Genomic DNA, 55,376 nt, shown 5'->3' on the forward strand with positions numbered 1-55,376 from the left:
GGCGGGCGGCCAGACCGCCCGCGCCTTCGCCGCCGTGCGCCCGCCTGGCCATCATGCGGAGCCGGACCGCGCGATGGGCTTCTGCCTGTTCTCGTCCGTCGCCGTCGCCGCGCGCGTGGCCCAGTCGCTGGGCATGCCCAGGGTCGCCGTCGTCGATTTCGACGTCCACCACGGCAACGGCACCCAGGCGGCGTTCGAGGCAGACTCGAGCCTGTTCTTCGCCTCCATCCACCAGATGCCTCTCTATCCAGGCACGGGGGCGCCGCACGAGACCGGCGTCGGCAATGTCGTTAACGCGCCGGTCGAGCCCCATGCCGCGCGCGAATCATGGCGAGCGACCTTCGCAGGCGGACTGATGCCCGCGCTCGATGCTTTCGAGCCGGATCTGATCCTGATTTCCGCGGGCTTCGACGCCCATCGCCGCGATCCGCTCGCCCACCAGAGCCTCGAGGCCGAGGATTTCGCCTGGGCGACGCGGGCGGTGCTGGAGGTCGCGCGGCGGCGATGCAGGGGCAAGGTTGTGTCGTCGCTGGAGGGGGGCTACGACCTCGAGGGGCTCGGCCGCTCGGCCGCTGCTCATGTGCGGGCTTTGGGGGAGGACTGAGGACCAGACGCGTCGCCGACGCCGCCCCTCGCGCCATGAGCCCCGACACCCTTCAGATGAATCGTATCGACCTCGCCGTTCCCGAGCCGGTCGCGCCGCGCGCGCCGGAAACGCCCGGCCGGATCGGCTCGATCACCCTGGCGCGCCACGGCGAGCCCGCCCTGTCGCGGAAATGCTATCTGACGTCGGACCAGTACCGCGACTGGTGGGCCAAGTATGAGCAGGGCGGTTTGCTCGCGGGCCAGACCCCGCCAGCCGAACTGTTGGCCACCGCTCAGGGGGCAGGCGTCATCTTCGCCTCCACCCGCCAGCGCGCCCAGGAAACCGCCGTCGCCGTCTCCGCAGGTCGCGCCGTGGTCTCCGACGTCCTGTTCATCGAGGCGCCCCTGCCGCCGCCGCATTTCCCCAGCTGGTTCAAGCTGCCGCCCAAATACTGGGGGGCGGTGGCTCGCTTCTGGTGGCACGCTTTCGACCACCACGACGGCCAGGAGACCCGCCGGGAAGCCGAGGCCCGCGCCGAACGCGCCGCCCAGCTGCTGATCGCCCGCGCCGAGGCCGGAGAGGACGTGCTGGTCCTCGCCCACGGCTATTTCAACCACATGGTCGGGCGGCGGCTGAAGGCCGACGGTTGGAAGCTCGTTCACAATCAAGGCTTCAAGTATTGGAGCCAGCGCCGCTACGAGCGGGCGTGACGCTTCCCCGTTGAAGCGAAAGCGAGGCCCCTCTAGGGTCGGCACCGATGTCAGATGCTTCCGCCGTCCCCGCCGACCTTTCCTTCGAAGACGCCCTGTCGCGGCTCGAGACGATCGTCTCGCGCCTGGAGTCAGGCCAGGCCCCGTTGGAAGAGTCGATCACCCTCTATGAGGAGGGCGCGCGGCTGAAGGCGCACTGCGAGGCGCGACTCAAGGCGGCCCAGCTGCGGGTCGACAAGATCGTGGTCGGGGCCGACGGCACCGCCAAGGGTCTCGAACCGGCCGAGTTCAACTGATGGCCGCCGTTGCCGAACGCATCACCTTCGACGACTTCATGAAGGTCGACGTGCGCGTGGGCGAGGTCGTGCGCGCCGAGCCGTTCCCGGAGGCGAGGAAGCCTGCCTATAAGCTGACCATCGACTTAGGCCCGGACGTCGGCGTCAAGCAGTCGTCGGCCCAGATCACCCGCCACTATACGACCGACCAGCTGACTGGCCGCAAGGTCGCGGCCGTGGTCAACTTCCCGCCGCGCCAGATCGGGCCCTTCATGTCCGAGGTGCTGACGCTCGGCTTTCCGGACAAGGACGGCGAAGTGGTTCTGGTGGGCGTGGATCGAGACGTGCCGAACGGGGGGAGACTGTTCTGATGAGGCTGGCCGCCAACGCCCCTGTCCAGAGCGTCGCCGAGCGGGTGGCCGAGGTCGCCGACATGGTGACGGTCGCGCTCGATGAACTGCTGCCCCGCGCCGACGGCCCGGAATCGCGGCTGACCGAGGCCATGCGCTATGCGGCGCTGGGACCGGGAAAGCGGCTGCGGCCTTACTTCGCCATGGAGGCGTCGCGGCTGTTCGACATCGAGGAACGGCCGGTGCTGCGCGCGGCTTGCGCGCTGGAATGCGTCCACGCCTACAGCCTGGTTCACGACGACCTGCCCTGCATGGACGACGACGACATGCGCCGGGGCCGCCCGACGCTGCATCGGGCCTATGACGAGGCGACCGCCGTGCTGGCCGGGGACGCGCTTCAGACCGCCGCTTTCGACATAATCCTGCACCGCGACACCCATGAGGACGCCGAGGTCCGCTGCGCGCTCGCGGCCCGCCTGTCGCTGGCCTCCGGCGCGCGCGGGATGGCCGGGGGACAGATGATCGACCTGCTCGGTGTGCGCGACGACCTCGGTGGTGTCGCCCGGATGCAGAGACTGAAGACCGGCGCCCTGTTCACCTACGCCTTCGAAATTCCGCTGATCGTGGCCAAGGCCGAGGAGCGGCATCAGCAGGCCCTGATGAACTTCGCCCACGACATCGGCCTGGCCTATCAGATCGTCGACGACCTGCTGGATTTCGACGGAGACGAGGCCGAACTCGGCAAGGCGGCCCAGAAGGACGCAGCCCAGGGCAAGACCAACTTCGTGACGCTGCTCGGGGTCGATCAGGCGCGGCATCGCGTCGCTCACCTGGCCGATCAGGCCCGCGCCCATCTGGACGTGTTCGGCGTTGACGCCGAAAACCTCAAGGCGAGCGTGGACTTCGTGCTAAACCGTCGGTCCTGACAGGGAGGACGTCGGTCGATCGAAGCCGACGCCATCGACAAGAAACCAAAGGCTCTTCCGTCCCGATGACCGACACGCCGCTTCTCGACAAGGTTCAGTATCCCGCCGACACGCGCGGGTTCGACATCGCCCAGCTGAAGCAGCTGGCCGATGAACTCAGGGCCGAGACCATCGACGCCGTCTCCGTCACCGGCGGGCACCTGGGGGCCGGTCTGGGCGTGGTCGAGCTGACCGTGGCCCTGCACCACGTCTACAACACCCCCGACGACATCCTGATCTGGGACGTCGGGCATCAGTGCTATCCGCACAAGATCCTGACCGGACGCCGCGACCGCATCCGCACCCTGCGCCAGGGTGGCGGCCTGTCGGGCTTCACCAAGCGGTCCGAGAGCGAATACGACCCGTTCGGCGCGGCCCATGCCTCGACCTCCATCTCGGCCGCGCTGGGGTTCGCCGCCGCGCGTGACCAGCAGGGCAAGAAGAACAAGGTCGTGGCCGTGATCGGCGACGGCTCCATGTCCGCCGGCATGGCCTATGAGGCGATGAACAACGCGGCCGAGACGACCGGCCAGCTGACCGTCATCCTCAACGACAACGACATGTCGATCGCCCCGCCGGTGGGCGGCATGAGCGCCTATCTGGCCAAGCAGGTCTCGGGCGGCGCCTATCAGAACTTCCGCCAGTTCGGGAAGAAGGTCGCCGAGCACATGCCGCGTCCCTTCCGCGAGGCGGCGCGAAAGGCCGAGGAATATGCCCGGGGCATGATCACGGGCGGCACCTTCTTCGAGGAGCTGGGCTTCTACTACATCGGGCCGGTCGACGGGCATGACCTCGACAACCTGGTGCCCATCCTCAGGAACGCGGCCAACATCACCGACCGCCCGGTAGTGGTCCATGTCGTGACCCAGAAGGGCAAGGGCTACGCGCCGGCCGAGAGCAGCGCCGACAAGCTGCACGCCGTGGTCAAGTTCGACGTGGTGTCGGGCAAGCAGAACAAGTCCGTCTCCAACGCGCCGAGCTACACCAAGGTCTTCGGGACCGAGTTGATCAAGCGGGCCGAGCGCGATCCGAAGATCGTCGCCATCACCGCCGCCATGCCGTCGGGCACGGGTCTGGACCTTTTCGGTCAGGCCTTCCCCAGCCGCACCTACGACGTCGGCATCGCCGAGCAGCACGCCGTGACCTTCGCGGCCGGTCTGGCGGCGGACGGGATGAAGCCGTTCTGCGCCATCTATTCGACCTTCCTCCAGCGCGGCTACGACCAGGTCGTCCACGACGTGGCGATCCAGTCCCTGCCGGTGCGCTTCGCCATGGACCGGGCAGGTCTGGTGGGCGCCGACGGCTGCACCCATGCGGGCTCGTTCGACATCGGCTACATGGGCGCGCTGCCCGGCATGGTGCTGATGGCCGCCGCCGACGAGGCCGATCTGGCCGCCATGATCGCCACCGCCTGCGAGATCGACGACCGCCCGTCCGCCTTCCGCTACCCGCGCGGCGACGGGGTCGGCGTGGAGATCCCCGAGCTGGCCGCCCCGCTGGAGATCGGCAAGGGCCGCATCGTTCGGGAAGGCACGGCCGTCGCCCTGCTCAGCTTCGGCACCCGTCTGCAGGAGACGCTGAAGGCCGCCGATCTGCTGGCCGCCCACGGCATCTCGGCGACCGTCGCCGACGCCCGTTTCGCCAAGCCTCTGGACCACGACCTGATCACGCGTCTGGCGCGCGAGCACGAGGCCCTCATCACGATCGAGGAAGGCGCCATGGGCGGTTTCGGCGCCTTCGTGCTCCAGTTCCTGGCGTCCGAGGGCGCGCTGGACGCGGGCCTGAAGGTCCGCACCATGCACCTGCCCGACGTCTTCCAGGATCAGGACGCCCCCGCCGCCCAGTATGCCGAGGCCGGCCTGAACGCCGAGCACATCGCCGCCACCGCCCTGAAGGCGCTGGGCGTCGAGCAGGCGAGGGGCGCCGCGCGCGCCTGAGCTCTCGCATGACGCTCCACGCCCCCTACGATCCGTCGAACGTCTTCGCCAAGATCCTGCGCGGCGAGATGCCGGCAGTGAAGGTGTTCGAGGACGACGCCGTCCTGGCCTTCATGGACGTGTTTCCCCAGTCCGAGGGGCACGTCCTGATCATCTCGAAGACCTCGACCGCCCGCACCCTGCTGGAGGTCGAGCCCGAGGTGCTGAGCCGTCTCGCCGCCGCGACGCAGAGGGTGGCCAAGGCCGTCGTTCAGGCGCTCGGCTGTGACGGCGTGTCGATCATGCAGTTCAACGGCGAAGCGGGCGGCCAGACCGTCTTCCACCTGCATTTCCACGTCATCCCCCGCTGGGCCGACCGGCCGCTCAAGGGCCACGGTCAGGGCGGCATGGCGGACATCGATCAGCTGAAGGCGACGGCGGCGAAGATCAGCGCCGCTCTGGCCTGAGGTCAGTTCATCCGCGCCAGAGCCTGCCCGACCGGCAGGATGTCGAGACCCGCCGCCTTCGCCAGCCGGATCACCCGGTCCAGATCGTCGGGGGTGCAGCCGTACGGCGTCGGCCCATCCATCACGTCGTGGCCATAGGCGATCAGCCAGCCTCGCCTGTTCGCCGTCTCGGCCATTAACGCCTCCAGATCGTAGCCCGGCAGCCGACGACTCTCGAGCCCGATGGCTTGCGCCGCCGCTGCGTCCGCCCGGCCTGCGTTGACCCCGTCCCGCACGCCGCGCGCCAGCTGGAACCGCTCCGCCGCGACCGCCTTGGCGGTCAGGGACACGTCGCCATAGGGCCAGGCGAAGGTCGTCATCACATGGCCGTCCAGCCGTTCGGCGACCCAGTAGGCGTTGCGGTCCAGATCGGCGGCGTAGGCGCCCGGCGTGGCGCGCAGCGCGCTCAGATGGCTGAAGGTGTGGCACCCGACTTCGTGGCCGGCCTCGAACAGGGCCTGGAGGTGCGCCGTCGTGAACTGGGGCAGGCCCAGGTTCTCGCCGCTCTCCAGCCCGCCGCAGACGTAGTAGGTCGCCTTGACGCCGTGCTCGGCCAGGATCGGCCCGGCTTCGGTCCAGGCGGTCTCGGGGATGTCGTCGAACGACAGGCTGAAGACGCCGCGCTCCGGCGCGACGCGCATGGGCCTCTGATCCAGCCACCGGCCGACCCGGCGGCGCATCTTGTCGACAAAGGCGGACATGGGCTCACCCTAGCCGCCGAGCCTTAAGGCCGCTTCAACGCCCGCCCGGCCACCACTGCGCCGGCGCCGAACTTCGCTCGCAGCGCGTCGATGGTCGTCTCGGCCTTCAGCGCCCTGGTTTCTGCGGAGGCGAACAGGCCCTCCGGCGCGTCCTCGGCGTCGTGGATGTCGGCCATGCCGATGCCGATCAGGCGATAGGGGCGGCCCAGCTCCGGCTTCAGCAGTTCACGTCCGACGGCGAACAGGGCGCGCGCCGTCTGCACCGGTTCGGGCAGGGTCTTGCGGCGCGTCACGATCTTGAAGTCCGTGCGGCGCAGCTTCAGCACGATCACCCGGCTGGCCACGCCGTCGCGCCGGGCCTTGGACGCCACCTTCTCGCACAGGGGCCAGAGCTCGGCCTCCAGGTCTTCGGCCGTCGTCAGGTCGGTGTTGAAGGTGTTCTCCGCGCTCATGCCGCGCCGGTCGTGCTCGGGGTTCACCGACCGGGCGTCGCGGGCGTGGCTGAGGTCGTGCAGACGCAAACCGGTCTCGCCGTAGCGTTTCACCAGATCGCGCACGTCCGCCGCCGCCAGGTCGCCGACCGTGGCGTAGCCGTCCGACACCAGGGTCTTGCCGAACACCGGCCCGACGCCGGGCAGCACCCGCACGGACTTGGGGGCCAGCAGCGCCTGGGCGTTCGCCACCCCGATGACGGAGAAGCCGCGCGGCTTGTCCAGCTCCGACGCGATCTTGGCGAGGAAGCGGTTCGGCGCCAGGCCGATCGAGACCGTCAGCCCTGTCTCCACCTCGATCCGCTTCTGCAATCGGACCAGCTGCAACGCCGGCGACCCGCCGTTCAGCCGCTCGGTGCCCGACAGATCGATCCAGGCCTCGTCCAGCGACAGAGTCTGCACCAGCGGCGTCAGTTCCCGCACCATGGCGAAGATGCGCCGCGACTCCTCCGTGTACTTGGCGAAGTTCGGCTTGATGACCACCGCGTCGGGGCAGGCCTTCAGCGCCTTGAACATCGGCATGGCCGAGCCCACGCCATACAGGCGCGCGATGTAGCAGGCGGTCGTCACCACGCCCCGCACGCCGCCGCCTACGATCACCGGCTTGTCGCGCAGCTCCGGCCGGTCGCGCTTCTCGACCGAGGCATAGAAGGCGTCGCAATCCAGATGGGCGATCGACAGCTGGTCCAGCTCCGGGTCCGACGCCACGCGGGGCGAGCCGCAGGCTGGGCACCTCGCCACGGCCTCGTCACCGGTCCACAGACACTCGCGGCAGATGCTCTTCATCGCTTCCCAAGACAGGGGTCGCGGACCTCGGGTGTTGCCCCGGCGCGGGTCCGCGCCCCGCTTCACGCCAACTTAAGACTGGATCGGTAGGTTCGGAACCGAAGTCGGCCCATCGTGCCGCGCGCCGAACACCGGGTGGTGATGTCCAAGAAAGTCCTCATCGTCGAGGATAACGAGCTGAACATGAAGCTCTTTCATGATCTGCTCGATTCCCAGGGGTATCAGACCCTGCAGACCCGCGAAGGTCTGCAGGCGATGGCCCTGGCGCGCCAGCACATGCCCGACCTGATCCTGATGGACATCCAGCTGCCCGAGATCAGCGGCCTCGAGGTCACCAAATGGCTCAAGGATGATGAGGAGCTGGCCCACATCCCGGTCATCGCCGTCACCGCCTTCGCCATGAAGGGCGACGAGGAGCGCATTCGTCAGGGCGGCTGCGAGGCCTACATCTCCAAGCCGATCTCGGTGATGCATTTCCTGGACACGGTGAAGAAGCACCTGAACCAGCCCGAGACGGTGGGCTGAGCCGATGGTCGCGCGCGTTCTGGTCGTCGATGACGTGGACGCCAACGTCCGCCTGCTCGAGGCCAAGCTGACGATCGAGTACTACGACGTCCTGACGGCGTCGGACGGCCCGACGGCGATCCGCATCGCGGCGGAGGAGCGGCCCGACATCATCCTGCTGGACGTCATGATGCCCGGGATGGACGGGTTCGAGACCTGCCGCCGCATCAAGGCCGATCCAGTCACGTCTCACATTCCTGTCGTGCTCGTGACCGCGCTCGATGGCCGTGAGGACCGCATCAAGGGGCTGGAGGCGGGGGCCGATGACTTTGTCACCAAGCCGATCGATGACGTCGTCCTGTTCGCCCGGGTCAAGTCGCTGACGCGGCTGAAGCTCATCATGGACGAGCTGCGCGAGCGCGAGGAGTCCAGCCGCCGTCTCGGCGTCAGCGCCGACAAGGCGGGGCGTCTGAAGGGCTCTGGCGGCCGCATCCTGATCGTCGATGACAACGCGCGCCAGGCCGAGAAGATGGTGGAGGTGCTGTCAAAAGAGCACCGGCCGACGGTCGAGACCGACCCGGTCGCGGGCCTCGCCGCCGCCAAGGGGCCGAATGACTTGCTCATCGTCAACGTCGCGGCATCCGAGTTCGACGGCCTCCGCCTGGTCGCCCAGGTGCGGTCCACCGAGAGCACGCGCCACTTGCCCATCCTCGCCGTCGTCGATCCAACCGACCGGCCGCGTCTGGTCAAGGCCTTGGATCTGGGCGTCACCGACCTGCTGACCAAGCCGGTCGATGCCGAGGAACTCGCCGCTCGCGCCCGTACCCAGGTCCGACGCAAGCGCTATACCGACTTCCTGCGCGAGAAGCTGGACTACAGCCTGGAGATGGCGGTCACTGACGCGCTCACGGGTCTGCATAACCGCCGCTACATGGCCGGCCAGCTGCAGGGCTTCGTCAGTCGGTCGGCGCTCGGCGGGGAGCCCGTGTCGGTGCTGGTGCTCGACATCGACCACTTCAAGGCGGTCAACGACGGCTTCGGCCATGACGCGGGCGACGAGGTTCTGCGTGAGTTCGCCGTGCGCCTGGCCACCAACGTCCGCGCCGTCGACCTGCCGTGTCGCCTGGGGGGCGAGGAGTTCGTCGTCGTCATGCCGGGAACCGACATGGAGGACGCGCGCCGCATCGCCGAGCGCATCCGCCGAGACGTGGGCTCCACGCCGTTTCGCGTGATGAGCGGCCGCGAGCTTCTGACCGTGACCATCTCGATCGGCGTCGCGGCCTGCACCGGCCCCGGCGATACGCCCGAAGCCCTGCTCAAGCGCGCCGACGAAGGCGTCTATGAAGCCAAGGCCGCCGGCCGTGATCGGGTTGTGGTGCGGGCCGCCTGACCGAGCAGCGGCCAACTAGCCGATCTTCACCCGCACCGCCGCCTCAGGCAGGTCCTCTCCGAACGCTCGCTGGTAGAACTCCGCGATCGTCGGCCGCTCCAGCTCGTCGCACTTGTTCAGGAACGTCAGGCGGAAGCTCAGGCCCAGGTCGCCGCCGAAGATCTGGGCGTTCTGGGCCCATGTGATGACCGTGCGCGGGCTCATGACCGTCGAGATGTCGCCGTTCATGAAGGCGTTGCGCGTCATGTCGGCGACGCGGACCATGGCGGCGATCTTCCTCCGGCCCTCGGCGTCAGCCCACTCTGGCACCTTGGCGGCGACGATCTCGGCCTCCACGTCGTGGTCGAGGTAGTTCAGGGTCGTCACGATCGACCAGCGGTCCATCTGGCCCTGATTGATCTGCTGTGTGCCGTGATACAGGCCCGAGGTGTCGCCCAGGCCGATGGTGTTGGTCGTGGCGAACAGGCGGAACCACTTGTTGGGCCGGATCACCCGGTTCTGATCCAGCAGGGTCAGGCGGCCCTGCGCCTCCAGCACGCGCTGGATCACGAACATCACGTCCGGTCGGCCGGCGTCGTACTCGTCGAACACCAGCGCGATGGGCCGCTGGATGGCCCACGGCAGCATGCCCTCGCGGAACTCGGTGACCTGCTTGCCGTCCTTCAGGACGATGGCGTCCTTGCCGACCAGGTCGATGCGGCTGACGTGGCTGTCCAGGTTCACCCGAACCAGGGGCCAGTTCAGGCGCGCCGCGACCTGTTCGATGTGCGTCGACTTGCCGGTGCCATGATAGCCCTGGACCATGACCCGGCGGTCGTGGGCGAAGCCGGCGCAGATGGCCAGCGTGGTCTGCGGATCGAAGCGATAGGCGGGATCGACCTCGGGCACATGGCTGTCGCCCGGATCGAAGCAGGGCACGGTCATGTCGGAATCGACGCCGAAGGCCTCGCGCACCGAGATCTTGCGGTGCGGTTCGAACGTCAGGAGCGGATCGGGCGAAGCGTCGAGCGGAGAGGGAGCCATGTCGCTCCTCTAGAGGTGCCGCGCGCGCGGCTCAACACGCGCGCGGCCACTTCGGGTGCGGTTATTCCGCCGACAGGTCGACGTCGACGTTGCCGCGCGTGGCGTTGGAGTAGGGGCAGACCTGATGCGCCTTGGCGATCAGGGCGTCGATCGTGGCTTTGTCCAGCCCGTGGTCGGTGACCTTCAGGTCGACCGAGATGTTGTAGCCCTCGCCCCGGTCGTTCTTGCCGAAGCCGATGCCGGAGTGGACCTGGGTGTTCGGCCCGACCGGCGTTCCGGCCTGCTGGCTAACCAGACGCAACGCTCCCAGGTAGCAGGCGGCGTATCCCACGGCGAACAGCTGTTCCGGATTGGTGCCCGGGCCGTCGTCGCCGCCCATGGCCGCCGGAACGGACAGGGCCACGTCGATCTTGCCGTCGTCGGTGTACGACCGGCCGCCGGCGCGGCCTCCGCCCGAAGCGGTGGCGTGGGCCTTGTAGAGAACGTCCATGAGAGGGCTCCTGTGGGGGTGGGAGCCGTATCTAGTGCGTCGCGGCTCCGGCGCGAGGGGCCTAGTTCGCCATCCCCGCCTTCTTCAGCGTCTTGTACGCCTTGATGACGCGCTGGAGCTTGGCTTCGGCGCCACGGTCGCCCTGGTTCAGGTCCGGGTGGAAGCGTTTCAGCAGCTCATGATAGCGCGCCTTGACTGCCGCCTTGTCAGTGCGGGCGTCCAGATCGAGGTCCGCGAGCGCCTGGCGCTCCAGCTTGCCCAGCCGCAGACCCTCTTCCTCGGCGGCCGCCTGTTCGCGCACGCGCCGACCGAACAGGCCGAAGCTGTCGTGCCAACCGCCACTCCCACCGGTGTTGGCCGTGCCCATCTTGGCGGCGAAGGCGGCGGCTTCGCGTGAGAACTTGCCCGCCTTCATCTCCCAGGTCGGGCGCCCGCCCGTCATGGCCTCGCGCTCTTGGGCGGCGCGGATCTGGCCTTCGGTCATGCCGGCGTAGAAGTTCCAGCCCTTGTTGTATTCGCCCGCATGCGGCTGACAGAAGTCGTAGAACTCGTTCAGCCGTTCACGCGACTTAGGCGCCTTGGCCGTGGCGGCGCGGGTGCAGTCCGGCCATTGGCAGGGCTTCTCGCCGGGCTTCAGACGCAGGACGTCGGCCTCCGCTTCCTCCTCCTCGGGGCGCGGCGGCTTGATCCGCATGTCCTTGAAGCGGGGTTTGTACTGGAACGAAGCAGGCATCGACCCCAGTGTAAGGTCGATTTGGTCACCATCAAGGAACAGCGCATGGCCGAAGGCCCGATCGCGACGATTATCCGCAACAAGCTGACGGCGGCGCTTGCTCCGACGCGGCTGGAGATTGAGGACGACAGCGCCCGCCACGCTGGTCACCACCACGAGGGCGGCATGGACGCCAGGCCCGGCGGCGAAAGCCACTTCAATCTGACGGTGGTGTCGGCGGCGTTCGAGGGACAGAGCCGCGTCGGTCGCCAGCGCGCCGTCAATACTCTGCTGGCCGAGGAACTGGCGGGTCCTGTCCACGCTCTGTCGATCCGGGCAATGACCCCGTCCGAGGTCGTGGACTGACGACAACCGTTGTTCACCCCGTCTTAGAAGGTTCGCCCTAGCGTCGCATTCGGGACTGTTTGCACGACGGGGTAGGGATGGTTGGGTCCGAGGAGATCGGAAAGAGCCTCGGTGCCGGGCAAGGCGCTGCGGGCGAGGCCGCCCAAGCCCTCACGGCCATCCTGCAGACGCAGTATCTGCGCTACCTGATCATCGCGAGCTGGGCGCTGGCGCTGCTGGCGACCGTCGGCGGACTGGAGGCCGGGGTCTGGTTCTGCGGCACCGTCGCGGCGGGCGCGGTGCGTGGCGCGTTTGAACGTCGAATGGCTGACAAGGTGACGGCCGGCTGGGGCCTGGTGTTCCCCGCCATAGCCACGGTCACCACCGCGGCCTGGGCTTCGGCACCGTTGCTCGCATGGTTTTCTGATCACGTCTTCGGCCACTCCCTGGCGGTCGCCCTGTTGATCGGCGGCTATGTGCTGGTCTTCTCCCAGCTGCGCAGCTCGCCCAAGCAAGCCATTGTGATTTCGTCGCCCTATTCGCTCGCGGCCATCATCATTGTGGCCAGCACCTGGGGCACGCCCGAGTTCTGGCCCTTTCTGGCCATCATGCCGTTCACGGCGGCTGGCCTGTTTGTGCTCGTCACCATGACCATGCTGCGTGAGGAGCGCATCAAGGCCTTCCAGGAGCATCAGGCCCATCTGATCGAGGAGCTGCAGGCCGCCCGCGACAAGGCCGACGCTGCCAACCAGGCCAAGTCCAGCTTCCTCGGCGTCATCTCCCACGAACTGCGCACGCCCATGAACGGGGTGCTCGGGGCCGCCCAGCTGCTGAGCGCCACGCGGCTCGAGGCGACCCAGCGCGAATATCTGTCGATCATCCGGAACTCGGGCGACAATCTGCTCAGCCTGCTGAACGATATCCTCGACATGACCAAGATCGAGGCGGGCAAAATGACCTTCGAGGTCATCGACATCAATCTGGAAGACCTGCATCGCCGGGTGACGGGACCTTTCGTCGCTCAGGCCGAGGCCAAGGGCCTGGAGTTCCGTTCGACGTTCGAGGGCGATCCGCCCGCCGTGGTCCGCGGCGATCCCCTTCGCGTCTGCCAGGTCATCCAGAATCTGCTATCGAATGCCGTGAAGTTCACGGAGACTGGCGCGGTTGAATACGTGGTGCGCACGCGCCGCATCAGCGATCGCCGTTGCGCCTTCGAATTCGCCGTGACCGACAGCGGTGCCGGGATCGCGCCGGATGACCTGGAGCGGCTGTTCCAGCCTTTCACCCAGGCCGACGTGTCCTCGACGCGCAAGTTCGGCGGCACGGGTCTTGGTCTGACCATCGCGCGGCGCATGGCCAACATCATGGGCGGCGACATCACCGTGACCTCCACGGTCGGCGTCGGCTCGACCTTTACCCTCTCGGTCGAGGCCGAGGTGGTGGAATGGAAGCCGATCCACGCTATCGAGGCGGCCGAGGCCGATGGCGGCGAGGGCGAGAGCCTGTCGGTGCTGGTCGTCGAGGACCACCCGGTCAACCGCATGATCCTCGAGGCCTGGCTGACCTCGGCGGGGCACACCACGACGGCGGCCGAGAACGGGCAGATCGCGGTCGATCTGGCCGCGGATCAGGGATTTGACCTGATCATCATGGATGTGAACATGCCCGTCATGGACGGCCTGACCGCGACCCGCCTGATCCGTGAGGCCGGTGCCAACCAGGACACGCCCGTCGCCGTGCTCTCTGCGTCCGCGCGACACGAGGATCACGAAGCGGGTCTGCAAGCCGGGGCCGATGCCTATTTGAACAAGCCCATCGATTTCGCCGCCCTCGCCCGACTTATCCAGACGGTGGGATCGGGCCGCGACGCCGTCCGCAAAATGGCGGAATGCGACGAAAAGCAGGCCGCGGCCTGAACCTCGCCTGATCGGCGTCGTTCAGATCGGGCTCAAGACCCGGCTCCTAGGGTGATGACAGGTCGGTAGTTCCCGACACACCCCGGAGTACCCGACGTGAAGAAGCTCATTACCGCCAGTCTGGCCGCCCTCATCGCAGCGGGTTCGATGGCCACCGCCTCGGCTGCTGACGCCCAGTCGCGCTATGATCGCAATGACCGCCAGGAACAACGACAGGACCGCCGCGACGACCGTCGTGATGATCGTCGCGATGATCGCCAGGAGCTGCGCGAGGATCGTCGTGAGTGGCGCGGGGACCGTCGCGAGTGGCGGGAGGACCGCCGCGAGGACCGTCAGGACTATCGCCAGCAGGCCCGCGCCTATGAGCGGTGGCAGCGCGCCGAGCGTCGCTACAATGTGGGTCGCTACTACGCCCCGCGCGGCTATCAGTCCCGCCAGTGGGGTTACGGCCAGCGGATTCCGAGCGCCTACGTGAACGGCTATGTCATTCGCGATTACAATCGCTACGGTCTGCGCCAGCCGCCCCACGGCTACCACTACGTCCGCAATGGCAATGACGTCGTGCTCGCCGCCATCGCCGGTGGCCTGATCACCGCGGTCATCGCCGGCCTGTTCAACTAAGGTCTGCGCCTCGAAGACGCGCCCCGGAGGAAGACCTCCGGGGCGTTTTCGCGTTTGGACCGGTCCGTGCCTAGATGAGGTCCGATGCGCGCATTCGCCGAACTCCTGGACCGCCTGGCCCTGACGGGATCGAGGAACGTCAAGCTCGTCCTCCTGCGTGATTATCTGCGCGCGACGCCTGATCCGGACCGTGGATGGGCGCTCGCGGCCCTGACCGGCGACCTGACCTTCGACGCTGCCAAGCCGGCCATGATCCGCAAGGCGGTCGAGGCGCGGGTGGATCCGGTGCTGTTCGGCTGGTCCTATGACTACGTCGGTGATCTGGCCGAGACCGTCGCCTTGATCTGGCCGACCGACCCAAATCATCGCCCGAACCGGGAGCCGCAGCTGGGCGAGGTCGTCGAGGCCTTGCGGACGGCGAAGCGTGGCGAGGTGCAGAGCCTCATCGAAGGCTGGCTGGACGCGCTTCAACCCAAGGGCCGTTGGGCCTTGCTGAAGCTGGTCACCGGGGCGCTGCGGGTGGGCCTGTCCGCCCGCCTTGCGAAGACGGCGACGGCGATGATCCGCCCGGAGGCGATCTCTGACGCGCCTGATCCTGATGGCGGCGAGGCCGTGACGCCCTTGGCCCTCGTCGACGTATCGGAGATCGAGGAGGTCTGGCATGCGGTCGATCCGCCCTACGCTGATCTGTTCGCCTGGCTGGAGGGCCGCGCCGATCGGCCGAGCCCGGACGCGCCGGGCCGCTTCCGTCCCGTCATGCTGGCCGTTGCGATCGACGAGGCGGTGGATTTCCAGAAGCTCGACCCCATCGACTACGCCGCCGAGTGGAAATGGGACGGAATCCGCGTGCAGGCGGTCAACGAGGGTGGCGTCACACGGCTCTACTCCCGCACGGGCGACGAGATCGCCGCCGCCTTCCCCGACGTCGTCGTCGCCCTGACCTTCGAAGGGGCGATCGACGGAGAGCTGGTCGTCGTGCGCGACGGGCAGATCGCGCCCTTTGGAGACCTGCAGCAGAGGCTGAACCGCAAGACGGTCGACGCCAAGGCCCTGGCCGCCCATCCCGCCGCCATCGTCGCCTATGACGCCCTGGCCCTGGATGGAGACGACCTGAGACCCCTGCCGCTGAGGGACCGCCGCGCGCGGCTGGAGGCCATGATCGCGGCGCACGGCGGCGAACGTCTGAGCCTGTCACCTCTGGTGGACTATGCCGACTGGTCGGCGCTTGGGCGGCTTCGTGCCGACCCGCCGGTGGGCGCGGCCGCCGAGGGGCTTATGCTCAAGCGCTGGGACAGTCCCTATCTCGCGGGCCGACCGAAAGGGCCGTGGTTCAAGTGGAAACGCGATCCGCACACGATCGACGCCGTGCTGATGTACGCCCAGCGTGGCCACGGCCGACGATCCAGCTTCTATTCCGACTACACCTTTGGCGTCTGGACGCCGGAAGGAACGCTGACGCCTGTGGGCAAGGCCTACTTTGGCTTCACCGACGAGGAGCTGAAACAGCTCGACAAGTTCGTGCGGGAACATACGGTCGACCGGTTCGGGCCGGTCCGGTCGGTTCGGGCAGAGCGCGACTTTGGCCTGGTTCTGGAAGTCGCCTTCGAGGGTCTGAATCGCTCGCCGCGACACAAGTCGGGCGTCGCCATGCGCTTTCCGCGCGTCAGCCGCATCCGCTGGGACAAGCCTGCCCGAGAGGCCGCCACCATCGATGAAGTGATGGACCTGCTGGATGTGATCGAGACCGGTGGGGGTCGGATCGCGACGGCGACCTGACCCACGAAAAAGGCTCGCTGAGGGTTCCATTCCGGGCATCCGGCGCTAGACCGCCTGAATGACTTCACCGGATTCCGCATTGGCCGCGCTCGTATCGACAAGCGAGCAGGCCGTCGCACTCGACACGGCCATGATCGCCAAGCTGACCCAAATCGCGGGGGATTTCGCGATCAACATCTCGATCGCGGCGATCATCCTCGTCGTGACCGTTTTCGCGGCGCGCTGGGCGTCGTCGGCCACCCGAAAGGGCCTCAGCCGGGTCCGAGGCTTCCGCCATGACCCGACGGTCCTCAGCTTCGCCGTTCAGGTGGTTCGGGTCCTTGTCTATCTGATCGGCTTCATCGCCGTGCTCCAGCGTCTGGGCGTGCAGACCACGTCGATCATCGCGGTTCTGGGCGCGGCGTCGCTGGCGGTCGGCCTGGCGCTCCAGGGGACGCTGTCGAACGTCGCGGCGGGCGTCATGCTGCTGATCCTGCGGCCCTATCGGGTGGGCGATCTGGTGAACATCGGCGGCAACGTCGGGCGGGTGCAGCGGCTGGACCTGTTCTTCACCCAGCTGTCCGACGTGAACAACGTCAAGATCATGTGCCCCAACGGCAAGGTGTTCGGCGACTTCATCTTGAACCTGTCCGGTCAGGGCACGCGCAGGATCGAGCTCAAGATCGGCGTGGGCTACGGCTCGGACCTGACCAAGGCGCGCGAGGTCCTGACCAGGGCGGCGGCGGCCCAGGAGGCCGTGATGCCCGATCCCGCGCCTTGGGCCGGGGTGACCAACATGCTGGACAGCGCCATCGAGATCACCCTGACCGCCTGGGTCACCTCGGACGCCTATTGGCAGGCCAGGGCCGATGTCTTCCAGGCCGCAAAAGAGGCGCTCAATGCCGCCGATATCGAGATTCCATTCCCCCACCAGGTCGCTGTCCCCTATGGCGACGACGACCTGGTGATGCCCATATCTGGAGAGGGCGTGGGCCTGCGCAGAGGCCGGGCCGATCCCCGCAGTGCCGGCTTCGGGCCGGGCCGCGATCCTGACGATAGCGAGAGCTGAGATGCGCTACGACTTCGGTTCCGACAACACCGCAGGCATGGCGCCCGCCGCGCTCCAGGCTCTGATCGACGCCAACGCCGGCTATGCGCGCGCCTACGGTGCCGATGAGATCACCGCCCGCGCCGCCGACCAGATCCGCCAGAGACTGGATGCCGACGCCGAAATTCGTTTCGTCTTTTCCGGCACGGCGGCCAACGCCATCGCGCTCTCAATGCTGGCCTGGCCGCACGAGGCGGTGCTGGCCCACCACGCCGCCCATGTCTGCACCGACGAGACGGGTGCGCCGGGCTTCTTCGGCCAGGGCATCGGCCTGATCGGCCTGCCGGGCTTTTCCGGCAAGATCGACCCGAAGGCCCTGCTCGCCGCGCTGGAAGAGCCTGAGGTCGGCCACCGCCAGCCGCCCGCCGCGCTCAGCCTGACCCAGTCCACCGAATACGGTACGGTCTACACCGAGGAGGAGCTGCGCCATCTCATCGAGCCGGTAAAGACTAGGGGATATGGCGTCCATCTGGACGGGGCGCGGCTGGCCAACGCGGCGGCGGGGGGTTTCGACCTGACGCAGATTCCCCGACTGGGCGTCGATGTCCTGGTGTTCGGCGGTGCCAAGGCCGGGGGGCTGTGCACCGAGGCCTTGGTCATGTTCGACAAATCTCTGGCCCGGCGCATCGACAACCGGCTGAAGCAGGCCGGGCAGCAGGCGTCAAAGGCCCGCTACCTCGCCGCGCCCCTGCTCGGCATGCTGGAGAGCGGCGACTGGGAGGGCGGGGCTGCCCACGCCAATCTGATGGCCCAACGGCTGGCCCAAGGCATCGCCACCCGGACACCATTCGTCCTGGCCCACCCGGTCGAGGCCAATGCGGTGTTCGTGCGCATGCCGGCCAAGGCGCATCAGGCGCTGAACGCCGCCGGCTGGGCCTGCTATCGCTTCGATGACGGCTCGGTGCGCTTTGTCTGCTCCTGGGCGACGGAGGAGGCGGCCGTGGACGAACTCCTGGACGCGGTCGCCGGTCTGAACTGACGCCTTTCGCATCGGGGGGACGCGGGCCATATGCGGGACATGGCGAGAGGCGAACGGGCGGGCAGACGAGGCGGATCGATGGAGGCGAAGGCGCAGGCGGCGGGAACCGTCGCCGAACCGCCGGTCGATCCCAAGACCATTCCTGCGCTCATGGACCTGGGCCGACTGGTTGGACGGTCGCAGGCACCGCAGCTCAAGCTCCGCCTGACCTTTGCTGTGCTTCTGACCATCGCGGGCAAGGCGCTCGGCGTGCTGGCGCCGCTGGTGTTGGGGGCTGCGGTCAATCATCTGGCGGCCGATCAGCCAACCGGCGTCGCGGTCGGATTGGGCTTTGCCGGGTTCGCAGTCGGCTGGGCGGTCGTGCGGTTCCTGTCGACAGCCGCGCCACAGCTGTCGGACGTGGTCTTTGCCCCGGTGCGTCAGGCGGCGCAACGACGAGCGGCCGCCGAGACCTTCGCCCACGCGCTGAATCTCTCTCTGGATTTCCACCAGACCAAGCGGTCTGGGGCCCTGTCGCGGACGGTGGATCGAGGCGCGCGCGCGGTCGACTTCCTGTTGCGCATTCTCGCCTTCAACCTGGTGCCTACGGGCCTGGAGTTGATCCTCGCGGCGGGCGTTCTGGGCGCGGCTTATGACTGGCGTTTCGCGGCCGTCGCGGTGGTGGTGGTGGTGGTCTACGCCGTCTTCACCTTCGCCATCTCCAACTGGCGGATCGAACATCGGCGCACGATGAACACCGCCGATACCGAAGCCGCCGGCCAGGCGGTCGATGCCCTGCTGAACTATGAGACGGTCAAATCTTTCGGGGCTGAGAGCCGCGCGGCCGAAAGCTACGACCGGGCACTGGGCGTCTACGGGGTGGCGGCGCTCAAGGCCAACAGCTCGCTCGCCCTGCTGAACGCGGTCCAGGCGCTGATCATGAACGTCGGCCTTGGCGTTATGGCGGTGATGGCCGGTTATGAGGCCGCAGCGGGTCGCATGGGTCCCGGCGATGTGACGGCGGCCGTCCTGATCCTGATTTCGCTTTACGCGCCGCTCAACATCCTCGGCTTCGCCTATCGGGAAATCCGCCAGTCCTTCATCGACATGGAGGAGATGCTGAAAGTCACGCGGCAACAGCCTCTGGTCGCCGATGCGCCGAACGCGCCGCCTCTGCCCCGGTCGCCGGATCGCGGCGGTGCCTCCCTGGCGTTCCAGGAGGTGTCTTACCGTCACGACGCGCGCTCCAGCGGGCTGGAAGACGTATCGTTCATCGTGCCGCCGGGCACGACCACAGCCCTCGTCGGCCCCTCCGGCTCGGGCAAGTCGACCATCGTGAAGCTGGCGCTGCGTTTGCTAGACCCACAGAATGGTCGGGTGTTGATCGAGGGGGTCGACGCGCGCGACGTGACCCAGGCCTCGCTGCGTCAGGCCGTCGCGCTGGTCCCGCAGGACGTGGCCCTGTTCAACGACTCGATCCGGGTCAACATCGCCTTCGCCCGGCCGGACGCCGACGAGGCGGCGGTATGGGCGGCGGCGGAGGCGGCAGAACTGGCCGACTTCATCCGGAGCCTGCCGGACGGCATGAGCACCAAGGTCGGAGAGCGCGGTCTGAAGCTGTCGGGCGGCGAGCGTCAGAGGGTCGGCATTGCCCGTGCTCTGCTGGCCGATCCCTCGATTCTGATCCTGGACGAAGCTACCAGCGCGCTGGACAGCCGCACCGAGGCCGCCATCCAGAAGACGCTGCGGAAGGCGCGGGCGGGCCGCACCACCCTGGTCGTCGCCCACCGCCTGTCGACCATCGCGGACGCCGACCAGATCCTGGTCTTGAAGGCCGGGCGGATCATCGAGCGTGGCGCGCACCACGAACTCGTCGCCCGCGTTAGCGGGGAGTACGCCGCCCTCTGGCGCAAACAGACCCGCGGCGCCCGCGCGAACGCGGACGCCGTGATCATCTGATCTCTAGAAAAAGCGCCGGCCCCGAGACGGGTGCGGGGGGAGTGGGCTCGCCCCGGGGCCGGTCTGACCCGACGTCAGCTGGCGCGGCGAACGCGCCGGGGCTGGGCGATGGTCGGGCAGTTGATGACGACGCCCAGCGGTCGGATGCCGGCGACGAAGGGGTTTCCGGGGCCTTCCGGCGCGACCGGCGCGGTGGCGACGTCGCCAGCCGCGACCAAACGGCCGAGGTCCTCGATGGAGGTGATGCGGCGCACGCGGTTGGCGGCGATGGCCTGATCCGTCCAGACCACGACGTGGGCGTCCCACATGGGGCTGTAGTTGTTGTCCAGAGACGGATTGTCGTTGTCCGGGTCTAGCGGGAAGACGTTGATCGGATCGATGCCGCCGTTGGCGATCGAGGTGGCGAAGCCCTGGTTCTGACCCGTCGCCGGATCGAGAATCCCGTTCACGACCGGCGCGAAGCCCAACAACGCCGAAGGTTGGTCAGGCGTCGATTGTCCAAAGCTCGGGACGCCTCCGATCCGCGGGGCGAAGACGCCCTGTTCGATGACCGCTGGAACATCGGCCGACACGTCGGTGACCAGGTGGTAGTAGTACTGCTCGCCGCCCTGGAACCCGTCCAGCAGCTGAAGCACGACCGTGCCACGACGCTCGTCGAGGGCGTTGGCGCGGTCGTGGCGGCCCGTGGCGTTGCCGACGATCTGCATGTTCAGGACGACGCCCGACGGCATGACGACCATGGAGGACCACTCGGCGTCAGCGACGGCCCCCGGCACTGCGCGCGCCGGCGGGAAGGGATAGGGCGTGCCTGGCACCAGCTCGTAGGTCGGCGAGAAGTCGACCGAGCCCCGGAAGCGCACGACGCCGTCCTGAATCGTCACCCGCTGCTCGCCCGGCGTGCCGGCCGCGTGGCGCAGCTTGGGCGAATAGTTCACCCCCAGCCGGTTGGCGGTCTCGAAGTCGGACGCTTCGGTGATGATGTAGTGGACGGCCTCGCCGCGCGGCCCGACGCCCTTGAACAGCGGCAGGGTCACGGTGGCGGCGCCGTAGGTGAAGTCGACGGCCAGGGCGTTTCGCATGAAGACGTTGTCGTCCTCCGAAAAGCGCACGGCGGTTGCCGGGGAATAGGACGGCCGGCCATAGTCGCGTGCCGAGCGGGCCAGAAGCGCATCAGCTTCAGCGAGCGCGGCGCGGTTACCCTGGACCAGCGGCGCGTTGGCTGCGTTGGCGGGAGCCTCGGATGCGGCGGCGGGAGAGTTGGCCCCTGCGGCCAGAACGGCCAGAGCCATGACGATGGCAGTTTGTTTCACGGTGTAGCCCCTTCGGTGCGCCCCGGTGGGGCGTGGATGCTGCTGGTCGGGAGTGCCGCCAGCCACGGCAGCGTCGCCCGGCGGGGCAGGTCCGTCTTTTTCCAGGGTGCGGGAGCTTTGTCTGGGATTGCTGTCAGGCGGTACGCGCGGCGCGCCAGGCACCTGGCGTGGAGCCCGTCACTCTGCGGAAGGCGGTGGTGAAATGGGCCTGATCCGCGAAGCCGCAGGCGTGGGCCACGGCGGCGATGCGCGAGCCGGGCTGGAGCAGCAGCCGCATGGACCGCTCGATGCGACGCCGCTGAACGAAGCGGACCGGACTGACGCCGTGGCGAGCTCGAAAGGCGCGGGTGAAGTGGAACGGTGAGAGGCAGGCCACTGCTGCGAGATCGGTCAGCGTGATCTCCTGATGCAGATGGGCCTCGATGAAGTCGATGACCCGGGTGAAGCGCAGATCCGTCGGAGGGGCCGGCGTCATGCCTTCGGAACGGTGTGCGTCCGCCGCCGAAAGCAGGGCCGACAGCAGGGCCAGGGCCACGCTGTCGACGAACAGTCCGTCGGCGCGTTCGGCCTCCGTCCAGGCGCGGCCCGCCAGAAGCGGGAACATCGGGTCCTGAAACGGGCGCTCGTAAACGGGGGCCAGCCGCTCGACCAGCGCCGGGCTCTCGATCGCCGAGGCCAGCCGCTGGGCGGGTGCTGCAAGGATGATGAGCTCGCTCGGCCCGTCGATCTGGTAGTCGACGTCTGTCAGAGGCGGTGCCGCCACGGTGTGGGGGCGGTCGGTCGGAATGTTGATCCAGCCGTCGCCGAGATTGTAGCGGGCCGGTGCCCTTGCGACCCGGCGGCGGATGCCGATCAGCAGGTCAGGCGTGGCGCGGTCGGTCAGGCCGTGGCCATCCTGAAGAACATGCAGCAACTGAACGCCAAGCGAGCCGGCGGACCGCGCCTCGTGCTCGAAACCCGAATAGCCGGAGCGGCGGTAGAAGTCCGTATAGGACGGATGCGCGGCGCGGGCGCGCCCCCACTGCTTCGGCAGCCCAGTCGTGTCGCCATCATCCAGCACGCATCTATCCCCCGTTCGGGAGACGTTTTGCGATCCGCAGAGGTTACAGTTGGTTCCGAACCCTGACGATCAGAGCGATCGGCCAATGGCGTAGAAGCGCTCGGACCGCTGGCTGCGTAGCTCGGCGGGCGACAGGGGTAGCAGCGCCTGCAGCTCGTCCCATACCGCCTCCCCGACGGCTGCGATGGCCGCATCGCGGTCGGCGTGGGCACCGCCGATGGGTTCTGGGATGACCCTGTCGACGATCTTCATGGTCATCAGGTCCGGCCCGGTGATTTTCATGGCCATGGCGGCGTCCTTGGCGCGCGCGCCATCGCGCCAAAGGATGCCTGCCGCGCCCTCGGGCGAGATCACCGAATAGATCGAGTGCTCCAGCATCAGCACGCGGTTGGCGGCGGCCAGGGCGATGGCCCCGCCCGATCCCCCTTCGCCCGTGACGGTCGCGATCATCGGCGTGCCCAACACAAGGCCGCGCTCGGTCGAGCGGGCGATGGCCTCGGCCTGGCCGCGCTCCTCGGCACCCAGCCCGGGATAGGCGCCGGCGGTGTCTACGAAGGTCAGCACCGGCAGGCCGAAGCGGTCGGCCAGGTCCATCAGGCGTACGGCCTTGCGATAGCCTTCGGGTCGGGCCATGCCGAAGTTGTGGGTCAGGCGGGTGGCGGTGTCGTGGCCCTTTTCGTGGCCCATGACGACGACGGCCTGGCCCCGGAAGCGGGCGAGGCCACCGAGGATCGCCTGATCATCGCCGAACTGGCGGTCGCCGCGCAACTCGGTGAAGTCGGTGAACAGGCCCTCCAGATAGTCCACGAAGTGCGGACGCTGTGGGTGGCGGGCGACCTGGGTCTTTTTCCAGGGGTCGAGCTCAGCGTAGGTCTTCTTGCGGAGCTGGTCGGCTTTCTTCTTCAGGCCATCGATCTCGGCCTCGAATGAGCCGGAAGTGGCCGACAGCAGGCCCAGTTCCTCGATCTTGGCTTCGAGATCGGCGATCGGCTTTTCGAAATCGAGGTAATGGGTGGCCATGAGGCGTCCGAAAGGGGCGGGCAAGGCGGCCCGGTCACAAGGCGGCGGAACCTAGTCGCGGGGACGGCGGGGAGCAAGCGGGCTCACTCGTCCCGCGCCAACGGATGGTGGGCGGCAATGACCTGCTTGAGACGGTCCGTGGCAACGTGGGTATAGATCTGGGTCGTGGCGATGTCGGCGTGGCCGAGCAGGGTCTGCACGACCCGCAGGTCAGCGCCGCCCTCCAGCAGGTGGGTAGCAAAGGCATGGCGCAGGACGTGGGGGCTCGTCCGCGCCGGGTCGATCCCGGCGTCGATGGCCGCCTGATCCAGCAACTGGGCGAAGCGGCGCGGGGTGAGATGACCGGAGGCTCCTGTCGAGGGGAATAGCCAGGGGCTGTCGGCCTGCTTCTCGGGCCGCTTCGCGTCGCGGGCCATCAGCCAGGCCTTCACAGCCTCCCGTGCCGAGGCGTTCAGAGGCGCGAGGCGTTCCTTGCCGCCCTTGCCCCTTACGATCAGATAGGCGGGATCGCGCCGTACGGCCTCGACGCGGAGCGCCAGCAGTTCGGAGACGCGCAGGCCTGAGGCATAGGCCAGCTCGACCAATGCGATCAGGCGAAGGCCCGCCGCCCCGTCGCGCGCCGCAGAGGCCTTCAGCAGACGTTCGACCTCGTCGCGAGACAAGGTCCTGGGCAAGCGGCGGCCCTGTTTGGGTGCATCCAGACGGCGGGATGGATCGTCGCTTCGCCAGCCCTCACTGAGGCAGAAGCGATAGAATTGGCGCACGGCCGAGCGGCGGCGGGCGGCCGTGGCGGCCGACAGGCCTCGTGTCGACAGACCCGCGAACCACGTCTCCACGGCCTCCGCGTCCGCGCCCAGAAGACCTTTCTCGAGGCTAGCCTCTGCATCGGCCAGGTCGCGCGCATAGGCCGATAGGGTGTGAGGCGAAGCGTCGCGCTCCACCGCCATCATCTCGAGGAAGGCTTCGACCTGAGGTGTGGTCATGCCGGATACTGGCCAGAGGTGGCGCTTGGTGTAGAGATTGAACCCGACATGTCGCCTTTTTGCCTTCCTACAGGAGGCCGCCGATGAGCGGCCTTGCCGCTCGATCAGCCGAGCCAACGATTCCTCGGCCGAGTCGCACCATAGCCCTGGTCGGCCTTATGGGCGTGGGCAAATCGACGGTGGGACGGCGGCTTGCCCAGCGTATGGACCTGCCTTTCGTCGACGGTGACGAGTCGATCGAGGCTGCGGCGCGCATGACGGTTTCGGACATCTTCAGCCAACTGGGCGAGGCAGAGTTTCGGGCGGGCGAGGCCCGGGTCATGCGCCGGCTGCTGGATGGACCGCCGATCGTGCTGGCAACGGGCGGGGGAGCGGTGCTGAACTCCGGCACCCGTGACCTGATGAAGGAGCGAGCGACGACCGTATGGCTTAGGGCCGAGTTACCCATCGTGGCCGCCAGGGTGCAACGACGCGACACCCGGCCCCTGCTGCGTGGCAAGGATCCTCTGACGGCTCTGAGCGCCATGGCCGAGGTGCGCTATCCCATCTACGCAGAGGTCGCCGACGTGACGGTCGATGTCGGGTCTGGCGCCCATGCCCAGGCCGTCGAGGCGATCCTTGAGGCGCTCATGGCGCACTGGGCGGGCGGGGGCGCGGCATGACGGTCATTCCAGTCCAAGGCGGCATGTTCGCGCCCTACGACGTGGTCGTCGGTCGTGGTCTACTGTCGGAGGCCGGCAGACGGATCGCGCCTTTCGCGCGGCATCGCACAGCTGTTGTCACGGACGAGATCGTGGCGGGACTGCATGGCGCGGCTGTGCAAGCCTCGCTGGAGGCGGCCGGGGTCCGCTGCGAGATCATCGCCGTGCCGCCGGGGGAAGCGTCCAAGTCCTTCGCGGAGCTGGAGCGCTTGATGGACCGGCTTCTGGCGCTGGGTCTCGACCGCAAGGACGTCATCGTGGCTCTGGGCGGCGGCGTGGTCGGCGACCTGGCCGGACTGGCCGCGGCGCTCTACATGCGAGGCATCGACTTCGTGCAGGTTCCCACCACGCTGTTGGCTCAGGTGGATTCCTCGGTCGGTGGCAAGACGGCGATCGATACGCCGCGCGGCAAGAACCTGGTCGGAGCCTTCCATCAGCCGCGGTTGGTGCTGGCCGACATCGATGTGCTGGGCACCTTGCCAGAGCGGCAGGTAAAGTCCGGCTGGGCTGAGGTGCTGAAGCACGGCCTGATCTGTGACCCCGCCTTCTTCGATTGGCTGGCCGGCGATGGGGCGGAGGGCGCGCGTGGCGACCCGGCCGCTCTGGAAAGGGCCGTGGTACGCTCGGTCGAGATCAAGTCCGCTATCGTTGGCGAGGACGAGAAGGAGGCCGGACGTCGCGCGCTGCTGAATCTGGGCCACACCTTCGGCCACGCGATCGAGGCGGAGCTTGGCTTCGAGGAAGCGGCTCTGGCGCACGGCGAGGCGGTCGCTCTCGGCTGCTGCATGGCCTTCCGGTACTCTGCCCGGCAGGGACTGTGCTCGATCCAGGATGCCGAGCGGGTACAAACGGTGGTCGCAGCCGCTAACCTGCCGACGCGGCTGGAACAGGTGGGGTCCTTTTCGGCGCAGGCCCTACTGTCGCGCATGGTCGGCGACAAGAAGGCTGAAGCCGGCCGTCTGACGCTGATCCTGGCCCGCGCCGTCGGACAGGCGTTCGTCTCCAGGGCCGAGGCTCCGGAGACCGTGCTGACGTTCCTTGAGGCGGAGGGGGCGGCCTGAGGCAGTCCTCCGCAACGGACGCTAGTCCATGCGCGTCCAGCCCAGGGGGCGCAGAACCTCAATCGGCCGGAACTGGGCCTTGTAGTCCATCTTGGGTGAGCCCTCGACCCAATAGCCCAAGTAGACGAAGGGCAGGCGGACGGCTTGGGCCTGACGAACATGGTCCAAAATGGCGAAGACGCCCAGCGAGCGCCGCTCGATATCCGGGTCGAAGAAGGAATAGACCATCGACAGGCCGTCCGAGAGCAGGTCGGTGAGGGTTACGGCGACCAGGTCGCCGGGGCCGCCGTCCAGAGACGGCAGGCGATACTCGATCAGATGAGTCCGTACCGCCGTGTCCTCGACCATGGCGATGTAGTCCAGCCAGGTCATGTCGGTCATGCCCCCGCCCGGATGACGCTGAGACAGATAGCGCTTCAGAAGGGCGAACTGCTCCTGCGTAGCCTCGGCCTCAACGAGGTCGCGCGACAGATCAGCGTTCCGGGCCAGCACCTTCTTCTGGGTGCGTGACAATCGCACCGCTTCGACCGGCAGCCGCACTGACACACAAGCGTCGCAGCCTTCGCAGGCCGGGCGATAGGCGATGTTCTGGCTGCGGCGGAACCCGGCGTGTGTCAGTTCGTCGTTGACGTGAGCCCCGTTCGAGAACGGCAGGTTGGCGAATACCTTCCGCTCGGTCATGCCGGACAGGTAGGGGCAGGGGGCGACCGCCGTCATGAAGAAACGAAGCTGGCGTGTCGGTACGTGTTGCGTCACGTCAGAACGTCCGCATCCGATCTCGTCGCCAGTAGGGCCACCGCTTGGTCATGGCATGATTTGGCGTCAATCCGCGCCGCGCCGCAAGCCGGTTCTCGCGACGCATGACCCTCACAGACTCGTGTCTCTTGGCAGGACCGGCGCTTCCCTCAGCAAGACGATGGCAATCCGGCGGTTACCGGCCAGCGAGGGGTCGTCCGGATACAGAGGGTCGGATCCTGCTTTGCCCGCGACCGAATAGACCCGGTCCGGATCGATGCCCGCGCCTTGCAGGATCTGGCGCGAGGCGTCGGCGCGCTGGGCCGACAGGGGCCAGTCGCCCGGGCTCGACGCCCGACCCGAACCCGGCACGGCCGAGGTATGTCCAGTGATCGAAATACGGTTGGGCAGCCGGTTGATGACTGTCGAGATGGCCCTCAACAGGACCTGGGCGCGGGCATTGGGTCGGGCTGAATTCTGCTCGAACATCGAGCGGCCTTCCTGGTCGACGAGCTGGATACGCAGGCCCTCCGGCGTCTGGTCCACGATCAACTGCCGCGACAGCTCGGCCAGCTCGGGCATCTGCTGCATGGCCTGGCGCAGCGATTCGGCTGCAGACGCGAACTCTGCCGCTTCGCGCGCGGCGATCTCCTCGCGCAGTTCCTCTTCCGATGCGGCGGCGAGGTTGGCGTTGACCCCGGCTTCCTCGGGGGCGTCCTGCGGTGCTTCTGGGGCCAGTTGCTCCAGAACATTGATGGAGCCCGACCCCTTGGACCCGTCCTCGCCAAGCGATGTGCCGCCCAGGATGCCGCCGGAACCGGACGTCGTCTGGCTGACGCTGGCAGGCGCGAAGTATTCCGCAATGCCGCGCTTCTGCTCAGGGTCGGTGGTGTTGATCAGCCACATCAGGAGGAAGAAGGCCATCATGGCCGTGACGAAGTCGGCGTAGGCGACTTTCCACGCGCCGCCGTGATGGCCGCCGCCGACCACCTTCTTGACCTTCTTGATGAGGATCGGACGATCGCTCAGCGACGACATGGACGGCCCCCCGAACGCGAATGTCCGACGTTTGCGCCAACAGGGTTAAGGCGACCTTTCGGACGCCGTGGTTGCCAGCGCCCGCGTCAACCCCTAGACCGCCCGCCACGCGGATGTGGCGGAACTGGTAGACGCACTGGATTTAGGTTCCAGCGCCGCGAGGCGTGGAGGTTCGAGTCCTCTCATCCGCACCAGCTGCCAGCGGCGTTACCGCTCCCGAGGCGGTCTTTCGCTGCCTTGGCTCAAACGAAAAGGCCCGGGATCGCTCCCGGGCCTTTCTATTCTGACGATCCGGAGGATCAGTCCTTCTGGTTATCGACGCCTCGTCCCATGGCCTCGGCTGGCGTGGAGATGGTCGTCTCCTCGGTGATGTCGATGCCCTTGGCCAGCTTGGAGTTCCAGAAGCCGTAGGCGGCGTAAAGGAGGGCTCCGATGGCGGCGTAGCCCCCGAGCAGCATCAGCGGAAGCGGGTTGTCCTCGGCCGCGTGCTGGAACATCGGAACCAGGTTGTTGTAGGCGAGGAACAGGCACGCTGCGATGCCCGCCACGGCCGTGGGGATGCCGCCCGGCACGCGGAAAGGACGCGGCATTTCCGGGTGACGGATCCGCAGCACGATCACGCTGAGGCAGACGATCGAAAAGGCCGTCGCCGTGCCGAGCGACACCAGGTCGCCCAGGATCGAGATCGGCAGGAAGGCCGCCGCGATGGCGATCAGGACCCCGAGCAGGATCGTGCCGATCCAGGGCGTGCGGTACTTCGGATGGATGACCGCGAAGGCCTTGGGCAGCAGGCCGTCGCGCGCCATGGTGTAGAACACCCGCGTCTGGCCATAGCATAGCACCAGCATGACCGAGGACAGGCCGGTGATCGCGCCGATCTTGATCAGGAAGCTGATGAGGTTCATCGGGCTGCCGTCCGCCAGGGTGATCGGCAGATCCGCCCATTCCAGACCCATGCGGTCGATGGCCACGGCGATCGGAGCCGGCGACGCCAGTTCCAGATAGGGCACCACGCCGGTCATGACGGCCGCGACCGCCATGTAGATCAGCGTGCAGACGAACAGGGCCCCCAGGATGCCGATGGGCACGTCCTTGGAGGGGTTCTTGGCCTCGGCGGCGGCGGTCGAGACGGCCTCGAAGCCGACGTAGGCGAAGAAGATGATGGCCGCGCCGCGGAAGATGCCTTCCACGCCGAACTGGCCCGGTCCCTGGTTCTCGGGGATGAAGGGCTGCCAGTTGGCGGGGTTCACATAGGCCACCCCGACCGCGATGAACGTCAGAAGCACGATGATCTTGATGACCACGATCGCGTTGTTGATGTTCGCCGATTCCGACACGCCCAGAACCAGCAGGCCGCAGACCGCCGCGATGCCGATGGCGGCGACGAGGTTGAAGGTGCCGGTCATGGGGAAGGTGGTCGCGCCAGCGTCCTGGACCAGCTGCACCAGAGGCGTCGCCCACTGCGGGCCTTCGCCGCCGGCATACTGGATGGCCGGGAATATCTGCTGGCTTATGCCGAAATCCGACAGGATCGAAACGACATAGCCCGACCAGCCAACGGCGACGGTCGAGGCGGCGACGCCATACTCCAGCACCAGCAGCCAGCCCATGATCCAGGCAAAGACTTCGCCCAGGGTGCCGTAGGCGTAGGTGTAGGCCGAACCCGAGACCGGCATGGTCGAGGCCAGTTCGGCGTAACACAGACCGGCCAGGGCGCAGGCGATACCCGCGACGACGAACGACAGCATGATCGCGGGACCGGCGTTGGCTGAGGCCACCTGACCCGTCAGAACGAAGATGCCGGCCCCGATGATGGCCCCAATGCCCAGACTCATCAGGTTGATGGGGCCCAAGGTCCGCTTCAGCTCGCTCTTGGCGGCCTCTTTCTGGATCTGGGCTACGGATTTTCTGAGGAACAGTCTGTTCCCCTGCGGCCTGAGGCCATCTGCGGACATGAAGTCTCGCCCCTGTGCAAACGTGGCGAGCCCCCTCGGACCGCCTCCCGAGCGGACGCATAGTCCCAAGGATTTGGCCCCGCAATCGGGTATCATCCGGGTGAAGTCTTCACGACAGAGGTGTGACGCGCACTGTGACTGCGGAAGCGCAGCGTTGGCTCAGCGGCAGCACGGCATGCTGGCGTCGAGGCATCGATCCGCTATAGCTCAGGGAACACTCTCAAGATCGACGGGGCTGTTTTCAGCGGCTCGGTACCAGCATTTCAGGAGCGATAAATGGCAGGAAACGCATCGGCCCCAGCACAGGCGCAGTGGTCTTCCAAAGCCGCGTTCGTCCTTGCGGCGACCGGGTCTGCCGTCGGGCTGGGCAATCTCTGGCGTTTTCCAACCGAAGCGGGCAACAATGGTGGCGGCGCTTTTGTGCTGCTCTACATCCTCTGCGTTGTCCTGATCGCAATGCCGCTCCTGCTGGCAGAGAGCCTGATCGGGCGCCATGGCCAGCGATCCACCATCGCGAGCGCGGCTCACCTCGCGCGTCAGTCCGGTGCCAGTCCGGCCTGGAGCCTGCTGGCCGTGATCGGCCTGATCGCCAACACCGCGATCCTGACGTTCTACTGTGTCGTGGCGGGCTGGGTCGTCTACTTCATAGGGACCAGCGCAGCCGATCTGATCGGAGCTGTTGGCGCGGGCGAGCCGCTGAGGGGCGCTTACGGTCCCCAGTCGGTCGAGCAGATCCAGCAGATGATGCCGACCCTCTTCGCCAATCCCGCCTTGCTGATCGGGCTGCAACTGGCCTTCGTTGTGGTGACGGTCTGGATTGTCGCGCGAGGCGTCAAGGGCGGCATCGAGGCCGCGGCCACCTGGCTGATGCCGGCGTTCTTCTTCCTTCTGATCGGCATCACGGTCTATGCGGCCATCATCGGAGATTTTACCGCCGCCGCCGCGTTCCTGTTTACGCCGGACTTCGAACGCGCCTTGCAGCCAGGCGTCCTCAGTTCCGCCCTGGGGCAGGCCTTCTTCTCCCTCAGTCTCGGTGGTGGTGCCATGATCGCCTACGGGGCCTACGCCTCGCGTGACACCAATCTGGCCCAGACGTCGGGCACGATCGCTTTCGCCGACTCGGCCGTGGCGATCATCGCGGGTCTCGCGATCTTTCCGATCGTCTTCAGCGTGGGGATGGAGCCGAATGCGGGTCCGACGTTGATGTTCCAGTCGCTGCCGACTGCGTTTCATTCCATGCCGGGCGGCGCGATCGTCGGTCTGCTGTTCTTCGTGCTGGCCTTCTTCGCCGCCCTGACGTCATCGGTCTCCCTGCTCGAGATTTCCGTCGGTTGGGTGATGGAGCGGTTCGGGGTTTCGCGCGTGGTGACCGCCGTCGGTATCGGCGTCTTCGTCTTTGCTGTCGGCCTGCTCTCGGCCCTGTCGTTCAACCTGCTGGCGGATCAACGGCCCCTGGCGACCGTGCCCGGCTTCGAGAATGCCACCTGGTTCGACGCCATCGACGGCGTGACGGGGCGGCTGTTGCTGCCGCTGTCCGGGCTGATCACGGCGATCTTCATCGGCTGGGTCGCGGATCGCAAGCTGGTGAATGCCGAGACCGGGCTGACGGGCGCAACGCTCACCGTATGGCGGTTCCTGATTGCCTGGATTTGCCCCTTGGCTGTCGCGGGCATCCTTGTGATCGGACTGTTCCCCCAGCTTCTCGCCTAGGGCACCGCGGAACCGCAACGGCATGACGCTGCCTATCGAGGCCGCTCTCGGGCCGCTTCATGCCGCACTGAGCCAAGGCAATGTCGCCGTCCTCGCTGCCCCACCCGGAGCGGGCAAGACGACGGTCGTGCCGCTTTCGTTGCTCGATGCGGATTGGCTCGGTGGCCGCCGCATCCTCGTTCTGGAGCCTCGTCGCCTCGCGGCCCGGGCGGCGGCGGACCGCATGGCGGCGACCTTGGCGGAGTCGAGCGGCCAGACCGTGGGTTACCGCACCCGGTTGCAGAGCCGCATCGGACCCAGGACCCGGATCGAGGTGGTCACAGAGGGGGTCTTCACCCGGATGATTCTCGATGACCCCGGGCTCGAAGGCATCGGGGCCGTCCTGTTCGATGAGTTCCACGAGCGCAGTATGGACGCTGATCTTGGACTGGCGCTGGCGCGAGACAGCCAGGCCTTGCTGCGCGAGGATCTGAGACTGGTCGTGATGTCGGCGACGCTCGACATCGCGGGCGTGTCCCGGCTCCTCGGCGACGCACCCGTCGTTGAGGCCGAGGGCAGGGCCCATCCGGTAGAGACGATCCATCTAGGCCGCGATCCCGCCGAGCGGATCGAGGATGCGATGGCTCGGGCCTGCCTGAAGGCGCTGGGTGAGCAGACTGGCTCCATCCTGGCTTTCTTGCCGGGCCAGGGAGAAATCCACCGCGTGGCGGGCATGGTCCGTGATCGACTGCGGTTGCCGGGCGTCGACGTGGTTCCGCTTTACGGCGCTCTGGACAAGGTCGCGCAGGACCAGGCCATCGAGCCTGCCCCACCGGGTCGCCGCAAACTCGTCCTCGCCACATCGGTCGCGGAGACCAGCCTCACCATCAATGGCGTTCGCGTGGTGATCGACAGCGGTCTCTCGCGGGTTCCACGCTTCGACCCGTCAAGCGGTCTGACCCGGCTTGTCACGGTAAAGGTCAGTCGTTCTTCAGCGGAGCAGAGGCGGGGGCGGGCAGGGCGCACAGAGCCCGGCGTCTGCTACCGTCTGTGGGACGAAGAGATGACACGGGGGCTTGTGGCGCACCAACGCCCGGAGATTCTTGAGACCGATCTGACAGGGCTGGCCCTCGACCTCGCCCGATGGGGCGCGCGGTCGGTCGAGGGCCTGGCTTTGCTCGACCCGCCACCTGCCGGTGCCTTCGCCGAGGCCCGAGCCGTGCTGACGCGGTTGGGCGCGCTGGATGAGGCAGGCCAGCTTACGGATCATGGGCGAAGGCTGGCGGCGCTGCCCCTGTCGCCCCGACTGTCGCACCTTCTGGCTGTGGCGGCTGATGCGGGGCACGGCGAGCTTGGTGCGCAGATCGCCGCGATCCTGAGCGAGCCTGGGCTGGGCGGTCGCGAAGTCGACCTGCGCGACAGGCTCGGAAATTTCGCGCGGGACCGGTCGCCGCGCGCCATGGATGCGCGAAAGCTCGTGGTGCGCTGGTGTCGCATGGCGGGCGGGCGGGAATCGGTTGGTGAAGGTGCGGATGAGGGCTCGATGGTCGCGTCGGCCTTTCCCGAAAGGATCGCCCGGGCCCGGGGCAAGCCGGGCGAGTTTCAGCTGGCCTCGGGGCGCGGATGTTTCCTCGATCCGACCGATTCGCTCGCGAAGGAGCCCTGGCTCGCAGTCGCTGAACTGGGCGGCGGGGAGGCCCGAGACCGGATTCGCCTGGCGGTTCCGCTCAATCCTGAAGGATTGGGCGAGATGCTCACCGTCGAGGAGCGGCTTGCTCGGGAACCCTCTGGCAAGCTGATGCTCCGCCGGGTCCGACGGCTTGGGGCGATCGTTGTTGACGACCGGCTCGTAGGAGCGCCGAACCGGGAACAGATCAATGCGGCCCTCAAGGCCCAGGTCGAAACGGAGGGACTTCAGGGCCTCGCCTGGGGTGAGCGATCCGGTGCCTTGCGGGCCCGGCTGGCTTTCCTCCATGCCCTCGATCCCGATTGGCCGGATGTGTCAGAAGCCGCGCTGACGAGCTCGATCGAGGTCTGGCTCTGGCCATTGCTCGAAGGCGTTCAGGCCCTCGAGCAGATCGGCGACGTCGCGCTCGAGCAAGGGCTGCGAGGTCTGATACCCTGGGACAGGCAGCGGATGCTCGACGAGCTTGCGCCAGCCCGCCTGATGACCCCACTCGGATCGGTAGCCATCGACTATGCGGCTGAAGGCGGTCCTCGGGTAGACATCCGCGTGCAGGAACTATTCGGTGTGACCCGGCATCCGACCGTCGCCGACGGGCGCGTGCCGCTGACCCTGGCATTGTTGTCTCCGGCCCGTCGCCCGATCCAGATCACAGCCGACCTGCCGAGTTTCTGGAAGGGGTCATGGTCGGCGGTTCGGGCCGAGATGCGTGGCCGTTATCCCCGTCATCCCTGGCCGGAGAATCCGGCCGAGGCCGCGCCGACCAGTCGCGCCAAACCGCGCGAGACCTAGGGTTTTTCAGTCACAGCGTAGGCCATGATGCCCGTTGCAACGGCCAGATTCAGGCTGTCGGCGCGGCCTCGCATGGGAATCTTGACATTGATGTCGCAGGTCGCGGCGAGGGGGTCGGTCAGGCCGGCCTGCTCATTACCCATAAGGATCAGTGTCGGCGGAGCATAGGTGGCATTGCGATATCCGGTGCTGGCGTCCAGCCGGGTGCCGACGACGGAACCTGGCCAGCCTTTGCGCCATTCGAGAAAGCCTTCGGACGTCGTCCGCGTGATCGAGACGGCGAAGACAGATCCCATCGTCGCCCTGACCGCCTCCACCGAAAAAGGATCAACGCAGTCGTCGATCAGGATGACGCCGCCGCAGCCTGCGCTGTCGGCCGTGCGGATGATGGTGCCGAGATTGCCGGGATCGCGCACCCGCTCCAGGGCGATCCAGCAGGGCGCTGCCCCTGGCTTCAGGTTTTCCAACGGCGCATAGGCTTGTTCGAAGACGCCCAGCACCGTCTGCGGGTTCTCCTTTCGGCTGATTTTCTCAAGGATCGGGTGGGTGACAGTCACGACCTCGCCGCCCGCGCGGACAGTTTCTGCCTTGGCCCTTTCCAGCAGCGGATGGGCCCGAGCGTCCAGACCGACAAGCAGCATCTTCGGAGCCCGGCCCTGATCGAGGGCCTCGCCGATGAACTTCAGCCCCTCGGCGAGGAACCGACCCGTCGCCTCGCGTTCCTTGCGCATATGCAACGCCCGCACGGCCTTGACGGTGTCGTTGGTCAGCGAGGTGATAAGCCGGGGATCGTTCATGCCGTCCAGCGAGCGAAAAAACTCAACCCGATGGCGCGGGCGTCCGATCCATCCTCGGACAGCGCCAGTTCGCCCCAGTCGATGCGCCCGGAACGGTCTTTCGTCGCCTCGCCCATCAGATGCGCGAGGGACAGGCCGGAGATGCGGGCGGCATAGGCATTTACGAGCAGGAAATCAGCGTCATCGGCCAGCAGGGCTGCGCAGTCCTTGAGCAGGCCGGGCAAATCCTCGAACAAGCGCCAGACCTCGCCGGTCGGGCCCCGCCCGTACTTGGGCGGGTCAAGAATGATCCCTTGATACCGCGAGCCTCGGCGGACTTCGCGCGCGACATACTTGCGCGCGTCGTCGACGATCCATCGAATGGGCCGCTCGGACAGCCCCGACAACTCGGCGTTCTCGCGCGCCCAGGCGACCGACTTCTTGGAGGCGTCGACGTGCGTGACCTCGGCGCCCGCCGCGGCGCAGGCCAGGCTGGCCACACCGGTATATCCAAAGAGATTGAGGACCCTGGGTCGCTTCAGCCGACGCACGCGTCCGTCCAGCCAGTCCCAGTTGGCTGCCTGTTCCGGGAAGAAAGCGAGATGACGAAAGGGTGTGAACCGGCCGGTGAAACGGACGTCTCGCCAACCCAGGGGAAAGGTTTCGAGGGGGCGTCCGGAGAACCGCCATCGTCCGGCTTCATCTTCATCGTCCGGGTCGAAGACGGCGTCGGCCTGATCGAAAGCCGCAGGATCTCGAGGGCCCCACCAGCATTGCGGCTCCGGCCGAACGACCGTGTGACGGCCATACCGCTCCAGCTTCCGGCCGCCGCCGCTGTCCAGCAGGGCGTAGTCCGGCCAGGCGCGGGTCAGGACTGTTTCAGGGGAGGGCGACAGCACGGGTGGCATCATCGAGGCCATAGGCCGTCACACGGTCTCGCGTCCAGTCGCGGCCTCGCAGGAGCTGGTTCGGTCGGCGAAATGAACGGTCTTGTCCCAAGCGAAGGGTTGGCTGATGAGGCGCCAGGCCGCGTGGACGAAGGCCAGGCTCATCAGCGACCAGTAGGCTGGGGCTGAGACCATGTCTGTGATCGTGTAGTCCATCCCGGCCCGTCGACATCCGATCGCGGCATTGACCCACGAGGCGAGGGCTCCGATGCCGAGCACGCTGACAGCAAAGGCGGGCGTCTCGGGCGGCAGGTCTGCCGCCATGGCGATAAGCAGATTGGCCAGCAGCCACGCCAAGGATAGGGCATGGATCGCCGCCGACGCGATCGCTGTACCCAAGGTCATGGTGAGGGCGAGGAGTCCGCGCCAGCCAAGACCTCGAAGGTCGCGCGTGTGAACACCCCAGGTCTGCATGAAGCCCTTTAGCCATCGCGTGCGCTGAGGCAGCCAGTGCTGGAGGTCGCCGGGCGGCGGCTCAAATGTCGGTCGGGACAGCACGTCCAGCCGACCGCCGGCGCGCCAGAGGCGAAAGCCAAGGTCCGCGTCCTCGGTGACGTTGTGGCTGTCCCAGCCACCGATGGCGCGGAGGTGTTCGATCCGGAAGTGGTTGCTGGTGCCACCCAGAGGGAATGGGAGGCGGAGCCGAGCCAGTCCTGGCAGCGTGACCTCGAACAGCGAAGCATATTCGATGGCGAACTGTCGATCCAGAAACATGCTCTCCGTCACGACCGGCGAACGGATCCGCAGAGGGGCCTGGAGCGCCCACACGTCGCGCGAACCCTCGGCAGCGAAGGTTGCCGCGGCCTCGCGCAGTTGCAGAGGGTCGGGATCGTCTTCGGCGTCGTAGACCGTCAGCAACTCGCCGGTCGCTGTGGCCAGCCCGATGTTCAGCGCGCGCGGCTTGGTGCGAGGCGCTCCATCGGGCGCGACGATGACGCTCAGCCACGAAGGGAGTTGAAGCTTATCGATCGCTGCGCGGGTCTCGGGGTCGTCGGCTTCGAGGAGTAGAAAGCCTTCGAGGCGATCTGGCGGATAGTCGATCTGCGACAGCCGCTCGACAAGCTGAGCCGCGATTTCGGCTTCCTGGAACAGGGCGACGAGGATCGTGTACCGCGGCAAGTCTTTGGCTGGTGCCGGCCCGGGAGGTTGTCGCAGGCTGGCAGCCAGCAGGAGCGCGCGCCAGCCTGCAGCGACAAGGAACCCCGCTTGTAGCGAGAAGATCAACAGTGTCAGCGTAAGCGCGGCGTCATGCAGCCAGGCAGCACCAACAACGACCGCCAACGCCAAGACCGCGATGACCTGAGCCCGTGACGGAGCCAGCCGCGCGGCGTGCTCCCGAAACGCCCCGGGCGAGGGTTGACGCCCCTGATCCATGCCCTCCACATCAATTGGCTAGCGCGCCGTCGCACCGCTCGCAAGTTCTTGGCATTGCAGGACTGGGGGCGTTATGGACGCCTGTTCCGGCGCTCCGGCGTCCATTGCTCACAGGCGATTGCTTGCCCGTACCCCCATCCGTTCGTGACCTGCCGGTGAGATCCACGCGCAAGCCCAAGGGCGAGGGCCATGCGCGACGCGCCGAGATTCTCGCCGCCGCTGAGCGCATTTTCGTCGAGGTCGGCTACGAGGGTGCGACGATCCGCAAGATCGCCGATGAGGTCGGACTGTCCTCGACGGCTCTCTACATGCACTTCTCGGAGAAGAGCGAGATCCTGCACGAGATTTGCCGCGGTGCCTTTCAGACGCTGAAGGAGGCGAACGCCGCCGTCATCACGGCAGATGCGGCCCCTGAAGTCCGTCTCAGGCGGCTGATCGAGGCCTACGTCGACTTCGGCTTCGCCAATCCGAACGCCTATCGCCTGATCTATCTGACGCGACCCGCAGAGGCGCGCGAGGGGGCCGAGACAGTGGCCCAAGGGCTGGGGGCCGAGCTCTACCGATCCTTCGAAGCCGTCGTCGCGGCCGTCGACGCGGAGGGACGGTTGAACGGCGACGTCCGGGCCGTGGCGCAGGCGCTCTGGGCGGGTGCCCACGGGATCGTCTCCCTGATGATCACAAAGCCCTATTTCGACTGGGTCGATCGCGAGCTTCTGGTGAGCACGCAGTTCGACGCCCTGTTCCAGGGCTTTGTTCGGCGCTGATCGGAGCCCGGTTCAGGGCGCGTAGGGACGCGGCCCACCATGGCCCCGTGCGATATCCTGCGACGTCGTGAGCGGGGCCGAGCCGCCGTTCAGGCGAGCCTTATAGACCGCCATGTTTTCCATGACCCGCATCATGTAGTTGCGCGTCTCCGTGAAGGGGGCGCATTCGATGAAGTCGACGGGATCCACGCTGCCCGGTGAGCCGGCGCGCGGGTCGCCACAGCGTGCGACCCATTGGGGACCCCGAGCGGGACCGGCGTTGTAGCCCACCGTCGTCAGCAGCATCGATCCCTGGAACTGGGCCGTCAGTTCGCCGAGGTGATAGCTGCCCAGCACCATGTTGTAGTCCGGGTCCCACAGCCGTTCGGGCGAATACTCCATGCCCAGCCGACGCGCGACGCCGCGAGCCGTGGACGTCAGGAACTGCATCATTCCGCGGGCGTCGGCGCTCGAACGGGCTCGCGGATCGAAGCTGGATTCCTGGCGGGTGATGGCCAGGGTGAAGGCGAGGGGAGCGGCACCCTGCACTTCGGGCGGAATGCGGATCGGGTACTGGCGCTCCGGCATCAGGAAGCCGCGCTGGCTGGCGGCGCGCCCGACCATCATGGCCGCGAAGCCGTCACCGTAGCCGCGCGTCATGTCCATCAGCAGAGCCAGATCGGTGGCATCCGGCAGGACGTCGTCGGCCTGATAGGCGAAGACGCGATACAGGCTCATCTCGCCTGTTTCGCCCAGGATGCGGGCGGCGCGGACCAGTTCATGAGCCTCGAAGCGGGCGCGGTCGGCATCGGTGATGACCGGGTCCGTCGGCAGCGTCAGCGTGGTGACCCCGGCCTTCTCGGCGGCGAGCTGGCCGTAGAAGGTCTGGATGTGTCGGCCGCCCGCCGAATAGTAGTTCTGGGCCGAGGCGCGATCGCCCTGCGCCTCCGCGGCGCGGCCCAGCCAGTAGAGGGCGCGGCCCTGGGTGATGGGGGTCTGGGAGGATTGGCGCAGCGTCTCGAAATGTTGGGTGGCGCGGGCCGGATCGTTGAGCTTGGTGAGCGCCACCCAGCCGGCGAAGAACTCGGCGTCCACCTTGCGCTCGCCTGACGGGAAGCCGTGGCCGGCCATGGCGTCGTAGGCAGCGCGCCATTCGCGGCGTTCGAGGGCGTCGAGGAAGTAGTTGCGGCGTTCGGACCAGAGGCTGTTCTGGCCTTCCTGATGCGAGGGGGCGGGGGGCAGGGCGGCCAGGACCGAGAAACCCTCGGACTGGCGATTGGCGGCTCGCAGGATACGGGCGCGTTCGAAGGCGATGACGGGATCCAGCGCCTGGGATGGCGACAGGTTGGCGATCACGCCGTCGGCGCTGTAGGCCGTCCGGAGCGTCAGGGCGGCGTTGGCGATGACCCGGCGCTCGGGCGAGGCCAGGTCGACCATGGCGCGGGTGGCGGGACCGTGTGGCCCCAGCAGCAGCATGTTCAACCGGGCGTCGTGGTCGGCTTGCGTGAGCCACGCCCCCCACCGGCCAAGGATGCGGGTCTGGGCTGCAGCGTCGAAGCTGCGGGTGCGCCACCATTCGCCGATCAGAGCGCGCGCGTCGGCGGAACGGCCGCGCTGCTCATAGGCGTCGGCGAGGGCGATGGCGCCCTCGACCGTCACGGGGCGGCGCTCGCCGAAGAAGGCAAGCGCCGCGTCAGGGCCGACGGCGGCGCGGTCCAAAGCGCGTTCGCCGGCGGAGAGGCGGGCCTCCTCGCGCGGCCAGCCGTTCATGGCGCGGATGTCCTCGGACAGCTCGGCGTAGGAAAGTTGCTCGCCGGAGGTGTCGATCAGGGCCCACTCGACCAGCTTCCTGGCCGTCGGATCGCCGATCGACGCGACGGCGTTCCTCGTGCCGGCGACGTCGCGGGCGCGGGCGGCGGCCAGGCCCTGGCGGAACAGGGCCGTATCGGCGTCGTTCAGCACACGGGGCTGATAGCCCGCCGTCGGGACGATCGTGGCGGACTGCTGATAGGGCGTGCCCTGACGGTTCAGGTCCGCCGTCGTCTGGGGAAACGGCGAGAGCGCGGCGAGGAGGGCCGCAAGGCTGGTCGCTAGCATGAAGTGTCCGATCCCCATTCGTAACGGTTGCGGGCTTGACCCCGGCAACCTACCCTCTCGCGTTCTTCAAGCGGCGATCGCCGCCCATCCCCCACGCAAGGCCTGACTGTTCCAATGACCGCCCCCTTGTTCAAGGGCGTGATCACCGCCCTGATCACACCTCTTCGTGACGGAAACGTGGACGAGGCCGCGTTCGAAGCCTTGCTGGAACGCCAGATCGCGGCCGGGGTTCACGGCGTCGTGCCCATGGGGACGACCGGAGAGAGCGCCTCCCTGACACCCGACGAGCACCGCCGGGTGGTCGAACTGTGCGTCCGTGTCGCAGCCGGACGGGTGCGGGTGATCGCGGGATGTGGTGCGTCGGCGACGGACAAGGCCCTCGACCTGGTGCGCCACGCCAAGACCGTCGGGGCCGATGGGGCTCTGGTCGTCACGCCCTATTACAACCGGCCCTCGCAGGCGGGGCTGAAAGCCCACTTCGAGGCCATCGCCGGGGCCGTTCAGCTGCCTGTGCTGCTCTACAACGTGCCCGGACGGACGGGCGTGGATCTGGCGGACCAGACCGTCGCCGAACTGGCGGCGCATCCGAACATCGTCGGCATCAAGGACGCGACGGGCGACCTGGGCCGCGTCAGCTGGATGCGGGCCAACATCACGGGCCAGTTCGACCTGATCTCGGGCGATGACGCCAGCTTCCTGGGTTACGTGGCGCACGGCGGGGCGGGCGTGATCTCGGTGACGTCCAACGTCGCGCCCGAGGCGATGGTGGCCTTGTGGAACGCCATGCAGGCGGGCGATCTGGCGCTGGCGCGGTCGTGGCAGGACCGGTTGATCGGGCTGCATAGGGGTCTGTTCGTGGATTCGTCGCCGTCGCCGGCCAAGTATGCCCTGTCGAGGCTGGGCCTGTGCGGGGAAGAGGTGCGGCTGCCGCTGGTGCCGACGCGGGCCGAGGTCCGGCCCGTGATCGAGGCGGCGATGGCGGCGGCGGGGCTGTAATGGCGCCGCCGAAGGAAAAGACCCCGATCACCAAGGCCAAGACCATCGCCGAGAACCGGCGGGCCAAGTTCGACTACTTCCTGGAGGACAACCTCGAGGCCGGCATCATGCTGCTGGGCACCGAGATCAAGTCGCTGCGCATGGGCCGGGCCAACATCGCCGAGAGCTATGCGGCGGTGGAGGGGCGCGAGATCGTGCTGATCAACGCCGACATCCCGCCCTATGCCCAGGCCAACCGCTTCAACCACGAGCCGCGCCGGCCGAGGAAGCTGCTGCTGCACCGAAAGCAGATCGATAAGCTGATCGGGGCGGTGCAGAAGGACGGCCAGACGATCATCCCGATCCGGCTGTATCTGAACGACGACGGCAAGGCCAAGCTGGAGATCGCGCTCGCCAAGGGCAAGAAGCTGCACGACAAGCGCGAGGCCTCGGCCGACCGCGACTGGGCCCGGGACAAGGCCCGGCTGATGCGGGACAAGGGCTGATCCGACGAGGGCTGACCGGGCCGGACCTCAGCGGCCGAGATCGCGCTCAAAACCGCGTCTGAACCGTCTGAACTGTCTGAAAATCGGCGAACCGAAATGTCCGACTGATCCTTGTCGTCAGGATTTCAGACCTGAAATCGCATCTGAACCGTCTGAACAGTCTGAAATACACGTTTAACGGGTATGATGGCGGCAGGGTTCGCCTCACGGGGATGGACAATGTCAAAGACCGGGTTGGTCCCAGTCTAGGCGAGGCCTGCGTCAAATCTGGACGTATCGGTCCGAGGGCCGCGCGAATTTGTGGAGTCAGGGGGTTGGGTCCGCCGTGCTGCCGTCCTCGGCGTCGTCGGTCGGCGGGGCGTCGCGCAGGTCGCGGTACATGGAGGAGGACACCTCGCCACCCTGTTGATTGGCGGCCCGGGCGTTGAGTTCAGCCCCGTAGAACGCCTGAAGATAGGACCGGTCCCACGCGGTCAGGCCGCGTTGGACCTCCGGGGCGTCGAATAGGTTCAGCACGGTGTCGTAGCTGGAGGGGTCGGCCTCCGGGTCGATCTGGGCAAGCGCCACCATGCCGACGTAGTCACCGAGGCGACGGACATCGACACCGCGGGCGGCGGAAACATCGACAATGATGAAGACCTTGATCAGGTCGTTGCGCGTTGCGGTGCGCAGGCGGCCTTCGCCACGAATGACAGGGTATCTCTCATCGAGGGGCATTCGCACCGCAGGTCTGCCGTCCTCGCGACCAACGGGAAGGCTGACATGCCACCAGCGGACAGGCGCATCGGTCGACACGAACCGGTCAAGCGCCTCGCGGCTCCGCGCCGCGCCGCTGTAGAGTGGTCGAAAGGCGCGAGGCGCGCGATCAACGAGGCCTGCGGCCAGCGACGAACCGTCCTCGGTGCCGATGATCAGAACGTTGGCGCGGCAGCCGGGCTCGCCGACCTCCAGGCCCGCTTCCGCCGCGACGTTGGAGACCTGATCCACGATGGCCTGAGCGACCTCCGTGCGAAAGTTGATGGCCCCGACGCAGACCCGCCGATGCCAGCGCGCCGGACCCCGGTTGACCGGCGGGGCGACGATGTCGGCCACGAAGTCGTCGATGGCCTGATCCAGCCGCCTCCCGTCGACGACGACATCTTCGAGGACGGTAGACTCAGGGTCCTGGATGATGGGCGGCAGCTGCTGGTCCGCTCCGGCTTCCGGGCTGGAGGTCAGCAAAGCGAGCAGGGCGAGCGTCGGGATCAGCATGGGCAGGCCTCCGCGTCGGATCAGGCAGGGCGAACGCTATGCCCGCCGGCCACGACGGGCAACCCTCGGTGGTCAGGGTCTGTGGCAGCGCCTCGTCAGCGCTGCGCCCGCGAGGTCATCGATCCTACAGCTTTGCCAGCGGCCGGGCGTCGATGACGTCGGGAAGGCTCGGCGCCGACATCGGGCCGCCGTAGAGGCCGAGCGAAGGCCGAAAGAGGCCCTCCAGCGCCATGATGGCGAGCGTCAGGACCCCGGCGGTGATGAGAACAAGGAGCGCGATCCGGCGCTCGTGGGCGGTGAACAGAGACGGTTTCTTACGCATGGCAGCCCCTCCCGGCTGAACCCATCAAACGCAAGCGTGGCGGGCACGTTCCGCTTGAGTTCCTCTAGCATGAACCGCGTGTGATTCGTGTGTCCGGCGAACAACAGTGACGCGACGGGCGGGGTTAGCGGCCGTTCACCGTGAGGCGTCGATCAGGGCCTTGGCGCGCTGGAAGATGGCCTCGAGCATGACGGGCGTCAGGCGGCCGGTGTTCGTGTTCAGCCGGGAGCAGTGATAGCTGTTCAGCAGGGTGTAGGGGCCGACCGGGGCCTCCACGCCGTGGCCGGCCGGTGCGGCGGATGCGGGCAGGCCGAGCGCCTTCAGCACGTTCTTCCGCGAGATGTCGCCCAGGGTGACGATGACCTTGAGGCGGGGAAGCGACGTGAGCCGATCGATCAGGAAGGGGCGGCAGGTGGCCTCTTCGGCGGGCGTGGGCTTGTTCAGGGGCGGGGCGCAGCGGACGGCGTTGGTGATCATGCAGTCCACCAGCGTCAGGCCGTCGTCGGGGCGGGCGTCGTAGCGGCCGGTGGCGAAGCCGGTCTTGATGAGGGTGTCGTACAGGATCACGCCCGCGCCATCCCCCGTGAAGGGGCGGCCCGTGCGGTTGGCACCGGTGCGGCCAGGGGCCAGGCCGACGATGAGCAGCCGCGCGTCTGGATCGCCGAAGGAGGGGGCCGGGCCGTTCCACCAGTCGGGGTTCTGGGCCACGTTCTCGGCGCGATAGGCGACGAGGCGGGGACAGAGGGGACAGTCGCGGGGCGGTTCGGGGGTCATCTGAAACCTCCGCTCATTCCGGCGAAAGCCGGGACCCAGTTCTGTTGTGAGGCAGGGTGTCGGGGATCGGGAACGAGCCGGATCTTGCAAAGCCATCGCTCAAAGCAATGGGTCCCGGCTTTCGCCGGGATGAGCGGAAAGAGAAGGGTCACGCGCGCTCTCCACGGGGCCGGCCATAGTCGACCAGCAGGTCGGCCAGCTCCACGAAAGCATCGGCCTGGCGGCGCAGTTCGTCGGCGATCTGGGGCGGCTGGGACTTCATGGTGGAGACGACGGTGACGCGTACGCCTTTCGCCTGGACCGCCTGAACCAGCCGGCGGAAGTCGCCGTCGCCGGAGAAGAGGATGGCGTGGTCGATGCGGGGGGCGAGCTCCAGCATGTCGACGGCGATCTCGATGTCCATGTTGCCCTTCATCCGACTGTATCCCTGGGCGTCGGTGAAGCGCTTGACCGGTTTGGTCACGACCGAGAAGCCGTTGTAGCCCAGCCAGTCGACCAGGGGCCGGACGGCGGAGAACTCTTCGCCCTCGACCACGGCCGTGTAATAATAGGCCCGAACCAGGACGGCTTTCTCCCGGAACGCTTCGAGCATTCTTTTGAAGTCGAGGTCGGCGTTCAGGGCCTTGGTCGCCGAATGAAGATTGGCCCCGTCGATGAACAGGGCGAGGCGATCGGTCGGGTAAAGGGTCATGAGTATTCCGTCGGCTGAAATGGGCGTCCCGGTCTCCGTCGAAATGGACGATGACCTCGATCTGGACGCCGCCGTCTTCGTCGCGCTCGGCTGCAATGACAAGGGGGTGTGGGCGGACTGCGTCGAGGCGCTGGAGGCGGGGCTGGCGCGGTTCCGGGCGGAGGGGATCGATGTTGTGGCGCGGTCGTCTTGGTGGCGGTCGCAGGCCTGGCCCGATCCGAGCGATCCGCCGTTCCTGAATGGCGTGGCGCGGGTGCGGACAGCGCTCGACGCCCACGGGCTGATGGCGGCGCTGGGGCGGATCGAGGAGGCGATGGGGCGCCGGAGGGGGGCGAGGAACGCGCCGCGCACCTTGGATCTGGACCTGATCGCCTATGGGCGGGATACGGGAGACTGCGAGGGGCTGATCCTGCCCCATCCGCGGGCGGCGGAGCGGTTGTTCGTCATGGGTCCGCTGGCGGAGATCGCGCCGGAGTGGCGGCATCCTGTGCTCGGCGAGACGGCGGAGGCGCTGGCGAGGCTGGCCGAGGTTGGGACGGATGCGAGGCCGATCCCTCTTCCCCCTTCCCCTGGAGGGGGAAGGGCCGGGGATGGGGTGGAGGCACGACCTCGGGAGTAGAGCACGGTCACACAGAAGCCATTGGAGTCTCAGCGGCTCATTGGCCGCATCCTGCCTCCACCCCATCCCAACCCTTCCCCCTCGAGGGGAAGGGCTTTCTTTAGCCGCCCCAAAACCGCCCATTCCCCGCGCCACAGTGGCGTTGCACAAACGCCTCCCTATCTGTATGCAGCGCGGTTCTCCCCGCCTCGAAGGACTCCCATGGCTCGCGTCACCGTCGAAGACTGCATCGAGAAGGTCCCGAACCGCTTCGGCCTGGTTCTGCTGGCCGGCAACCGCGCCCGCGCCATCGCCAACGGCGCGCCGCTGACGCTCGATCGCGACAACGACAAGAACCCCGTCGTGGCGCTGCGCGAGATCGCCGAGGAAACGATCAAGCCGGACGACCTGACCGAGACGGTCGTGGTGGCGCTGCAGCGCGTCGACGAACGCACCGAGGCCGAGGACGAGGCCGAGGTCGCCGGCCTGCTGGCGGAACCGCAGCACATGAACATGGCCGAGGCCGAGCTGATCCGCGCGCTGCAGAGCGACCGCGACGGCGGACAGGAGGAGCGGTACTGACGGCAGAACCCGCCAACGGTATCACCATCCTCCCGGCGCGGGCCGGAAAGTCCCCGCCGCAAACGACCATTGCCAACGACATCGCGCCCGCCGCGCCTCCGGCCGCCGCTCCGGCCCCGGAGAAGCGCGCGCCGGTCCTGCGTCAGTTCGAGCTGATCGAGGCCGTCAAGGCCTATGATCCCACCGCCGACGAGGCCCTGCTGAACCGGGCCTATGTCTATGCGATGAAGATGCACGGCTCGCAGCTGCGGGCCTCGGGCGATCCCTATTTCGCCCATCCGATCCAGGTCGCGGGCATCCTGACCGACTATCGGCTGGACACCGCCACCATCGTCACCGCCCTGCTGCACGACGTGGTCGAGGACACCTCGGCGACGCGCGACGACATCGCCCGCATGTTCGGGGAAGAGGTCGCCGTCCTGGTCGAAGGCGTGACCAAGCTGAGCCGGCTGGAGCTCCAGGCCGAGCACACGCGCCAGGCCGAGAACCTGCGGAAGTTCATCCTGGCGATCAGCCGGGACGTGCGCGTGCTTCTGGTCAAGCTGGCCGACCGGCTGCACAACATGCGTACGCTCCAATACGTCAAGCCGGAGAAGCGCGAGCGCATCAGTCGCGAGACGCTGGAGGTCTATGCGCCGCTGGGCCGCTCCATCGGCATTCACCGGATCGCGTCGGAGCTGGAGGAGTTGGCCTTCGAGCACCTGAACCCGACGGCCCGCACCGCCATCGAGCGGCGGCTGGAAGCGCTGAAGCTCGAGCACGGCCGAGCCACGCACAAGGTCACGGCCGAGATCCAGCAGGTGCTGTCCGAGGCCGGGATCGAGGCGCGGGTCTATGGCCGGCAGAAGACGCCCTATTCGATCTGGAGGAAGCTGCAGCGCAAGTCGGTGGGCTTTTCCTCCCTGTCCGACATCTATGGCTTCCGCGTCCTGGTCGAGGCCGAGGACGACTGCTACCGCGCGCTCGGCGTCATCCACCGGGCCTGGCCGATGGTGCCCGAGCGGTTCAAGGACTTCATCTCCACGCCCAAGTCGAACAACTATCGCAGCCTGCACACGACGGTGGTGGGGCCGGGCGGCCTGCGCATCGAGATGCAGATTCGCACCCAGGCCATGGACCGCGTGGCCGAGGACGGGGTGGCGGCGCACTGGGCCTACAAGAACAAGGCCTATGGCTTTGACCAGGAGGCGATGGAGCGGGAAGGGGGCCGTGATCCGCTCCAGAACCTGCGCCACCTGGTGCAGGTGATCGAGCACGGCGAGGGCGGCGAGGACTGGGTCGAGCACGCCAAGCTCGAGATGTATCTGGATCAGGTGTTCGTCTTCACGCCCAAGGGGGCGCTGATCACCCTGCCTCAGGGGGGGATGCCGCTGGATTTCGCCTATGCCGTCCACACCGAGGTCGGCGACACGGCCGTGGGGGTGAAGATCAACGGCGAGCTGAAGCCCATGCGCACGCGGCTGCAGAACGGCGACGTGGTCGAGATCATCCGCGGCAAGAAGCGCGAGGCGCCGGCGGACTGGCGCAGCCTGACGGTGACGGGCCGCGCCCGCTCGGCGATCCGACGCCACATCCGACATGTGGAGCGCGACGAGTTCCTGAAGCTGGGGCGCACCACGCTGGAGGCGACACTGACGCGGGCGGGCAAGAGCCTGGCGGATGTAACGCTGAAGCCGGCGCTGGAGACCCTGGCCCTGGGGTCGGAGGACGACCTGTTCGACGCCATCGGGCGGGGGCGCCTGCCGGTCAACAAGGTGGCCGAGACCCTGTTCCCGGCGCTGAAAGGGACGCTGGCGACCGGCGAGGAACGAAAGAAGATCGCCGACGATCAGGCGCGGCTGTTCGTGCGGGGCGGGGGGCTGACGCCCGGCGTCTCGATCCACTTTGGCGAATGCTGCACGCCGGTGCCGGGCGACCGCATCGTCGGCATCCTGGAGCCCGAGAAGGGCCTGACCGTGCACGTCATCGACTGCCAGCGCCTGGCCGACTTCGCCGACGACGACAGCGTCTGGAACGACCTGCAATGGACGCCCGAGGCCGAGAAGGGCACCGTCGGCATGGCGCGGTTCCGCGCCACCATCAAGAACGCGCCGGGCGTGCTGGGGCAGGTGGCGACGGTCATCGGCGAGGCGGGCGGCAACATCCTGAACCTGAAGATGGCCCACCGGCAGCAGGACTTCTTCGACGTCGACCTGGACGTGGAAGTGTCGGACGCCAAGCACGCGACGACGTTGATGGCGGCGCTGAGGGCCAATCCGTCGGTGGATACGGTGGAGCGGTCGCGGGGATAAGACTGTGCGCTTCTCGCAGCAAAGCTGTTGACGAGAACAAATCCGCAACATAGAACATTCCAGGAACACGTAATCTGGGGATAAGCCGATGTCGAGGGTGGTTCGGGAGACGCTGTCGCTTGCGTCGTGCGGCGGCTTTGTCTGGATGGTGTGGCAGGTCGCCCTGCTGGCGCGATGAGTCGCGCTTGAACTCCCTTCCCCTGGAGGGGGAAGGGCCGGGGATGGGGTGGAGGCACGGCATTCGAATGAGGCACGGTCACACCGAACCAAGACATCGGAGTCACCGTGTCCGATCTCGGGCGGGGCGCCTCCACCCCATCCCAACCCTTCCCCCTCGAGGGGAAGGGCTAGAGCGCGCGGAGCCATCGCGTCGCAGCCGGGAAGGTCTGCTAGAGTCGAGCAGGGTAGGTCATGCCTGATCTATCCCACGGTTTCGTCCATCTCCGGGTCCGCTCGGCCTATTCGCTGCTGGAAGGCGCGATCAAGGCGGGGAAGGTGGGCAAGCTGGCGGCCGACAACGGCATGCCGGCGGTGGGCGTGGCCGACCGGGCCAATCTCTTTGGGGCGTTGGAGTTCTCCGAGGCCGCCAAGGGGGCGGGGGTGCAGCCGCTGATCGGATGCGCGCTGCCGGTGACGGGCATCGGCGGCAGGCGGGCCGAGCGCTGGGCCAAGGTCCCGACGATCGTCCTCATCTGCCAGTCCGAGATCGGCTGGCGCAATCTGTCAGCCCTGTCGTCGATGGCCTATCTGGATGCGGCCAAGGACGACGCCGTGGAGGGTGAGCCGTGCGTGGCCTGGAGCGAAGTCGCGGAGCGGTCCGAAGGCCTGATCCTGCTGTCCGGCGGGCCCGACGGGCCGGTCGATCCCCTGTTCGTCCAGTCCAAGGGGCGGGACGCAGAGGTGGCGCTGGCGGAGATGGCGCGGGTGTTCGGCGACCGCTTCTATGTCGAGCTGCAACGCCACGGCCTGGCCGATGAGGCGACCGCCGAGCGGGGGCTGGTCGAATGGGCCTATGCCCATGACGCGGCCGTGGTCGCCACCAACGACGTCCACTACGCCAGGCGCGAGCAGGCGAAGAGCCACGACGCGCTCCTGTGCATCGCCGACGGGGCCTTCATCGGTCAGGAGGAACGCCGGCGGATCACCGACCAACACTACTTCCGCACGGCGGAGGAGATGCGGACCCTGTTCGCCGACCTGCCCGAGGCCTGCGACAACACGATCGAGATCGCCCGGCGCTGCGCCTTCCTGGTCAAGACCCACGCGCCGATCCTGCCGCGCTTCGACACCGGCGCGGGCCGCACCGAGCCCGAGGAACTGGCGCACCAGGCGCGCGAGGGGCTGAAGGAGCGGCTGAAGCGGGTCACCCCCGCCGCGCCCGAGGAGGAGTACTGGAAGCGTCTGGACTGGGAGGTCCAGATCATCACCCAGATGGGGTTCCCCGGCTACTTCCTGATCGTGTCGGACTTCATCAAATGGGCCAAGGCGCACGCCATTCCGGTGGGGCCGGGGCGGGGGTCCGGCGCGGGGTCTCTGGTCGCCTGGGCGCTGACCATCACGGATCTGGACCCCTTGCGGTTCGGCCTGCTGTTCGAGCGGTTCCTGAACCCCGAGCGGGTCTCCATGCCCGACTTCGACATCGACTTCTGCCAGGAGCGGCGGGAAGAGGTGATCGGCTATGTCCAGGAGCGGTACGGCCGCGACCGGGTGGCCCAGATCATCACATTCGGCACTTTACAGGCGCGCGCGGTGCTGAGGGACGTGGGCCGCGTGCTGCAGATGCCGCTGGGCCAGGTCGACCGCCTGGCCAAGATGGTGCCGAACAACCCGGCCAACCCGACGACTCTGGCCCAGGCCATCGAGATCGAGCCGCGCCTGAAGGAGGCCCGCGACGCCGAAGCCTCGGTGCGGACGCTGCTGGAGACGGCGCTGGAGCTGGAGGGACTGTATCGCAACGCCTCGACCCACGCGGCCGGCATCGTCATCGGCGACCGGCCCCTGGTGGAGCTGACGCCGCTCTATCAGGACCCGCGCTCGGACATTCCGGCCACCCAGTTCAACATGAAGTGGGTCGAGCCGGCCGGCCTGGTGAAGTTCGACTTCCTGGGACTGAAGACGCTGACGGTGCTGGACCGGGCGCACGGCTATCTGTCGCGGCGGGGCGCGGCGGTCGATTTCAACCTGTTGGCGCTGGATGACACGCGCACCTATGAGCTGATGGCGTCGGGCCAGACGGTCGGGGTGTTCCAGCTGGAATCCCAGGGCATGCGCGACACCCTGAGGAAGATGCGCTGCGGCTCCATCGAGGAGATCACGGCGCTGATCTCGCTGTATCGGCCCGGGCCGATGGAGATGATCGACACCTACATCGACCGCAAGTTCGGCCGGGCCGAGGTCGACTATCTCCACCCCAGCCTGACCGAGGTCCTGACCGAGACCTATGGGGTCATCATCTACCAGGAGCAGGTGATGAAGATCGCCCAGGTTCTGGCGGGCTATTCCCTGGGCGAGGCCGACCTGCTGCGTCGCGCCATGGGCAAGAAGAAGAAGGAGGAGATGGACGTCCAGCGGGCGCGCTTCATCAAGGGCGCGGCCGAGAAGGGCGTGTCGGAACAGCAGTCCGGCGGCATCTTCGACCTGGTGGCCAAGTTCGCGGGATACGGTTTCAACAAGTCCCACGCGGCGGCCTATGCCCTGATCAGCTATCAGACGGGCTGGCTGAAGGCGAACCATCCGGTGGAGTTCTTCGCCGCCTCGATGTCGCTGGATCTGTCCAACACCGATAAGCTGGCGGTCTTCTATCAGGATGCAAGGAAGTTCGGCGTGCCGGTGCGGGCCCCGGACGTGAACACCTCATCGGCCGACTTCGACGTGAGCTGGGAGGGCGAGACCGGCGCGGTGCTCTACGCGCTGGGCGCCATCCGCAACGTCGGGCTGGAGGCCATGAAGCATGTGGTCGAGGTGCGCGAGCAGGGCGGGCGGTTCGCCGACATCTTCGACTTCCTGGAGCGGGTCGATCCGCGCGCGGTGAACAAGCGGGCGCTGGAGGGGTTGGCCAAGGCCGGCGCCTTCGACAGCATCCACCCGAACCGGCGCCAGCTGTTCGAACAGGCCGACGTCTTGATGGCCTATTGCCAGAGCGTGGCGGCCGAGCGGGCGTCGTCGCAGGTGTCGCTGTTCGGGGCGGATCAAGCGAGCGCGGCGCGGCCGCGGCTGAAGCCGGTCGAGCCCTGGGTGGGGCCGGAGCGGCTGGACCACGAGCTGTCGGCGGTGGGCTTCTATCTGTCCGGCCACCCGCTGGAGGACATGGAAGGCGCGCTGCGGAGGAAGCGCGTGACTTTCGTCGCCGAGGCGGTGCAGCGGGCCGAACAGGGCCACGACGCCTTCCAGATGGCGGGCGTCCTGCGGCGGCGTCAGGAGCGGGCCAGCGCCAAGACCGGCGAGAAGTTCGCCTTCTGCGCCTTCTCCGACCCGACGGGGGAGTTCGAATGCCTGGTCGGGGCTGAGCTGCTGCGCGCCAGCCGCGACCTGCTGGAGGTGGGGGCTGCGTTGATGGTGCGGGTCCGGGCCAAGGCGGCGGACGGCGAGGTCCGCTTCTTCGCCGACGAGATCAGGCGGCTGGACACGGTGGTGGACGACGCGGTCGCGGGCCTGCGAGTGCATGTGTCCTCGCGCGGCACGGACGCGGCGGCGCTCCAGGCGCGGCTGTCACGGGCGGAGGCGAAAGGGAAGGGCGGGGAGATCACCCTAGTCGCGTCGCTGGACGGGCGGCGCGAGATCGAACTGAGGCTGCCGGGGCGCTATCGGCTGGATGGGGCGCTGCGGGGCGCGCTGAAGTCCGCGCCGGGGGTGCTGATGCTGGAGGATGCGTGAGCAGCGATGATCAGCGCTTCCTGCCTCCGGAGTATGAGCCGCCAGTATGGGTCTGGTGGCTAGCCGGATTACTGGCCTTGGCAGGGCCAGTCTTGCTCCAACCTATTTGGCCTGGAGGTTGGTTTTTCGGCGGACTGACCCCCACCGTATTTATCGTGGGCCTTTTTGCTGCGGCACCATCCGAGTTCTATCCGAACGATGAAATGCGCATGCCGCCGCGCCGCTCGATCCGAAGGCGGGGGCCATCCGACTGGGAGGCAGCGTGGAAACGCGCTTTCCTGGCTGCCGGCGTTTGCCTCATGCTGGCAATCATCGACGACTGGATCCAGATGGGCTTCGGTACGCTGTTCTAGCGTCGCTTGCCTTTTCCGCCTTCTCCGTCTATCTGCCCCGCGCACTTCACACGCGTGGCGTGGCGCGTCGGGGGAGACATCCCGGGCGCTCCGTTCCGAGGGACCCAGGTCCTTTAAGCGCCCGCGGCGGATCAATCGGATAAAGGACTGACACAGATGGCTCTGCCTGAATTCTCCATGCGCACCCTGCTCGAAGCCGGCGCGCACTTCGGCCACCAGACGCACCGCTGGAACCCGAAGATGGAGCGCTACATCTTCGGATCGCGCTCGAACATCCACATCATCGACCTGTCGCAGACCATGCCGCTGCTGCACCAGGCCCTGGTCGCCGTGCGCGAGGTCGCCGCCAAGGGCGGTCGCGTGCTGTTCGTCGGCACCAAGCGCCAGGCCGCCGAGCCGGTCGCCGAGGCCGCCAAGCGCTGCGCCCAGTACTATATGAACAACCGCTGGCTGGGCGGCACGCTCACCAACTGGAAGACCGTGTCGGGCTCGATCGCCCGCCTGCGCGAGCTGGAAGGCATTCTGGAGCGCGGTGGCGAAGGCCGGGTCAAGAAGGAACTGGTCAACCTGGCGCGCGAGAAGGACAAGCTGGAGCTGTCGCTCGGCGGCATCCGGGACATGGGCTCGATCCCGGACATCATGTTCGTGATTGACACCAACAAGGAAGCGATCGCGATCCAGGAAGCCCGCAAGCTGAACATCCCGATCATCGCCATCCTGGACACCAACTGCGATCCGGACGGCATCACCTATCCGATCCCGGGCAACGATGACGCCGCCCGCGCCATCCAGACCTACTGCGATCTGATCGCCGACGCGGTGCTGGACGGCCTGGCCGCCGGCGCCTCGGCGCAGGGCATCGACCTGGGCGCCTCGGTGAACCCGGAAGAGCCGATGCTGCGCGAGGCTTCGGCCCCGGTCGCCGCCGACGCCGCTCCGGAAGGCGCGGAAGCCGTGGCCGAAGAGATGCTGGCCGCCTCGGGCGAAGAGGCTCCGGCCGCTTCGGAAGAGGCCCCGGCCGCCGAAGAAGCGACCAACGCCTGATCGGATCGGTCCGGCGAACCGGACCGTCCGCAAACTGACATGCGGCCGGGGTAACTCCCCGGCCGTTCCCGCATACGACACCAGGAGAGCCGATATGGCCGAGATCACCGCCGCCCTCGTCATGGAACTGCGCGCCAAGTCCGGCGTGGGCATGATGGACTGCAAGAAGGCGCTGCAGGAAACCAACGGCGACATCAACGCCGCCATCGACTGGCTGCGCGCCAAGGGCCTGTCCAAGGCCGCCAAGAAGGCCGACCGCGTCGCCGCGGAAGGGTTGGTCGCCGTGGCCTCCAAAGAAGACGGCAAGGGCGAAGTCGGCGCCGCCATCGAGTTCAACGCCGAAACGGACTTCGTGGCCCGTAACGAGCTGTTCCAGAACGCGGCCAAGCAGTTCGCCCAGCTGGGTCTGGATCACCACTCCATCGAGGCCCTGCACGGCGCCGAGCTGGAGAACGGCAAGACCGTCCAGGACGAAGTGACCCAGATGATCGCCACGATCGGCGAGAACATGCAGCTGCGCCGTGCCGCCCGCCTGTCGGTCGATGAGGGCGTGGTCGCCTCCTACGTCCACAACGCCGTGTCGCCGGGCGTCGGCCGCATCGGCGTGCTGGTCGCCCTGCACGGCGGCGGCGACAAGGCCGCCCTGCGCGAGCTCGGGCGCAAGATCGCCATGCACGTGGCGGCGACCGCGCCGCTGTCGCTGAACACCGACGATCTGGACCCGGCCGCGGTCGAGAAGGAGCGTCAGGTCCTGACCGAGAAGGCCAAGGAAGAAGGCCGTCCGGAAAACATGATCGCCAAGATCGTGGAAGGCCAGATCAACAAGTTCCAGAAGGACGTGGTGCTGACCAAGCAGCCGTTCGTCATGAACCCCGACGTGACCATCGAGCAGCTGGTCGCCGACACGGGCAAGGAACTGGGCGCGCCCGGCCTGCACCTGGCCGGCTTCGTCCGCCTGGCGCTGGGCGAGGGCGTGGAGAAGGTCGAAGGGCCGGACTTCGCCTCGGAAGTCGCCTCGATGATGCAGCCGCAAGCCTGAAACACGGCTTGACGTGAGACCTGGGGCGCGGTCGGCTTGGACGCCGGTCGCGCCCTTCGTCTATGATGACCCGCCCGATTCCCGACGAACCGAGACGACCGATGACCGACGCCCCCACGCCTGCGCGCTATTCCAAGGTGCTGCTGAAGGTCTCGGGCGAGGTCCTGATGGGCGATCAGGGCTATGGCATCGACATGAATACGGTCGACACCGTGGCCGCCGCGATCGCGCGGGTGGTGCAGAGCGGCGTGCAGGTCTGTCTGGTGATCGGCGGCGGCAACATCTTTCGCGGTCTGTCGACGGCGGCGGCGGGGATGGAGCGGGCCAGCGCCGACTACATGGGCATGCTGGCGACCGTGATGAATGCCCTCGCGATGCAGAACGCGCTGGAGAAGATCGGCGTCGACACCCGGGTGCAGAGCGCCATCCCCATGGCCGCGATCGCCGAGCCCTATATCCGCAGGCGGGCCGTGCGCCATCTGGAGAAGGGCCGCGTGGTGATCTTTGCCGCCGGGACCGGCAACCCCTATTTCACGACCGACACGGCGGCGGCCCTGCGCGCGGCCGAGATGGGCTGCGACGCCCTGCTGAAGGGCACATCGGTCGACGGCGTCTATTCGGCCGATCCGAAGAAGGACAGGGCGGCGACGCGCTATGACACCCTGACCTATCAGGACGTGTTGAGCCGCGACCTGCGGGTGATGGACGCCTCGGCCATCGCCTTGATGCGCGAAAGTAAGATCCCGATCGTGGTCTTTTCGATCCGCGAGGAAGACAGTCTGCGCAAGGTGCTGAACGGCGAAGGGACTTTCACCGTCATCGGCGATGCGCCCAAGGCCACGGCCTGATACAGCCATAAGAAACGTACGGAGACTGACCCCATGGCCAAGCCCGATCTCAAGACCTACCGCGACCGCATGGACAAGGCGGTTGGCGCGCTGAAGGAAGAGTTTGCCGGTCTGCGGACTGGCCGGGCCAACGCAGGCCTGCTGGAGCCCGTGCGGGTCGAGGCCTACGGCTCGACCTCGCCGTTGACGGTGGTGGC

The 55,376-nt window shown here is 67.5% G+C and carries 52 protein-coding genes and 1 tRNA gene; 33 read left to right on the top strand and 20 right to left on the bottom strand.

The window, feature by feature from the left end:
• The 7 genes from IP78_RS03930 to IP78_RS03960 form a co-directional block, all read left to right on the top strand.
• Window positions 1-604: acetoin utilization protein (locus tag IP78_RS03930; protein ID WP_054110412.1), on the top strand; the 604-nt coding region annotated here is incomplete at its 5' end.
• Window positions 605-660: 56 nt separating this feature from the next.
• Window positions 661-1,296 (top strand): histidine phosphatase family protein, encoded by a 636-nt coding sequence (locus IP78_RS03935; protein WP_054110456.1) that lies wholly within the window; start codon window positions 661-663, stop codon window positions 1,294-1,296.
• Window positions 1,297-1,343: 47 nt separating this feature from the next.
• The gene (locus tag IP78_RS03940) at window positions 1,344-1,592 is read left to right on the top strand and encodes an exodeoxyribonuclease VII small subunit (protein ID WP_054110413.1); all 249 of its coding nucleotides are present in this window, start codon (window positions 1,344-1,346) and stop codon (window positions 1,590-1,592) included.
• Window positions 1,592-1,942, top strand: coding sequence for a tRNA-binding protein (locus IP78_RS03945; protein ID WP_054110414.1), 351 nt, complete (start codon window positions 1,592-1,594; stop codon window positions 1,940-1,942). Before IP78_RS03940 ends, IP78_RS03945 begins: the two co-directional genes overlap by 1 nt.
• Window positions 1,942-2,847, top strand: a complete 906-nt coding sequence (locus tag IP78_RS03950) for a polyprenyl synthetase family protein (protein ID WP_054110415.1) — start codon at window positions 1,942-1,944, stop codon at window positions 2,845-2,847. Before IP78_RS03945 ends, IP78_RS03950 begins: the two co-directional genes overlap by 1 nt.
• Window positions 2,848-2,912: 65 nt before the next feature.
• Entirely contained in the window at window positions 2,913-4,823 is a 1,911-nt protein-coding gene (gene dxs / locus IP78_RS03955) for a 1-deoxy-D-xylulose-5-phosphate synthase (protein ID WP_054110416.1), read from the top strand.
• A gap of 8 nt (window positions 4,824-4,831) precedes the next feature.
• Window positions 4,832-5,269, top strand: a complete 438-nt coding sequence (locus IP78_RS03960) for an HIT family protein (RefSeq protein WP_054110417.1) — start codon at window positions 4,832-4,834, stop codon at window positions 5,267-5,269.
• Window positions 5,270-5,271: 2 nt separating this feature from the next.
• Here the strand turns inward: IP78_RS03960 and IP78_RS03965 are convergent, their stop codons facing one another.
• Window positions 5,272-6,009 carry a polysaccharide deacetylase family protein gene (locus tag IP78_RS03965; RefSeq protein ID WP_054110418.1) on the bottom strand — a complete coding sequence of 246 codons (738 nt, stop codon included), beginning with the start codon at window positions 6,007-6,009 and terminating at the stop codon, window positions 5,272-5,274.
• A gap of 23 nt (window positions 6,010-6,032) precedes the next feature.
• On the bottom strand, window positions 6,033-7,286 hold the full coding sequence (locus tag IP78_RS03970; RefSeq protein ID WP_054110419.1) for a DNA polymerase IV: 1,254 nt from the start codon (window positions 7,284-7,286) through the stop codon (window positions 6,033-6,035).
• 141 nt (window positions 7,287-7,427) lie between these two features.
• On the opposite strand from IP78_RS03970, the gene IP78_RS03975 reads away from it, so the two are divergent.
• Both IP78_RS03975 and IP78_RS03980 read left to right on the top strand, forming a co-directional pair.
• Entirely contained in the window at window positions 7,428-7,811 is a 384-nt protein-coding gene (locus IP78_RS03975) for a response regulator (protein ID WP_054110420.1), read from the top strand.
• 4 nt (window positions 7,812-7,815) lie between these two features.
• Window positions 7,816-9,180: a PleD family two-component system response regulator gene (locus IP78_RS03980; RefSeq protein WP_054110421.1), complete on the top strand. Its 1,365-nt coding sequence runs from the start codon at window positions 7,816-7,818 to the stop codon at window positions 9,178-9,180.
• A 15-nt stretch (window positions 9,181-9,195) separates the two neighbouring features.
• Here IP78_RS03980 and cobS read toward each other — a convergent pair whose 3' ends face one another.
• From cobS to IP78_RS03995, 3 genes are all read right to left on the bottom strand, one after another.
• Entirely contained in the window at window positions 9,196-10,203 is a 1,008-nt protein-coding gene (gene cobS / locus IP78_RS03985) for a cobaltochelatase subunit CobS (RefSeq protein WP_054110422.1), read from the bottom strand.
• Window positions 10,204-10,264: 61 nt separating this feature from the next.
• The gene (locus IP78_RS03990; protein WP_054110423.1) at window positions 10,265-10,693 is read right to left on the bottom strand and encodes an Ohr family peroxiredoxin; all 429 of its coding nucleotides are present in this window, start codon (window positions 10,691-10,693) and stop codon (window positions 10,265-10,267) included.
• Window positions 10,694-10,754: 61 nt separating this feature from the next.
• Window positions 10,755-11,426, bottom strand: a complete 672-nt coding sequence (locus IP78_RS03995; RefSeq protein ID WP_054110424.1) for a J domain-containing protein — start codon at window positions 11,424-11,426, stop codon at window positions 10,755-10,757.
• 45 nt (window positions 11,427-11,471) lie between these two features.
• On the opposite strand from IP78_RS03995, the gene IP78_RS04000 reads away from it, so the two are divergent.
• The 7 genes from IP78_RS04000 to IP78_RS04030 all read left to right on the top strand — a co-directional run bounded on the left by IP78_RS04000 (window position 11,472) and on the right by IP78_RS04030 (window position 20,067).
• The gene (locus IP78_RS04000) at window positions 11,472-11,771 is read left to right on the top strand and encodes a BolA family transcriptional regulator (RefSeq protein ID WP_054110457.1); all 300 of its coding nucleotides are present in this window, start codon (window positions 11,472-11,474) and stop codon (window positions 11,769-11,771) included.
• Between the two features lie 77 nt (window positions 11,772-11,848).
• Window positions 11,849-13,666 (top strand): response regulator, encoded by a 1,818-nt coding sequence (locus tag IP78_RS04005; protein ID WP_054110425.1) that lies wholly within the window; start codon window positions 11,849-11,851, stop codon window positions 13,664-13,666.
• Window positions 13,667-13,762: 96 nt separating this feature from the next.
• Entirely contained in the window at window positions 13,763-14,287 is a 525-nt protein-coding gene (locus IP78_RS04010; RefSeq protein WP_054110426.1) for an RcnB family protein, read from the top strand.
• A gap of 84 nt (window positions 14,288-14,371) precedes the next feature.
• Complete coding sequence (locus tag IP78_RS04015) at window positions 14,372-16,063, top strand: cisplatin damage response ATP-dependent DNA ligase (RefSeq protein WP_054110427.1); 1,692 nt, start codon at window positions 14,372-14,374, stop codon at window positions 16,061-16,063.
• Between the two features lie 79 nt (window positions 16,064-16,142).
• Window positions 16,143-17,111 (top strand): mechanosensitive ion channel family protein, encoded by a 969-nt coding sequence (locus IP78_RS04020; RefSeq protein WP_231680913.1) that lies wholly within the window; start codon window positions 16,143-16,145, stop codon window positions 17,109-17,111.
• Window position 17,112: 1 nt separating this feature from the next.
• Window positions 17,113-18,129, top strand: coding sequence for a low specificity L-threonine aldolase (locus tag IP78_RS04025; RefSeq protein WP_054110428.1), 1,017 nt, complete (start codon window positions 17,113-17,115; stop codon window positions 18,127-18,129).
• A gap of 39 nt (window positions 18,130-18,168) precedes the next feature.
• The gene (locus IP78_RS04030) at window positions 18,169-20,067 is read left to right on the top strand and encodes an ABC transporter ATP-binding protein/permease (protein ID WP_231680914.1); all 1,899 of its coding nucleotides are present in this window, start codon (window positions 18,169-18,171) and stop codon (window positions 20,065-20,067) included.
• Window positions 20,068-20,141: 74 nt separating this feature from the next.
• Here the strand turns inward: IP78_RS04030 and IP78_RS04035 are convergent, their stop codons facing one another.
• The 4 genes from IP78_RS04035 to IP78_RS04050 all read right to left on the bottom strand — a co-directional run bounded on the left by IP78_RS04035 (window position 20,142) and on the right by IP78_RS04050 (window position 24,440).
• A complete protein-coding gene (locus IP78_RS04035; RefSeq protein WP_156320272.1) occupies window positions 20,142-21,377 on the bottom strand; it encodes a hypothetical protein in 1,236 nt (411 codons plus the stop codon).
• Window positions 21,378-21,510: 133 nt separating this feature from the next.
• Entirely contained in the window at window positions 21,511-22,437 is a 927-nt protein-coding gene (locus tag IP78_RS04040; RefSeq protein WP_054110431.1) for a helix-turn-helix domain-containing protein, read from the bottom strand.
• Between the two features lie 69 nt (window positions 22,438-22,506).
• Entirely contained in the window at window positions 22,507-23,457 is a 951-nt protein-coding gene (locus tag IP78_RS04045; protein ID WP_054110432.1) for an acetyl-CoA carboxylase carboxyltransferase subunit alpha, read from the bottom strand.
• Window positions 23,458-23,540: 83 nt separating this feature from the next.
• Window positions 23,541-24,440, bottom strand: a complete 900-nt coding sequence (locus IP78_RS04050) for a tyrosine recombinase (protein ID WP_054110433.1) — start codon at window positions 24,438-24,440, stop codon at window positions 23,541-23,543.
• A gap of 83 nt (window positions 24,441-24,523) precedes the next feature.
• Between IP78_RS04050 and IP78_RS04055 the strand changes: the two genes are divergently transcribed.
• Together IP78_RS04055 and aroB are read left to right on the top strand one after the other, a co-directional pair.
• Window positions 24,524-25,102 (top strand): shikimate kinase, encoded by a 579-nt coding sequence (locus tag IP78_RS04055; RefSeq protein ID WP_054110434.1) that lies wholly within the window; start codon window positions 24,524-24,526, stop codon window positions 25,100-25,102.
• Window positions 25,099-26,202 (top strand): 3-dehydroquinate synthase, encoded by a 1,104-nt coding sequence (gene aroB, locus IP78_RS04060; protein WP_054110435.1) that lies wholly within the window; start codon window positions 25,099-25,101, stop codon window positions 26,200-26,202. The genes IP78_RS04055 and aroB overlap by 4 nt, the downstream gene beginning before the upstream one ends.
• 21 nt (window positions 26,203-26,223) lie before the next feature.
• Here the strand turns inward: aroB and IP78_RS04065 are convergent, their stop codons facing one another.
• Both IP78_RS04065 and IP78_RS04070 read right to left on the bottom strand, forming a co-directional pair.
• The gene (locus IP78_RS04065; protein WP_054110436.1) at window positions 26,224-26,958 is read right to left on the bottom strand and encodes an arginyltransferase; all 735 of its coding nucleotides are present in this window, start codon (window positions 26,956-26,958) and stop codon (window positions 26,224-26,226) included.
• A 111-nt stretch (window positions 26,959-27,069) separates the two neighbouring features.
• A complete protein-coding gene (locus IP78_RS04070) occupies window positions 27,070-27,975 on the bottom strand; it encodes a flagellar motor protein MotB (protein ID WP_054110437.1) in 906 nt (301 codons plus the stop codon).
• A gap of 109 nt (window positions 27,976-28,084) precedes the next feature.
• Here IP78_RS04070 and IP78_RS04075 point away from each other — a divergent pair.
• Window positions 28,085-28,169: transfer RNA gene (locus IP78_RS04075), tRNA-Leu, on the top strand.
• A gap of 105 nt (window positions 28,170-28,274) precedes the next feature.
• Here IP78_RS04075 and IP78_RS04080 read toward each other — a convergent pair.
• The gene (locus IP78_RS04080) at window positions 28,275-29,930 is read right to left on the bottom strand and encodes an amino acid permease (protein WP_054110438.1); all 1,656 of its coding nucleotides are present in this window, start codon (window positions 29,928-29,930) and stop codon (window positions 28,275-28,277) included.
• A gap of 276 nt (window positions 29,931-30,206) precedes the next feature.
• Here IP78_RS04080 and IP78_RS04085 point away from each other — a divergent pair, with 276 nt between their 5' ends.
• A complete protein-coding gene (locus IP78_RS04085; RefSeq protein WP_054110439.1) occupies window positions 30,207-31,640 on the top strand; it encodes a sodium-dependent transporter in 1,434 nt (477 codons plus the stop codon).
• Window positions 31,641-31,662: 22 nt separating this feature from the next.
• Window positions 31,663-34,095, top strand: a complete 2,433-nt coding sequence (gene hrpB / locus IP78_RS04090; RefSeq protein ID WP_054110440.1) for an ATP-dependent helicase HrpB — start codon at window positions 31,663-31,665, stop codon at window positions 34,093-34,095.
• On the opposite strand, the gene IP78_RS04095 is transcribed toward hrpB, so the two are convergent.
• Genes IP78_RS04095 through IP78_RS04105 form a run of 3 tightly spaced genes read right to left on the bottom strand, consistent with a single transcriptional unit; the run spans window position 34,092 to window position 37,105 of the window.
• On the bottom strand, window positions 34,092-34,892 hold the full coding sequence (locus IP78_RS04095) for an RNA methyltransferase (protein ID WP_054110441.1): 801 nt from the start codon (window positions 34,890-34,892) through the stop codon (window positions 34,092-34,094). The genes hrpB and IP78_RS04095 overlap by 4 nt on opposite strands.
• A complete protein-coding gene (locus tag IP78_RS04100; RefSeq protein ID WP_054110458.1) occupies window positions 34,889-35,779 on the bottom strand; it encodes a class I SAM-dependent methyltransferase in 891 nt (296 codons plus the stop codon). Before IP78_RS04100 ends, IP78_RS04095 begins: the two co-directional genes overlap by 4 nt.
• Window positions 35,780-35,797: 18 nt before the next feature.
• A complete protein-coding gene (locus IP78_RS04105) occupies window positions 35,798-37,105 on the bottom strand; it encodes a glycosyltransferase family 2 protein (RefSeq protein ID WP_231680916.1) in 1,308 nt (435 codons plus the stop codon).
• Between the two features lie 242 nt (window positions 37,106-37,347).
• Between IP78_RS04105 and IP78_RS04110 the strand changes: the two genes are divergently transcribed.
• Window positions 37,348-37,956 (top strand): TetR/AcrR family transcriptional regulator, encoded by a 609-nt coding sequence (locus IP78_RS04110; RefSeq protein ID WP_231680917.1) that lies wholly within the window; start codon window positions 37,348-37,350, stop codon window positions 37,954-37,956.
• A gap of 12 nt (window positions 37,957-37,968) precedes the next feature.
• On the opposite strand, the gene IP78_RS04115 is transcribed toward IP78_RS04110, so the two are convergent.
• Complete coding sequence (locus IP78_RS04115) at window positions 37,969-40,032, bottom strand: lytic transglycosylase domain-containing protein (RefSeq protein ID WP_197272365.1); 2,064 nt, start codon at window positions 40,030-40,032, stop codon at window positions 37,969-37,971.
• 114 nt (window positions 40,033-40,146) lie between these two features.
• Here IP78_RS04115 and dapA point away from each other — a divergent pair, with 114 nt between their 5' ends.
• Window positions 40,147-41,028: a 4-hydroxy-tetrahydrodipicolinate synthase gene (gene dapA, locus IP78_RS04120; RefSeq protein WP_054110444.1), complete on the top strand. Its 882-nt coding sequence runs from the start codon at window positions 40,147-40,149 to the stop codon at window positions 41,026-41,028.
• Window positions 41,028-41,513, top strand: coding sequence for an SsrA-binding protein SmpB (gene smpB / locus IP78_RS04125; RefSeq protein WP_054110445.1), 486 nt, complete (start codon window positions 41,028-41,030; stop codon window positions 41,511-41,513). Before dapA ends, smpB begins: the two co-directional genes overlap by 1 nt.
• A gap of 306 nt (window positions 41,514-41,819) precedes the next feature.
• On the opposite strand, the gene IP78_RS04130 is transcribed toward smpB, so the two are convergent.
• The 4 genes from IP78_RS04130 to IP78_RS04145 all read right to left on the bottom strand — a co-directional run bounded on the left by IP78_RS04130 (window position 41,820) and on the right by IP78_RS04145 (window position 44,551).
• Window positions 41,820-42,764, bottom strand: coding sequence for a hypothetical protein (locus IP78_RS04130; RefSeq protein WP_054110446.1), 945 nt, complete (start codon window positions 42,762-42,764; stop codon window positions 41,820-41,822).
• A gap of 124 nt (window positions 42,765-42,888) precedes the next feature.
• Window positions 42,889-43,086 carry a hypothetical protein gene (locus IP78_RS04135; RefSeq protein WP_054110447.1) on the bottom strand — a complete coding sequence of 66 codons (198 nt, stop codon included), beginning with the start codon at window positions 43,084-43,086 and terminating at the stop codon, window positions 42,889-42,891.
• Window positions 43,087-43,221: 135 nt separating this feature from the next.
• Window positions 43,222-43,860, bottom strand: coding sequence for a uracil-DNA glycosylase (locus tag IP78_RS04140; RefSeq protein ID WP_054110448.1), 639 nt, complete (start codon window positions 43,858-43,860; stop codon window positions 43,222-43,224).
• A 148-nt stretch (window positions 43,861-44,008) separates the two neighbouring features.
• Window positions 44,009-44,551, bottom strand: coding sequence for an NYN domain-containing protein (locus IP78_RS04145; RefSeq protein WP_054110449.1), 543 nt, complete (start codon window positions 44,549-44,551; stop codon window positions 44,009-44,011).
• On the opposite strand from IP78_RS04145, the gene folK reads away from it, so the two are divergent.
• The 9 genes from folK to IP78_RS04185 form a co-directional block, all read left to right on the top strand.
• Window positions 44,550-45,170: a 2-amino-4-hydroxy-6-hydroxymethyldihydropteridine diphosphokinase gene (folK, locus tag IP78_RS04150; protein ID WP_231680918.1), complete on the top strand. Its 621-nt coding sequence runs from the start codon at window positions 44,550-44,552 to the stop codon at window positions 45,168-45,170. The two genes, IP78_RS04145 and folK, sit on opposite strands and share 2 nt — an antisense overlap.
• A 201-nt stretch (window positions 45,171-45,371) precedes the next feature.
• Window positions 45,372-45,731 carry a DNA-directed RNA polymerase subunit omega gene (gene rpoZ, locus IP78_RS04155; protein WP_054110450.1) on the top strand — a complete coding sequence of 120 codons (360 nt, stop codon included), beginning with the start codon at window positions 45,372-45,374 and terminating at the stop codon, window positions 45,729-45,731.
• A 224-nt stretch (window positions 45,732-45,955) separates the two neighbouring features.
• Window positions 45,956-48,022 carry a bifunctional (p)ppGpp synthetase/guanosine-3',5'-bis(diphosphate) 3'-pyrophosphohydrolase gene (locus IP78_RS04160; RefSeq protein WP_231680919.1) on the top strand — a complete coding sequence of 689 codons (2,067 nt, stop codon included), beginning with the start codon at window positions 45,956-45,958 and terminating at the stop codon, window positions 48,020-48,022.
• Between the two features lie 411 nt (window positions 48,023-48,433).
• Window positions 48,434-51,895: a DNA polymerase III subunit alpha gene (dnaE, locus tag IP78_RS04165; RefSeq protein ID WP_054110452.1), complete on the top strand. Its 3,462-nt coding sequence runs from the start codon at window positions 48,434-48,436 to the stop codon at window positions 51,893-51,895.
• On the top strand, window positions 51,892-52,248 hold the full coding sequence (locus IP78_RS15230) for a hypothetical protein (RefSeq protein WP_156320273.1): 357 nt from the start codon (window positions 51,892-51,894) through the stop codon (window positions 52,246-52,248). Before dnaE ends, IP78_RS15230 begins: the two co-directional genes overlap by 4 nt.
• Window positions 52,249-52,404: 156 nt before the next feature.
• Window positions 52,405-53,292, top strand: coding sequence for a 30S ribosomal protein S2 (gene rpsB / locus IP78_RS04170; protein WP_054110453.1), 888 nt, complete (start codon window positions 52,405-52,407; stop codon window positions 53,290-53,292).
• A gap of 94 nt (window positions 53,293-53,386) precedes the next feature.
• On the top strand, window positions 53,387-54,331 hold the full coding sequence (gene tsf, locus IP78_RS04175) for a translation elongation factor Ts (protein WP_054110454.1): 945 nt from the start codon (window positions 53,387-53,389) through the stop codon (window positions 54,329-54,331).
• 101 nt (window positions 54,332-54,432) lie between these two features.
• Window positions 54,433-55,179, top strand: a complete 747-nt coding sequence (gene pyrH, locus IP78_RS04180; RefSeq protein WP_054110455.1) for a UMP kinase — start codon at window positions 54,433-54,435, stop codon at window positions 55,177-55,179.
• 33 nt (window positions 55,180-55,212) lie between these two features.
• Window positions 55,213-55,376, top strand: a 164-nt coding sequence (locus tag IP78_RS04185) for a ribosome recycling factor (protein ID WP_156320274.1), incomplete at its 3' end; no start/stop codon positions are given.

It is taken from the genome of Brevundimonas sp. AAP58 (genome assembly GCF_001295975.1).
In the GTDB taxonomy this organism is placed as follows: domain Bacteria; phylum Pseudomonadota; class Alphaproteobacteria; order Caulobacterales; family Caulobacteraceae; genus Brevundimonas.

Bases quoted from the DNA above. Each gene is read 5' to 3' on its own strand.
- rpoZ (WP_054110450.1), top strand. From the start codon at position 45,372: ATGGCTCGCGTCACCGTCGAAGACTGCATCGAGAAGGTCCCGAACCGC.
- IP78_RS03945 (WP_054110414.1), top strand. From the start codon at position 1,592: ATGGCCGCCGTTGCCGAACGCATCACCTTCGACGACTTCATGAAGGTC.
- IP78_RS04085 (WP_054110439.1), top strand. From the start codon at position 30,207: ATGGCAGGAAACGCATCGGCCCCAGCACAGGCGCAGTGGTCTTCCAAA.
- smpB (WP_054110445.1), top strand. From the start codon at position 41,028: ATGGCGCCGCCGAAGGAAAAGACCCCGATCACCAAGGCCAAGACCATC.
- folK (WP_231680918.1), top strand. From the start codon at position 44,550: ATGAGTATTCCGTCGGCTGAAATGGGCGTCCCGGTCTCCGTCGAAATG.
- IP78_RS03990 (WP_054110423.1), bottom strand. From the start codon at position 10,693: ATGGACGTTCTCTACAAGGCCCACGCCACCGCTTCGGGCGGAGGCCGC.
- dxs (WP_054110416.1), top strand. From the start codon at position 2,913: ATGACCGACACGCCGCTTCTCGACAAGGTTCAGTATCCCGCCGACACG.
- IP78_RS03995 (WP_054110424.1), bottom strand. From the start codon at position 11,426: ATGCCTGCTTCGTTCCAGTACAAACCCCGCTTCAAGGACATGCGGATC.
- IP78_RS04045 (WP_054110432.1), bottom strand. From the start codon at position 23,457: ATGGCCACCCATTACCTCGATTTCGAAAAGCCGATCGCCGATCTCGAA.
- IP78_RS04070 (WP_054110437.1), bottom strand. From the start codon at position 27,975: ATGTCGTCGCTGAGCGATCGTCCGATCCTCATCAAGAAGGTCAAGAAG.
- IP78_RS04140 (WP_054110448.1), bottom strand. From the start codon at position 43,860: ATGACCCCCGAACCGCCCCGCGACTGTCCCCTCTGTCCCCGCCTCGTC.
- IP78_RS03950 (WP_054110415.1), top strand. From the start codon at position 1,942: ATGAGGCTGGCCGCCAACGCCCCTGTCCAGAGCGTCGCCGAGCGGGTG.
- IP78_RS04005 (WP_054110425.1), top strand. From the start codon at position 11,849: ATGGTTGGGTCCGAGGAGATCGGAAAGAGCCTCGGTGCCGGGCAAGGC.
- cobS (WP_054110422.1), bottom strand. From the start codon at position 10,203: ATGGCTCCCTCTCCGCTCGACGCTTCGCCCGATCCGCTCCTGACGTTC.
- IP78_RS04080 (WP_054110438.1), bottom strand. From the start codon at position 29,930: ATGTCCGCAGATGGCCTCAGGCCGCAGGGGAACAGACTGTTCCTCAGA.
- IP78_RS04145 (WP_054110449.1), bottom strand. From the start codon at position 44,551: ATGACCCTTTACCCGACCGATCGCCTCGCCCTGTTCATCGACGGGGCC.
- dapA (WP_054110444.1), top strand. From the start codon at position 40,147: ATGACCGCCCCCTTGTTCAAGGGCGTGATCACCGCCCTGATCACACCT.
- aroB (WP_054110435.1), top strand. From the start codon at position 25,099: ATGACGGTCATTCCAGTCCAAGGCGGCATGTTCGCGCCCTACGACGTG.
- hrpB (WP_054110440.1), top strand. From the start codon at position 31,663: ATGACGCTGCCTATCGAGGCCGCTCTCGGGCCGCTTCATGCCGCACTG.
- IP78_RS03980 (WP_054110421.1), top strand. From the start codon at position 7,816: ATGGTCGCGCGCGTTCTGGTCGTCGATGACGTGGACGCCAACGTCCGC.
- IP78_RS03975 (WP_054110420.1), top strand. From the start codon at position 7,428: ATGTCCAAGAAAGTCCTCATCGTCGAGGATAACGAGCTGAACATGAAG.
- rpsB (WP_054110453.1), top strand. From the start codon at position 52,405: ATGGCTCTGCCTGAATTCTCCATGCGCACCCTGCTCGAAGCCGGCGCG.
- IP78_RS04000 (WP_054110457.1), top strand. From the start codon at position 11,472: ATGGCCGAAGGCCCGATCGCGACGATTATCCGCAACAAGCTGACGGCG.
- IP78_RS04095 (WP_054110441.1), bottom strand. From the start codon at position 34,892: ATGAACGATCCCCGGCTTATCACCTCGCTGACCAACGACACCGTCAAG.
- IP78_RS03940 (WP_054110413.1), top strand. From the start codon at position 1,344: ATGTCAGATGCTTCCGCCGTCCCCGCCGACCTTTCCTTCGAAGACGCC.
- IP78_RS03935 (WP_054110456.1), top strand. From the start codon at position 661: ATGAATCGTATCGACCTCGCCGTTCCCGAGCCGGTCGCGCCGCGCGCG.
- IP78_RS04055 (WP_054110434.1), top strand. From the start codon at position 24,524: ATGAGCGGCCTTGCCGCTCGATCAGCCGAGCCAACGATTCCTCGGCCG.
- IP78_RS04030 (WP_231680914.1), top strand. From the start codon at position 18,169: ATGGCGAGAGGCGAACGGGCGGGCAGACGAGGCGGATCGATGGAGGCG.
- IP78_RS04015 (WP_054110427.1), top strand. From the start codon at position 14,372: ATGCGCGCATTCGCCGAACTCCTGGACCGCCTGGCCCTGACGGGATCG.
- IP78_RS04130 (WP_054110446.1), bottom strand. From the start codon at position 42,764: ATGCTGATCCCGACGCTCGCCCTGCTCGCTTTGCTGACCTCCAGCCCG.
- IP78_RS04050 (WP_054110433.1), bottom strand. From the start codon at position 24,440: ATGACCACACCTCAGGTCGAAGCCTTCCTCGAGATGATGGCGGTGGAG.
- IP78_RS04025 (WP_054110428.1), top strand. From the start codon at position 17,113: ATGCGCTACGACTTCGGTTCCGACAACACCGCAGGCATGGCGCCCGCC.
- IP78_RS03970 (WP_054110419.1), bottom strand. From the start codon at position 7,286: ATGAAGAGCATCTGCCGCGAGTGTCTGTGGACCGGTGACGAGGCCGTG.
- IP78_RS04100 (WP_054110458.1), bottom strand. From the start codon at position 35,779: ATGCCACCCGTGCTGTCGCCCTCCCCTGAAACAGTCCTGACCCGCGCC.
- IP78_RS03960 (WP_054110417.1), top strand. From the start codon at position 4,832: ATGACGCTCCACGCCCCCTACGATCCGTCGAACGTCTTCGCCAAGATC.
- IP78_RS04115 (WP_197272365.1), bottom strand. From the start codon at position 40,032: ATGCTAGCGACCAGCCTTGCGGCCCTCCTCGCCGCGCTCTCGCCGTTT.
- IP78_RS03965 (WP_054110418.1), bottom strand. From the start codon at position 6,009: ATGTCCGCCTTTGTCGACAAGATGCGCCGCCGGGTCGGCCGGTGGCTG.
- dnaE (WP_054110452.1), top strand. From the start codon at position 48,434: ATGCCTGATCTATCCCACGGTTTCGTCCATCTCCGGGTCCGCTCGGCC.
- pyrH (WP_054110455.1), top strand. From the start codon at position 54,433: ATGACCGACGCCCCCACGCCTGCGCGCTATTCCAAGGTGCTGCTGAAG.
- IP78_RS04135 (WP_054110447.1), bottom strand. From the start codon at position 43,086: ATGCGTAAGAAACCGTCTCTGTTCACCGCCCACGAGCGCCGGATCGCG.
- IP78_RS04160 (WP_231680919.1), top strand. From the start codon at position 45,956: ATGAAGATGCACGGCTCGCAGCTGCGGGCCTCGGGCGATCCCTATTTC.
- tsf (WP_054110454.1), top strand. From the start codon at position 53,387: ATGGCCGAGATCACCGCCGCCCTCGTCATGGAACTGCGCGCCAAGTCC.